Here is a 57,671-nt window from a genome sequence, read left to right as displayed (position 1 = left end):
GGCAAAGATAGAAATGTTTTGCCTTCGAGTTATTCAGAAAATCTTCATGCAGGCCTATGGGAACAAGATGCCATTCGCCGCAGTAAATGCCGTTTTCAGGCATTAACAGCGCAAGCTTTGGCGCACCAATGGTAAGAGTAATGTCGGCTTTGATAATTTTTTTCGAATGACTGAGTGAACTATCATCGGCCAGTAGTCCCGAAGGTAGATCAATGGCAATTACCGTGTTTTTAGCAGCGTCTATTTTTTCAATGACACTTTGAACAAGCCCTTCCGGCGCGCGACTGATCCCTGATCCCAGCAATGCATCGATAATTATACAGTCTTCAGAAAGCGAAGGAAACTCGTCGGCTTTCTCAATAATATTTACTTTCCGTTTCTTTTTGAATCTATCCAGATTCCGCTTGCAATCAGGGCTGAGCTTGTCTGAAAACGGAACAAGAAAAACATCAACCGAATAGCCACTGTCGTGGAGCATGCGCGCGATTACAAGCCCGTCACCGCCATTGTTTCCGGGACCGGCAAATACGGTAAAAGTCTGCTTTGTGTCAGGCAGAGCACCTCTGATCCACTCGAAACATAATCCGGCAGCGCGCTCCATCAGTGCATCTGAAGTTACCGGTTCATTTTTAATGGTGTACTGGTCTGCTTCGCGGATCTGTTCAATGTCAAGAATTTTAATCATGACTTAGTAACAGCGATGCGTTCCGTAGTTTGCAAAAACAGAAATGAGTACAACAACAAGAATGATGGCCGCGATAATAATGAGGCCACTCAGCACAACTCCAATAATGCCGCATGTTTTCCCGGTTTTCGCTTTGTTTAACGAATAGGGGTTGAACATGCCGGGATTGGCATTGAAAGCTTCTTCCGCTTTACGGGCCTGAACAATGGCCACAATACCGAGAACCAGTCCGGCGATTGTAAAAAAGAAAGTAAACACAATTGAGAGAATTCCCATAAGCTGAGCTGATGATGCATTGGGGGCTTCGGGCTTCAGAAAGGGTGAGTCGTAAGGAGTTTGATTTTCCATAGTTATTGTTTGTTGATTTTATGACCTTTTGTAGCAAAGAAAAGCACGAAGAAATAGCAGGGAATCAGAAGCACGTATGCCTGGTGCATATTCCAGAGATCGGCAAGCCAGCCAAACACCGGACTCATTATGGCTCCGCCAATGATTCCCATAATAAGAAGGGCTGAAATGATGGGCATTTTGTTGCCGGTTTTTTCAATCGCCAGAGGCCAGATTGCGGGCCACATTACAGAATTTGAAACTCCCAGGAGTGCAATGAAAAATAACGATGCAATGCCATTACTCAGCAAAGCGCAGGTGGTGAAAATTAACGCACTTATTGAAAAAAGTTGCAATGCTTTTTGTTGACTAATCACTTTAGGAATCAATGCAATCCCTATGAAATACCCGATAATCATTCCGGCCATCACATATGAGGTAAAGTAGCTCGGATTCAAAATATTGATATCGAAACCGAAAATATTGATAAACGATGGATCAGGATTGAGGTAGCGGCCATATAGGATTACGCTGTCACCAACAACAACCTCCGCACCGACATAGAAAAAGAGGGCCACAACCCCTAACCACGCATACGTTGGAATTCCTTTAGCCGAAAACCGTGCAGCCGGCTCGTCGCTGGAAATTTCGGGAAGGCGTGCAAAACGAACCATCATAGCCAGCAAGAGCAATACGCCAGCCATCAAAAGATAAGGTCCAACTACTTTTTGAGAAAGATCATCCAGATAGAGGGCTTTCTGAGCCGCATCAAGAAATGAAAGGTCGGTTTTTATTTCACTGTCCGATTTGGCGAGGAGAATTGAACCCAGAATTATACCGCTGAAAGCACCTGCAAGTTTGTTTGCCACTCCCATTATACTGATGCGCTTCGCAGCACTCTCAACCGGCCCAAGTAATGCTACATACGGATTGACAGCGGTCTGCAGCAATGTGAGCCCTGTCCCCTGAATGAAAAGGGCAACCAGAAACACCCAGTATTCTCTGGAATATGCTGCAGGAATAAAAAGCAGACTGCCGAGCATCATTACAATGAGGCCCATCGACATTGAGTTGACAAAGCCGGTATATTTCAGAACAAATGAAACGGGAATGGCCATTACGAAATAGGCGAAATAAAATGCAGTTGCTACGAAAAATGCCTGTTGAGTTGTAAGCTCGCATGCAATTTTTAAAAATGGGATTAATGTGCCGTTGAGCCAGGTTACGAACCCAAAAATAAAGAAAAGCACTCCGACTATTACAAGTGCGAATACCTGACTTTTTGATGAATGTTGCTGAGTCATGAAAGGGGGGATTTTTTTACAAAGATGCAAATTATTCCTAATCCGGGAAATGTTTTCGACTTTAATTCTGGGTAAAACTCCGGAAAAAATGATTTTGCATTTCATTTTTAATTCCGTGGTTGCATGTTTAAAAATTTGTATTTTAGCCACCGAAAAAAACCACCAAATATGAAAAATAGAATTACACTTTTTTCAATTCTGTTGATTATTATATGGGCTTTCCCCGTATATGCACAAATCAGCCATGGCGGCTCGCCCAGATCTTTCGATCTGAAACAGGAAATCAAAGCGAATGCCACTGTTCCGGTCTTTCAGATGATCGAAGTTAATGTGGACTCCCTGAGAGCCGATGATGCCGTTAATGACCCGCTAAAGGAACGCCCATGGCGTTTTGGCGAAAACATGTACGTTGACATTGATGTGAAATCCGATGGCAACATGATACAAATGCCAAACGGCGATAAAATTTACCGTGTTTCAATCTATTCGCCGGAAGCGGTGTCAATCAACCTGACTTTCGACCATTATAATCTTCCTGCCGGAGCTGAACTTTTTGTTTATAGCAGCGATCAGCAAGAGGTTTTAGGTTCATTTACCGCTCAAAACAATCAGGCAGACGGCATATTTGCCACAGCTCTTGTTAAAGGTGATTTAATCACAGTCGAGTATTTCGAGCCTGCGACAGTTGCATTTCCCGGCGAAGTGCACCTCTATCGGGTTACTCACGGATACAGGGGTATAAAGGATTTTACCAAATCATTTGGTTCATCTGGAACATGCAATGTGAATGTAGCTTGTCCAGGTGGTGTTGGCTGGGAGAATGAAATAAACTCTGTATGTATGCTGGTTTCCGGTGGTTCCGGTTTTTGTACCGGTTCGCTGGTAAACAATACAGCCAACGACGGAACTCCTTATATTCTTACTGCAGACCATTGCTACTCCGACCCGACCAGCTGGGTGTTTTATTTCAACTGGCAAAGTGCAACTTGTTCTAACCCCGGAACTTCTCCTGCTTATGATCAGGTATCCGGTTCGGTTTTGAAAGCCAGAAATGCAGCCAGCGATTTCTGTCTGGTGCAGATGAATTCAGTACCTCCGGCTTCATACGACGTGTTTTATGCCGGCTGGAACCGCGCTACCGATGCAAGTATTTCTGGAACTTCTTTTGGCATTCATCATCCGAGTGCCGACATTAAAAAAATATCATGGACAACAATTGCATTGACCACGACTACTTACCTTCAAACCCCCATCCCGGGAGATGGTTCCCATTTCAGGGTAACCTCATGGGCTGATGGAACTACCACAGAAGGCGGATCATCGGGATCTCCGTTATTTGATTCCAATCATCGAATCGTCGGACAGCTGCATGGCGGTTATGCGGCCTGCGGAAATACAACCAGCGACTGGTATGGACGTTTAAGCGTTTCTTGGACTGGTGGCGGAACAAGCGCTACACGTCTTAGCAACTGGCTCGATCCTATGGGTACCGCACCTATTACGTTGGATGGATACAATCCCAATACACCTGCTTTCGCGCTCGACGCGCAGGTTTCAGCAATTGTTTCGCCTACGGGGTCCTCATGCGGGACAACATCAATAACCCCATCAGTTACATTGCGCAATGCCGGTTCCACAACCTTGATAGGGGCCACCATTTATTACCAAATCGATGGAGGAACTCCTGTATCTCAACCATGGACTGGTACTTTGGCAACAAATATTTCCACAAACATTACATTCCCAACGGTCACTTCAACCTACGGCGCACATACAATCAAGGCATGGACTTCTGCACCAAACGGTGGCACCGATGCTAATGTTGCAAACGATACTGCGACAAGCACTTTTACTTTATCGAATGGGGTTATCAACACTTTCCCCTGGACTGAAGGTTTTGAGGGTGGTACTATCCCCACGTGCTGGACCGAGGCTTTTGTTACAGGCGCTTTAAGTTGGCAATACATGGCCGGAAACGGCAGTGGGAATACCGCAACAGCTCATGGCGGCTCCTTTGACGCAACTTTCTATGAAGGAGCTTACGGAACTGATAACATAACAAAACTCATTACGCCTCAGATTGATTTATCTGGTTTTTCCTCATCAACATTGACCTTTTGGTATGTGAATAAATTATGGAGCCCAGATCAGGATGAGCTGAAAGTGTATTATAAGACTTCATTAGGTGGTACCTGGACTTTATTGAATACATACAATACCAACATTTCAGTCTGGACTCAAGCCACTATCCCTTTGCCCAACTTATCTTCGGATTATTATATAGCATTTGAAGCAACCGAAAATTATGGCTACGGCATTGCCATAGATGACATTAATGTAACGGGTGTTGCTGCAGGAACTATTGCAACAGGAACCATTGCAGGCAGTCCTTTGTGTGCAGGTGCTGCTGTGAGTGTCCCGTTTACCATTACAGGATCATTTACAGCCGGAAATGTTTTCACTGCACAGCTTTCAGATGCTGGGGGTAGCTTCGCAAGCCCCGTTAGTATAGGTACATTAACCAGTACCACTTCAGGAACTATTAGTGCTACCATTCCATTGGGGACAACAGCGGGTTCAGCATACCGAATCCGTGTAGTGGCTTCAACTCCTTCAATTATTGGAACAGCCAATACAGTCGATATTGTAATCACTTCTGTCCCGGCTCAGCCTTCAGTTATTACCGGACAGATTGGACCATGCCAGACTACAACTGAGTATTATTCAGTGACTCCAGTTGCTGGAGTAGTATATACATGGACAACGCCCGCAGACTGGGCTATCACAGCCGGCCAGGGCACCAATTCATTAACGGTCACTGTTGGCGCTTTAAGTGGCACAGTACAAGTAACACCGTCCAATTCTTGTGGAAACGGTACGCCACAAACAATAACTGTCACTTCTTCAGTTCTTCCTTCGCAACCTTCGGCCATTACCGGTGATAATACACCTTGCCAGAATTCGCAAACGTATTTAGTTACCACTGTGCCTGGTGTTACCTACACCTGGGCTTTCCCTGCTGGTTGGTTAATAACAGCTGGACAAGGAACAAGCTCTGTAACTGTTACTCCATCAGCAACGGCCGGCACTGCTACGGTTACCCCATCGACCGGATGCGGAAATGGAACAGCTCAGACATTGGGCGTTACCCCCGAGCCAATTGTAGCTCAGCCTTCGGTAATCACAGGGGTAGCTAGTCCTTGTGACGGCACTTCTCAGATATACTCTGTAATAAATGAAGCCAGTGTTACCTACACCTGGGCATTCCCGGCAGGTTGGGTAATTACAGCAGGTCAGAACACAAATAGTGTAACTGTGACTGCTTCATCAACAGCTGGAAATGTTACCGTAACACCTTCCAATACTTGTGGAAATGGAACTCCGCAAACGCTGGCTCTCACACCATCAGTTGTTCCCGCACAGCCGGTTGTTACCGGTCCTGCTGCCCCATGTCAGGGAACTTCTGTATCATATTCTGTCACCGCTGTTGCTGGTGAAACCTATAACTGGAGTGTTCCAGGTGACTGGACTATTACTGCAGGACAGGGAACTTCTTCAATTACCGTCACTACGGGAACACAAACCGGTAATGCTTCGGTTATTCCATCCAACTCATGTGGAGTGGGTACTGCAGGTGGTCTTTCTGTCATTGTTTCAACCATACCTGCTCAGCCTACAGCTATTTCAGGAGCCGTTAATCCATGTATTGGCGCTTCACAGGTTTATTCTGTTACAAATGTTGCTGGAGTTACCTACACATGGGGCTTCCCCACGGGATGGAGCCAGACTGCAGGTGGTAATACAAGCAGTGTAACAACAACGGTTGGATCGCAGACCGGAAACATCACTGTTACCCCTTCGAATGCATGCGGTACAGGAACCGTTCAGACATTGGCCGTTACGACTGCGGCTTTGCCTGTTGTTGACCTTGGACCAGACCAAACTATTTGCAACGATGAATCAACGATACTCGATGCCGGCGCTGGCTTCTCAAGCTATTCCTGGACCGGTGGAGCTGCAACGCAGACATTCACCGCTGATGGTTCTGTACTTGGAGTAGGTAACCATACGATAACGGCAACAGTGACGAATTCTTTCACCTGCACTGGCAGCAATGATATCGTAATTACTGTTGAAGATTGCTCAGGAATTGAAACTTCTGAACTTCTGATTGGTAATGTATACCCCAATCCTGCCAGCGAAAGCATTAACATTGCATTTGCTTCGGAATACAACAATCTGGTGATCAATCTTTACGATGCTACCGGTCGCCTGGTAAGCTCGCAGTCAGTAAAAAATACAACTGCCGGCAATATTCTGACGATTCCTGTAACGCAGATGTCAGCAGGTGTTTATTCATTGCAGATCGTGTCCGAACTCGGCCTGCAGATTAGCTCTGTTGTTATTCAGTAAAGTCCTTTTAAAATTCATAAAAAATTCCGGTCCTAATGGGCCGGAATTTTTTTTAGTAGAATGAAGGGGATACAATTGAAATTCATTTCAACCAAATTCATTAGGTTTGCAAATTATACTGAACTATGGACAATCTTTTTCTTCAGGAAATGAACCCGCAGATCGACACCTGGGATGTTATTCTCCGGTTGTTTCTTAGTTTTGCAGCAGGTCTCATAATCGGCATTGAGCGCGGCCGGCATAAGCAGGTTCTCAGTTTGCGCCCTCACATTTTGATCGCTGTCGGATCGACGCTGGTCATGCTTATTTCCATTTATATGCCCCAGGTTTTTGGAGCTGACAAGAATTACGATCCGGGCCGCATTGCAGCGCAGGTTGTTTCAGGCATCGGTTTTCTGGGTGCCGGAGCCATTATTCGCATGGGTGTTAATGTAAAGGGCCTGACAACAGCAACAACAATTTGGGTAGCATCAGCAATCGGACTGGCCATTGGCGCCGGCTTTTATTTTGCAGCACTCATTGCCGTCATCATAATTTTATTGGTTCTTATTCTCATTGATTTTCTGGAGAAAAATGTTTTTCGCGAAAGTCTGTATAAAGTTGTGACAGTAAAATATACAGGAGTTGACAATCGGAAAGAAGATGTTGTAGCTATTCTAAAAAGGCACCAGGTGCGGATTTTGACCATAAATATTGAAAAAGATTTTGAGAAGCAGTTTACGAAAATGCACTTTCAGGTTCAAATTGTCATGCATGCCGATTCTGAAATAATGTGTAATCAGATTTCCGAAGTTTTCGCTCCCGGCAATCTCAGATCTGTCGAATTTGAAACAATGGAGTAAGATAAAACATGGAGTCCATCAGAGAAATATTTAGAATCGGCTTTGGACCGTCGAGTAGCCACACAATGGGGCCCTCACGTGCTGCCGAATTATTTTTAAAGTCTGCCCCAGGTGCAGAAAAATATCGGGTGCATTTATACGGAAGTCTTGCTCTGACCGGGAAAGGCCACCTTACAGACATTGCTATCGCCGGGATCATGTATCCTTCCGAGGTGCAGTTTGTCTGGCATTCAGACGAATCATTGCCTGAACATCCAAACGGGATGATTTTCGAAGCACTGGATTCGAGTGGAAATATAACACAGAAACTAAAAATTTTCAGCATTGGCGGAGGCCAGATAACTGAACATCCGGGAAAGGATAAGGAAACCCATTTGTATCCGCTTCACACCATGCACGACATAATGAAATGGTGCGATGACAATGGCACTCAACTCTGGGAATACGTCGTGCAATGCGAAGGTGAGTCTGTTCTTGACTATCTTGCAGAAGTTTGGACTGTGATGAAAAGCGCCGTCCAGAGCGGAATTGAGCATGAAGGGGTTTTGCCTGGTCCATTGAAATTGGCCCGTAAAGCGGCAAGCTACTATGCAAAATCACAAGGATTCAATCCAGCTGTGATGCGTCGCGGATTGGTCTATACGTACGCGTTGGCCGTTGCTGAAGAAAATGCCGGAGGTGGACGAGTGGTCACCGCGCCGACATGTGGCTCATGCGGCATTGTTCCGGCTGTGCTTTATTTGCTGCATAAATACAACGATGCTTCTGAACAGCGCATCATTCGCGCACTTGCCACTGCAGGGCTGGTCGGAAATCTTGTGAAACACAATGCCAGTATAAGCGGAGCCATGGTCGGATGTCAGGGCGAAGTAGGTACTGCCTGTGCCATGGCTGCAGCTGCAGCAACACAGATATTCGGAGGTACCATTACAGAAGTGGAATATGCTGCAGAAATGGGCATGGAACATCATCTTGGACTTACCTGTGATCCGGTGATGGGACTGGTACAGATCCCATGTATCGAGCGAAATGCCTTTGGCGCTGCACGCGCGCTCGACGCCTCTACTTTTGCCATCCTGTCTGATGGCAGACATCGTATTTCGTTTGACGAAATTGTTCAAACCATGAAACAAACAGGGCTCGACATGGGGCAAAAGTACAGAGAGACTTCAACAGGCGGACTCGCCGATGTTATCAGTAAAAGAAAGAAAAAATGAAATTGTTTGTTTTTGTTGCAATACTGATTGCGGCTATTGCATTCTGCGATGCACAACCGGTCATGCAAATTCCAATCGGAAAATCATCGGAACCCGCAAATGCCCCTGTAAAACTCAGTCTGATAGCACGAATACAAAACTATAACGACACACCTGTTTCCGACAGCGATTTCGTAAACAAACACATCGATAGTCCTAAATCAGTCAATATCCTTGATTCAAAAAACAAATTCTACATCCATAGTCTTGAAGGTTGTGAAACGCTTGTATTCAGCCTTGATTCGCTAAAAATGCTGAAAGTCATCCCACACAGCTTTACTAAAAAAGATTCTGCGCTGTTCCACGAAAACACGGTACTTGGGTATTCATTTTCTTACAAGGGCGAGGTGAATTCTTTCAGCGGCAAACCAGTTGAATCATGCTTTACACACGATAAAAAATATTTATGGGTAACATATTATCGCAGATCGTTCGATCAGAATGCAATACAACCATCTGCTGTCGCTATTATCGATACGGATTGCGATTCCATTATCAGGGTGATGCCAACCGGTCCATTGCCTAAAATGGTTGCAGCATCGCCCGACGGTAAATATTTGGCTGTTACGCATTGGGGCGATAACACCATTGGACTAATTGATATTTCATCATCCAATCCAAATGATTTTCACTACGTAAAACATTTTGTAGTTGATTATAAATTATCGCTGGAAGGAACAGGGAACACCCCGGTTAACCGTGATTCGGAATGTGGCTTTTGTTTGCGGGGTACAGTGTTTTCACCGGATAGTAAATATTTGCTTGTAGGCCGCATGGGCGGTGGCGGAATTGCCTTTTTCGACATGGAGAAAATGAGCTATATGGGTACTTTGTGGGGAATGAAATCCAACGTAAGGCATTTGACTATTTTCAAGAACGACCTGTTGGTTTCCTGCACCAAACCAGGCTTTGTACAAAAGGCACCCGTGGATTCACTGATTGCTTTTATGGTGAAAAAAAAGTCGACTTATTCTGCATGGAAAGATGCATTTGTCGGTGTCGGGGTCAGAACCATTGATGTTTCGCCGGATGGGAATTTCATTTACGCGGCCATCAATAATGAAAGTAAAATTTCTGTGACCGATTACAGAACCATGAAGGTTGTAGCTACCATAAAAGCAGATTCATTCCCGGTGGGACTTGCTGTTTCAGAAGATGGCAAAAAACTTATAGTTACCTCGCAAGGCAGGACCGGAGTGGGAGGGGGAAATTCAGTAATGATTTTTTCCGTAAAATACTAGCGCCAGCTTGGAGTAGTTCGCTTGTTCCGGATGATGTAATTCCGGTTGATGGGCATAGTGTTACGCCTCAGTTTTTTCTGATAATGACTTTTATATCCAAGCGCTGAATTTTTACGCTTCACGTAACGTTTGTAATTCTTGAACTGAGTTGAATTACAAGAACTGATTGCCATCGTTCCTACGAAAACGATGAGCAGAAGCATATATTTACTAAAGAATCTTTTCATTATCCATGAAAATTTGCGTAAAACTATACTTTTTTTTTAACATGTGCAAATCAAACATGTTTTTTTACGTAAAAACCTTTGATTTGATACAGTGAAATGTGAAATTTTGTAAAAAACATCGGGTTGTATATTGTATATATCAGTAAAACAAAGTATTACAAAAATAAATTAGTTTTCAACAGGTCTGTTGATTTCTTTGCCATTTTCCAATCCCGGGTCTCGTCTTTTTTATTTTACTTTGCATTGAGTTTGGTTCATCGGCGGCGAATTGCCAACGATGCTAAGAGGGAACCGGGTGAAAATCCCGGACAGTACCCGCTGCTGTAAGTCCTGAAAAAGGGCGCGGTAATTCCCCTGCCACTGTTCCGATACGCAAGGAACGGGAAGGCACCGCGCCGGGACAAGTCAGAAGACCTGCCAGGCGTTTTTTCATGAATCTTTCGGGCGTAAGGGTCATGGAGTTTGTTTAATTGTCTAATGTTTTCACATTATGAAACATTTTTTTATCAGTTCGCTGCTGTGGCTGGCTATAGCTGTGCCTTTTTCTGCATTTGCTCAATTTTCAATGGACGACATCACTTTCTGGGTCGGATCAGGCTCTAAATCAGCGGTGCTTGTTGTAGATTTCAACGATGGCACAAATCCTCAAAGCTTTGCCTGGGGCTATCGTTTCGATGGAACATCGGTTACCGCTGAAGACATGATTGCTGATATCGATTCGGTCGATAATGCGCTTAGCATGGTTGTTATGTCAGGCTTTGTAAGCGACATCCATTATCTCACCCATGCCGGAATAGGGGGCAACCCCGATTATTTCGCCACATTTACCGGTGACGGCGATTCAGCAAATTGGGTGATGAACTTTGGTGGAAGTGAGATCCTGTCAGACTCCATGTGGTTCGGCATGTCATACACGCCATGGGATTCGACTTTCACTAATCCGCTCTATAAACCCGGGGCGCCTGTTGCAGCCAGCCCTGTAAATGGTTTTGCCGATATCAGGGTTTTCAATACTATTATTTACCCCAATCCCGTGCAGAATAATTTCACCATTAATAACTATGGAAATTTCGATCAAATGCGGGTTTTCGATATCAATGGAAAACTAATCCGCGAATTTCAAATTTCCGAAAACACAACAGAATACAATTTGAGAGACGCCGCCAAAGGTTTTTATTATGCTCTGTTTTACAGAGAAAATAAAGTTCTGCATGGAGAGCTTATTATAAAGGAATGAAATCATCAATTTTTTCTTTTTTAATTTTATTGAGTGCCTCTGCATTCGCGCAGTATCCGCCTGCAGCAGGCCAGGTGGGTTCCACGGCTATTCCTTCCGATAGCGCATGTTTTATCGACTGGGCGTCGGGGTGCAGCATTGTGCGCGGGTTTGTGAATATTTCTGATACAACTGCAACTGCTCTGTCTTTAAATCACGCCTCTTATGGCTCTGAATCAGCTGTTGCTGGAATTGCCGATAATGTGGTTGTCAGCCTTGGTGACGCCGGCACAGCTAAAGTGTTTTTCAATATACCTTTGTCTGATGGTTCAGGATTTGATTTTGCAGTCTTCGAAAACCCGCTTACCGACACATTTCTTGAGCTGGCGTTTGTCGAAGTGAGCTCGGATGGCAACCATTTTTTTCGTATTCCCGCATATTCGTTTTCGGATACTGCATCTCAGACAGGTGGCTTTGGTATTACTGATCCAACAAAGATTCACAATCTGGCGGGAAAGTACAGAGCTCTGTTCGGAACTCCTTTCGATATTGCGGATGCTCCCGATACTGCTTTACTTCGTAAAGATTCCATTACCGTGGTCCGTTTGATTGATGTTGTTGGTAGTATTGACCCTGTATATGCTTCGCGCGACTGCGAGGGCAGAATTATCAATGATCCGTTTCCGACTCCTTTTGAGTCTTGCGGCTTTGATCTGGACGCAGTAGGCGTTATCAATAACCGCAGTAATACTGTCGTTAACGAATTTCAGAAAACTATTTCCGTGTATCCGAATCCCGCCAATGACATTATCTATATTGAGCTGGAGGAAACGGAAAAAGTTTTTATATATTCATGCAGCGGCCTATTGGTGAGGGAATGCAGAGGGTCTGAAAACTACATAGATGTGTCGGGACTTGACTCAGGCATTTATTTTCTGAAAACGACATCGGGCCACTTGGCCAAAATTGTGATCATGCATCGATGAAATATTATTGGGTCATAGGATTTTTGTTACTGATGGCACCTGTCTTTGCGGGCGCTCAGGAAAGCCATGATACCATTTGGCTGAAACCAGTTGACATTGCGGCCCCTTCCGATGATTCGATTTTCATGCTTACGGTTTCGGATAAACTGATTCCAGCCGACGAAAATCTTTCGGTTGAAAATGTGCTGGCACGATACACCCCGATGTTTTTTAAAACGTACTCTCCGGGCGGCGTAGCAACCATTTCGCATCGTGGTTTCGGGGCTTCGCAAACGTTGTTGGTATGGGACGGATTTGCTTTGAATCAACTTACGCTGGGGCAGCCGGCATTGGGCGGCATGCAGGCCAACGACAACATGCATTTTGGTATTGTGTCGGGAACGCAGGCTGCCTCCGATTTTTCGGGTGGACTGTCTTCGTATATTTATGTCGATGATGTTTTTTTTCGCGACAGTATGTTGCACCGAAGAATTATTTTTTCTGGCGGAAGTTTTGGAACGGGCGCTGCATCTTTCTTTTCAGATTATAGAATTAAAAAGGCCCGCGTTTCATTTGAGTTATCCGGACTGAACTCAGTCAATAATTATTCCTTCCATAACAATACGGAAGGTGCAACAGCGCTTGATTGGCCGTTACAGAATCGTGTTGCAGCTTCCTATTACAATATGTCGGTCAAAAGCAGTTTGTCGATTCCAATGAAAAAGGGGGATTTCAGATTGTCATTGTGGACGGGCTCACAATTTAATGAAACACCTGCTCAATTGCTGAGTCCGCAGCTTCCAGACAATGAAAGTCAGGAAAACAGATTTGTCAGAGTAAGTGGATTTGTTCCGCTGATTTCAGCTGATGATGCGGGATTACAGATGCGTTTCTTTTTCAGCGCCGATACATTTTTATACAGAAACAAACAATTGTCCATCAGCGACGGAACTGCAACACAATCTTTTGCCACCCGATGGAACGCATATTTGCGTGCAGGAGCCGGACATGAATTCAATTTCGAGTATTATCCCGAATTGTATCGGGTGACATCAGAAAATTTCTCTAAACCAGTAATTCATACTGATCAGCGGCTGAAACTGAAATATAATCTGAATCGATTTGAAAGTTTTAAAGTGAATTTGTGGACGCATATCATCACCCGAAATTTCAATAATGTATTTGCGCTGCCGGGAGCATCATTCAGTTTTATGCCGGGCAAAAAGTCCATGTGGTGGAAATGGCTGAACATTTATGCTGGATTTGCGCGCAATATGCGCATGCCGACCATGAACGATTTGTACTGGGTGCCAGGCGGAAACCCTGACTTGAAGCCCGAAGATGCGTGGATGGCGGATATGACAATCGACATGAAATCAGCAAACAAGAATGGTTTTGAATGGAGCCTGAAGCTTATGCCTTTTTATTCGATGACAACAGATCTTATTCGCTGGACACCTGATTCAGTCTCATCGCAATGGCATGCAGCCAACGTAGCTGAATCAAGGCAATATGGCTGCGAGGCGACGGCTGCAGTTGAATATTCATGGAACAAAAATTCGCTGAATGGCTCTCTGAATCTGGCCCGCGTGTTTGCGGAGGATCTGAGCAGCGATGAAATAAAAACGCTTCTTTATGTTCCGGACAAAACAATGAATTCAATGCTGTTGTTCAAACATGGCTTATGGAGCGGGGGATATGAGTTTCATTATACCGGAAAACGATTTTCGAGCAGCGACAATGATCGTTACATGCCGGAGATTTTTCTTCATGATGTGTTTTTCTCTGTTTCAAAAAAAATCGGGACCAATCAGCTGGTGCTTTCTGCGCGTCTCAACAATATTATGAATGCCGATTATCAGTACATTGCCTGGTATCCCATGCCGCGAAGAAATTTTTACATCACAATTAAATGGAAGTGGAATGAATAGGTGGCTGCCAATATTATTTCTCGCTTTGGCGCTGTATTCATGCACCAATGATGAATTCGGTGAAGTGAACACATCGGGCGACACGCCTTCAGCGTTTCACAACGGCGCATTCGTTATTAACGAAGGGCTCTTCAATTCAGGCGGAGGCGATGTTTCATGGATTGATTTCAGCAACGGCACCATCAGTAATGAAATTTTCCGTTCAGTGAATGGCTTTCCTCCCGGAGATATCCCTTTTCATGCGGCTTTGAGCGGTGACAATATTTTTCTTACTGTCAACAACTCCGCAAAAGTGTATATAATCAACGATGATTTCGAAGTGGTTAAAACAATTGACGGAATTGCATCGCCTCGCGAAATCTGCGCTGGTAGCGGAAACAGATTGTTTGTCTCTTCCTTGTACAAACCATATATTTATGTAATTGATGCGGAGCAGGGAATTCTCTCGGACAGTATTTACACTGAACGTCCTGTCGAAAACCTTTTGCTACATGCGGGAAAGCTGTGGGCCACGCATTGGTCGAAACTGGTTTCAACACAAACCAATAACGCTTTGCTTGTCATCGACTCAATATCCATGCAGCTTGAAGATTCTGTCATCATTGGTGTAGAGCCGAACAGCATGGGTGTTGATGTGAATGGATTCATCTGGGTATTGTGCAGCGGCGGCTATGATCATGCAGAAATGGCAAAACTTGTTGTCATTGATCCGCTTTCGCATTCAATTATTCGAAACATTCCATTTGCATCTTCGTCCGGTTATCCCTCGTCGCTGGTGATGAATGCTGCGCGCGACAGTGTTTATTTCATCAATCAGCATATTTATAAAATGGCTGTCAGCGCTACTTCGGTGCCTACAACTGCATGGATACAATCTTCTGGAAATACATTCTATCGTCTCGCTGTTAACCCAACCGACAATTCGCTCTGGGCGAGCGATGCCGGCGATTATGTGCATTCGGGTCGTGTGCTGCATTATTCTGCATCGGGCAATTTATTGCAGACATTTAATGCTGGCGTTGTGCCGGGGTATATTGTGTTTCGGGAGTGAAGGTGCTTGATAAAATGTTCAACAAACAGCAATAATCAATAATAATATTGGAGAGATTTCAAGTCTATTGCACAGCATGGAAAAGCAATGTTCCACAAGCTTAGCAATCTCATTTCCTTCTCTATTTTCATGTTAATTTCCTTTTTTTCTTCAAAGAACTTTTGCATGAATTCGAGATCTTTGACAATGCTGTTTTCTCTTGAATTGCCGTCGAAAGGGCTCAGGACTTTCTTTAATTCATCAGGCGTGGTTGGTTGCAAAACAACATAGAACATGGTGTCCTTTCCTGTCTCGAAAGTTCTGATAAAAAGAGAAGGATTTTCGCCTTTGTAGCCAATTGAAATGAAGGTGGATTGCTTATTGCTGGGCATAAGCATAGTGTTTTCGCCGAAATTGCCTGCATGGAAAATTTCCTGATCTTGTGTATTCAAACGCGAAAGGCTCCCCATGGTGGAAAACCAAACATAGGCATATGTTCTGTCAAATTCTTTTCCATTTTTCACAATCACTTTCAGGTATTCAGTATTCCATTCTTTAGGCTCTGTCCCATTGTCGATGTTTATCCATCCTGTTTTTGTCAGATTAAAACCATATGTTTCCATCCTTTGTTTCTCCCTTTTGCTAAGAAGTTTCTGGTAATCAGCTACGATCTTTTGTGAATTTTCGTTTTCCTTTTTCATTGCTTCAATAACCTTCTGTTTCTTTATTTTCAGTTCAGCCTTGATTTTTTTCAACTGATCAGAGTAATATCCATTAAGCATCTTCGCGTACTTATCGGCTGATTTCACTTTTGTGAGCCTTTGTCCGAAATACGATCGGAAAACGGCAATTTGTTCTGTATAACCTTTTCTGATACACTTCTCCATAGCCAGACTATCAAGTTCATACATGTTTTTATTTAAATTTTCAACATAAATATCAAGAATCTCGTTGTCACATGTTTTGAAAATTGTTTTGAGTCTTGTCTCAAATTCTTTGGTCGCAATAAGTGTGTTCTGGTAGTGTTTGTTCCGGATGGCCTTGATTCTTGAAGGATCGATTCCACATTCCCGAGTTGCTGGAGTATCTTTTGCGCAGGTATCAACCTGTTCTAGTGTGGTATCTTTTTGTCCAATGTTATTGTTAGTGATATTGCTTCCTTGTTGATCAAAAACTTTTTCATTACTTTCTACATCAATAGTGGAAATAGCGAACCTCTTCTTTATTATATCCCAAAAAATAGTACTTCCATCTTCATCAGATAAATTAAAATACACATGGTAGAAGTATCCTGTTGTAACCTTAGAAAAATCCCTGAAATCCATCATTGATTCTGCTTGTCGCTGAAAGCCTTCCGGAAGGAAATCGAGCGAAAAAATGTCGACAGTTTTCATGAAATTATCCGGCGCTTTGGGTTTAACCCAGTTCACCTTTCCGCTATCATCGCGCACTCCTTCATAAACCATCATACCTGGTTTTTTGTCGGGTGTAGGCATTTCAATATGCACTGGATTTTCATTCCTGATGCCCAATTGTTTGCCGCTTACAGTGGCGTTGAAGAATATCATTCCGTCGGTAATCAGCGGATTGCCATCGGATGTAGTTGTGAGATTTGATCCAAGCATGTCGTCAGGAGAATATGCTTCTGCAAGTTCAATCCGAATATTTCCTGAAACCGGCTCTCCTTCTGAATTGACAAAACAACCTTTGGGAAGAATCATAATTGTTCCCTGCTCGCCTTCAAGCACTGTATCGCGGCGATTGTCGATTTCAAAGAACTGACTTGGAGCGATTGTGTTTTGAAAAGGATCATCAGCACTCATTTTTCTTGTTTCGGTATAAGTGAAATCACCATTGGAACACGAAAACAATGCAAGGGTTGTGGTCAAATACAGAATTCGGTTAAAGAATTTCATAACTGAAGGATTTAATTCAAAGATATAAATTAATTATAACCAAAGTTACCGGTCACTGAATGAAATTTATTCGACAACGCAGTGTTTAATTCGCAAAACAGATTACATGGGCAAATTGTTTTAAACATTCAATGCTGGCGTTGTGCCGGGGTATGTTGTTTTTCGGGAGTAGGGTCGCTCCACAAAGTTTAAACTTCGCGCAGTTTGTAGCAGCAAAATGTTGTTCAAAACGTATAGAAATGTCAGCATATATGTTGACAAAACATTTCAAAATGTCAACCTATAAGTTTACAAAAGCAAATTTATGTCAGGATATATCCTGACAAAACAAAATAAAATGTAAGGATATATCCTGACAAAAGTTTCGGGAGTATCTTAGAATTACAAAGTTACGCGAAGCTTATAGCCGCAATACTCAAAAATAGCACAGCTTCCGCACAGTGGCTTGCGGGCTTTGCAAACATAGCGACCGTGCAAAATGAGCCAGTGGTGCAGATCGTGGAGCACTTCTTCTGGAGCAATGGCTACGAGCGCTTTTTCGACTGCCAGTGGGGTAGTGGCTCCCGGAGCCAGTCCCAGACGTACACTCACCCGTTGCACATGCGTATCGACAGCAATGACATTCTGATTGAACAACACGGAAGCCAGTACGTGCGCCGTTTTGCGGCCTACACCCGGCAATTGCTGCATTTCTTCAGGATCGGTTGGTAATTTGCCTTTAAATGTTGAAGTCAGCATCATTGCCATTCCCTTCAGATTGCGGGCTTTGTTGTTGGGATAAGAGCAGGATTTTATTTTTTCGAAAATCGCTGTCTCCGTAGCCGCAGCCAATGTTTTGGCAGTGGGAAATGTTTTGTAAAAATCAGGAGTGATTTTATTCACCCGCACATCGGTGCATTGAGCGCTCAGAATCACGGCAACAATCAGCTCATACGGGTTTTTATAATTCAGCTCGGTTTTCGGAATCGGGTTGGTTTGCTGAAATATATCAATGATTTTCGAGAGTCGCTGCTTGCGTGTCATGATATTAAATCACGGATTATTTTTCCTTAGATGTTCCATATCTTTCAGCGTGTTTGCTTTAAGATATTTTACCAATTCGTCTGTCACCTGATGAAATATACCGCCCATCAAACATTTGTCGAAAGGGCATACAGGCTTGTCAAAGGGGCAGGCTTTGATGGAAATTTTTCCTTCAATGGCTTCATAAATATCAAGCAGAGTGATTTCTGTAGGGTCAACGGCCAGTGTAAAACCTCCGGCAGGGCCGCGTACCGAGCTTACGAAACCCGCCCGCACCAACGTCTGCATCACTTTTGCAATATGATTTTTGCTGGCACCTGTTTTTTCCGCAATCACATTTACATTCATAAAATGTCCTTCGCTATTTGAAATCAGCACCAGTGCATGAATCCCAATAGAAGCAGCTTCGGACAATTGAATTGGTTTTGACATTTTCAAGCATTTAGGTAAAATCGGTACAAAAATACTTAAATATTTTGAATCACAATCTCACATCTGTGATTTTCAGGTAGAACCTTATTGAAATGCGGTAAACATTAATCAAAGTTGCGGTATAATGGTAGCATGTTAAGTTGTACAATACGATTATTTCTTTAAAAACCAGTATATTTGTGAAAAATTAGACAAGATGAAGAACGTTAAAGATTTAGGATTGAACACACAGTTGGTTCATGCAGGTGATTTTGAAGATGCTTTTGGGAGTGCGGTAACACCGATATATCAGACATCGACATTTGCTTTCCGCAATGCACAGCAGGGTGCTGACCGCTTTGCCGGAAAAGAAAAAGGATTTATTTATAGCCGTATTGGCAATCCGACAATTGGCGCTTTGGAAGAGAAACTCGCTGTGATGGAAAACGGCTTTGCCGGTATTGCAACAAGCTCAGGAATGGGTGCGGTGTCAACCGTTTACATCGCCCTGCTTTCAAAAGGCGATCACATGGTAAGTTCTGCAGCTGTTTACGGCCCCAGCCGCAACATTATGGAAAACCATTTCACGCGCTTCGGTATTGAAAGCACCTATGTGGATTCGAGCGACCTGAGCCAGATTGAAAAGGCGATTAAGCCGAACACCAAACTTCTTTATCTTGAAACGCCCGCCAATCCTACGATGACGATTACTGACATCAAAGCTGCATCGGAACTGGCACACAAGCATGGAATTCTGGTTTGCGTCGATAATACTTTCTGCAGCCCGGTGTTGCAAAAGCCGCTGGATCTGGGTGCTGATATTGTTTTGCATTCACTCACCAAATACATCAACGGACACGCTGACATTGTAGGCGGAGCCATCGTTGCAAAGACTGAAGAAACATACAAAAAACTGCGCGCTATCATGGTCGGCTTTGGTTACAATATGGATCCGCACCAGGCGTATTTAGTTATTCGCGGAGCAAAAACACTTGCTTTGCGCGTAGAGCGCGCTCAGGAAAGTGCAATGATAATTGCTGAGTTTCTCGAAAGCCATCCAAAAATTGAGCGCGTTATGTATCCGGGATTGAAGTCGCACCCTCAATACGAACTTGCTCAAAAACAGGCCAAAGGTCCCGGCAGCATGATCAGCTTTGAGATGAAAGGGGGCTATGAAGCTGGCGTAAAACTTATGGACAATGTCCACCTCATTATGCTTGCAGTCTCGCTGGGCGGTGTTGAATCGCTCATACAGCATCCTGCATCGATGACACACGCTGCAGTTTCGGCAGAAGGGAAAAAATCAGCTTTCATTACCGAAGGACTGGTGCGCTTTTCAATCGGTATCGAAGAAGTTGAAGATATTTTGAACGACCTGAAACAAGCACTCGAAATGGTGTAAATGAAAAAGCTGATCATCATAGGGCTGCTGTTGTTTTGCACACATTACGTACATGCGCAGAAGGTAGCCGTGGTGCTCAGTGGAGGTGGATCGAAAGGCGCTGCACATATAGGCGTGCTGAGAGCGCTTGAAGAAAATCAAATTCCCATTGACTATATTGCGGGTACATCCATAGGTGCTATCATTGGTGGATTATATGCCAGTGGCTGGACAACTGACCAGATGGAGCAACTGATTACCTCTGAACAGTTTTTGATGTGGGCCACTGGAGCCATTGATGAAAAATATGTGTATTATTTCAAACAACCAGAGCTGGATGCTTCGTGGGCTTCGTTTCGCGTAAATGCCGACAGCATCTGGAGTTTCGATGTACCGACACATTTAGTTTCTTCGGGACAGATGGATTTTGTTTTCATGGAAATTTTTGCCCAGGCCAATGCATTGTGCAAGGGAAATTTCGATTCTTTGTTTGTGCCTTTCCGATGCATTGGAGCCAATATTACGGATTCAAGAGCTGAAGTTTTCAAAAGCGGGAATCTGGTGAAATCTATCCGCGCTTCGATGACCTATCCTTTATATTTTAAGCCAATTACTATTGATGGAAAAATGTATATGGATGGTGGAATGTTTAATAATTTTCCGGCAGACGTGGCTTTGAATGATTTTAATCCGGATATCATCATCGGCTCGAAAGTGGCTGCCATAAATGCTGTTCCTGATCCAGACAACATCATGTCGCAGCTCGAAAATATCTTCATGTCAGAAACATTCTATAACGTCCCTTGCAACAGCAGTGTGCTGATTGAACCGAAAATTCCGACCACAAATATCATTGACTTTTCTCATTCAGAAGAATACATCCGATTGGGCTATGAAGCTGCAGTTGCGAAGATTCCGCAAATTCGCCAATTTGTCATCGACAGCATTTCGAAAGCGCAAATTCAGTCCAAACGCGATTCATTTAATAATCGTAAACCGCCATTGGTGTTCGATAACGTCGATGTTTCGGGGATGAATAAAATGCAACGTCAGTATGTTCTGAATTATTTTTCGCGTAGGGAAATTGTAGGTATTGAAAGGACAAGAGAAGATTATTACCGTTTGATGACCGATCAGGCAATTCGTACCATTTACCCGATGGCCACCTATAAAGATTCAAGCGGATGTTTCTCACTGGATCTTAATGTGAAAAAAGAGTCCAATATTTTGCTGCGTTTTGGCGGGCTTGTTTCATCCAATCCGGTGAATCAGGCTTTTGCTGAAGTGAGTTATAAATATCTTCAGCGAAATGCAGCTACTTTTCGTGCAAACATGTATGCCGGACGTTTTTACAGCTCAGGCTTACTTGGAATGAGGCTCGATTTTCCGGGTCACCCGCAATACGCACTTTTTGGTCGCATTGTTTATAACCAGTGGGATTACTTCAGAACCACCTCGCATTTTTTTGAGGATAAAAATCCAAGTTATCTGATTGTGAATGATTATCACTGGGATTGCGGAGTGGTGGTGCCTGCAAAAAACAAAGGGAAAGTAACACTGGCGGGTTCGGCCATGATTATTGACGATGAATATTTTCAGGACAATTATTTCACCAGAACTGATATCCCGGACAAGACCAATTTTAAGGCCTGGAGCGTTTTTGCGGAGTGGGAGAGAAACACTCTTAATAAAAAACAATATGCCAACAAGGGCACTTTACTCAAGTTAAAGGGCGGTTTTGTTGAAGGGAAGGAAAATACCATTCCCGGAACCACGTCGCCATTATTACAGAGCTACACGGCTCATCACCAATGGTTTTACGGGCAATTTGTGTATGAAAATTATTTTCGTTCACTGGGCCGGTTTCGTTTGGGATGGTACAACGAGTTATATTATTCGAACCGTGATTTTTTTGGCAGTTACACTGCAACGATGTTGTTTGCCAATCCTTTTCAACCCATGCCTGAGATGAGCACATTGTTCATGCCGCAGTACCGGTCACACCAGTATGCAGGAGCCGGGCTGAAAGGACTTTTTATGATCCGCGACAATTTTGATTTTCGTACAGAGGCCTATTTATGTCAGCCACTCCGCGATATAACAATGGGTTCAAGCGGTATTTATGCGACTTATGGTCCCTGGCTGAAAAGCAGGTATTTTGTGGCTTCTACAGGATTTGTATTTCACAGTCCTGTTGGTCCGGTTGCCATAACAGCAAGCTATTACGACAAGTATGATGAGCCTTTTATGCTGTCGTTTTATTTCGGATATATTCTGTTTAATCCGAAAGCAGTTAACTGAAACGGTCTCTAATTCATTAAGTTTTTTAAATTTGCAGTCCTATACTGAATATTGAATTTCAAAGTGATGGAAGAAAAGAAAGAAACCCCGGCTGAAAATGCTGATTCTAAGCTGAATGAAAGCGTAGTATCCAACCAGGAAGTTGCTGAAACAACTATTACCCCTGTAGATGCATTGGTAAATGAAAACGAATTCGCAAATGGCGAAAGCTCGTATGTTATGGACGTTGTGGCTGAAACTCCGCACGAAGAAGAGCATATAGCTGAGATCCACGAAGTGGATGACAGTAAGTGGAAAAACTACAATCTGGATGAAATTAAGGCGGAAGCGCTTAATGTTATACAACAAGGTTCAGATTTGATGTTGGTTGGGCAGGCGCTGAAAAAACTTCGCGAACTGCACAATGCTCAAATGGTAATAGAGCGGCAGAAGCTTACTGAGTTAAGCGAAGAAGATCAGGAAAATCATGAGCACAAGGATTTGCTTGATAAAAAAACCGGCGAGTTCAATGCCATATGGGGAATTTATCAGGAAAAGAGAAAAGAACATTTCGACAATATTGTTAAGCAGCAGGAAGAAAATTTCGGAAAGAAACTCGTGCTGCTCGACGACCTGAAAAAGCTCATTGAAGAAGGTGAACCATTGAAGAATACGTTTGACGAATTCAAACGCATTCAGGATAAATGGCGTGAGATAGGTATGGTTCCTAAGGATAAAAGCAACGATCTTTGGCTGAATTACAATCATCATGTTCAGATGTTTCTTGACAAAGTCAAGCTAAATCGCGAACTACGCGATCTTGACATGAAAAAGAACATGGAGATCAAAGTTGAACTGTGCGAAAAAGCGGAAGAATTATTTTTTGAAAAATCGTTGCACGAATCTTTCAAAAAGCTGCAGGAGCTTCACCATAAATGGAAAGAAACTGGCCCTGTCCCTTCCGATGTGAAAGACCAGATATGGGACAGATTTCGCAATGCTTCAGAGAAAATCAGAGAGATCCGGATTTCGCATTACGATGAACTGAACAAGAAGTTTGAAGCCAACCTTGAAGCAAAAACCGCCCTCGTTGATAAAGCCAGAAATATTGCTTCGGCTGAAATAAATACAATGAAGGAGTGGAACGCTTCAACAAAGGAAATGAATGAACTCTTTGGTTTGTGGCGCTCAATTGGACCAGCCCCCAAAGAAAACAACGATAAGATATGGGCCGACTTTAAAGGTATTCTCGATGCATTCTATGCTGCGCGAAAAGAATATTTCAATGCCATTCGCAGTGAACTGAACGAGAACTATAATAAGAAGCTGAATATTTGTCTCGAGGCTGAAGCAATCAGAGAAAGCACTGACTGGAAGAAAACGAGTAATGATCTTATTCGCCTTCAGAATGAATGGAGAAAAGTTGGGCCGGTTCCGAAAGTGAAATCCGATGTTATTTGGAAGAGATTTCGTTCTGCCTGTGACGATTTTTTCAATCGCAAGAAAAACTATTTCGAAAACCTGTCAACCGTCGAAGCTGAAAATCTGCAGAAAAAACTTGATCTGATCAAAGAGCTCGAAGAAAGCAATTTCACTGAAGACAACAAGGAAAACCTCAACCTGATCAACGAATTCCAGCGCCGTTGGTTCGAAATCGGCAGAGTCCCGATTGAGAAAAAGGATGAAATTCAGAATGAATGGCATAAGAAAATCGATCAGACACTCGACAAATTAAAAATCAGCCGCTTTGAATCTGAAAACACACGCTATAAAGAGCGCATGGAATCAGTGTCGAAGATGAACGACGGCCGCGATAAAATGTGGACGGAAGTGAAGAAACTTCGCTTTAATCTTTCCAAACTCGAGCAGGATGTTCAGCTTTGGGAAAACAATCTTGGCTTTTTCGCCAACTCGAAAAATGCCGAAGTGCTGCTGAAAGAATTTCGGGATAAGATTGAGAGAGCCAAGACCGACATCAAAGTAATGAAAGAAAAGGAAAAATATCTGCAGGGCCTGATGAATGAAGGGAAAAAATAATTTTCCAACATTTGTTGTGTGAAAAAAAACTTTTGTATTTTTGCACGTCCAAACTGTCCTGTGGTGTAACTGGCAACACGTCTGATTCTGGATCAGAAGAGTTTAGGTTCGACCCCTAACAGGACAACGATAACGAAAAGCCGCTGATGAAGCGGCTTTTCGCGTTTTAATACTTGGGGCTTTGATGAAAGTAGCGTTGAAAGCGATTTTCAATTACACGAATTCGAAATCGTTTTTACAAAATTGAATGCACGCATACTTACTTTTATTATCCTGTTGACTGATTCGTTGGCACTTTTGTTGGCACTTGTTGGAAAAGTTGCTATTTATTTTGGCAAATACAAAATATCGCGGATTTTATTTGCGTTATACACATACCAATAACCCAAAAACCAAAAAAAATGAAAAGTCTGATGTTAATCGCAGCTTTTGCTGCAACGTTCCTTCTTGTTTCATGTGGCGATGGCAAGAAAGAAGAAGAAAAAACCGACAGCACTGCAGTGAAAACGGAAACCGTTGACACAACAATCATCGAAACCCAGCCAGCTGCCGGAGTTTCAAATGCTACCACCGATGCAAAACCCGAAAAAGAGCCCGAAACCAATACGCAGGCACCGGTGCGTGGCAATAATTAAAACAATCGCCAAATCGTTTAATAAAGAAAAGCCGCTGATGAAGCGGCTTTTTGCGTTTAATCAGTTGCAAGATCCGTTGCAGGAATTATTTCAATATCCCATTTGTTTTGCACATCAAATTCATTCTCATTACTAAAAACCATAAAAACGCCCTGCAGCGTTGCGAGCGTTCCTATGCCGGCTGTGATAAGCCCTAGCGGAATCAGAATGATATAATCCTCTGGCGTATTGGATGAAACGGCATCCATAATCACAGCGAATCCTGCCCCAGTCAGCAGCAATCCTGCGCTGCCCAAAAATCCACCGAAAACTTTTTTCATTGTTCTGCCAACGCCACTGGTTTGAATATATCGAATGTCAGCTAAAAAGAAATGTTTGTCCGAAACGACCAGTTCGCTGTCATTCGGCAAGATTAGATTTCCAGCAAATCTTTTTCCTGATTGATCAATCAGACAGATTCTTTTCCCTTCCTGCAGGTAACAAACTTCTCTGAAATCTGTTGTTTTCACAAGCTTTACCACGTAATCGGCTTCCTGAGATTGCGCGCATACAGAGAGTATTATCGTGGAAAAAATTATTAAAACAAGTCTGCTCATGATTTACATTTTATGCAAAATAAACGCTTCCGGAGATAATATGCAAAACATCACCAGAAATATTCTTTTCAAACAACTGATAAATAGCATTTTTTAAAGGATTTTGAAGGGTAAAAAGGACTGATTCTGCGCGTAATTTTGTAGTATGATAAAAATAATTCTTGCAGCTGGCTGTTTCTGGTCAGTTCAATATAAGCTGAATTCGCTCGAAGGAGTGATTGAAACCAAGGCGGTTTATGCTGGCGGCGAAGTGCCTGAAGCAACGTACCAGCAGGTGTGTTCTGGCACCACGGGTCATGCAGAAGGCGTTCTGGTGACTTATAACGATTCTGTTTTATCAACTGAAGATCTTTTGCGCTTTTTCTTTCTAACCCACGATGCAACGCAGCTAAACCGTCAGGGTCCTGATATCGGCGAACAATATCGATCAGGCGTTTTTTATTTCAACGAAGAGCAGCGCATGGTAGCATTAAAAGTAATAGAAGAATTGCAGCAGCTGCCCAAATATGCCGGCAAGAAAATCACAACGGTTGTAGAGCCCGTTTCGCTGTATAATAACGCTGAAGAATATCATCAGGAGTACTATAAGAAGAAGGGCTTTTGAACACTGAACAACGAACACAGAACACTGAAATTGGAAGTGTCTTAACACCAAACTTTGAAATATAACTTATTTTGTTTCTCGAATATAGAAGTATGAAAATTTAGAATGACGTTATACATGGATTTTGATTAGTTCAATGCGATATGAGTCAAAGATCGCTAATATTAGGACAGAAATGGTTCAAAAGAATGCAAATTTCAGGAATCTATTTATTACCATTTTCGAGATTTCTTTTTGCAGTTTCTATAGATTTTACAAGAATAGAGATTAATTCATTGGTTTCTTTTAACAGGTTTAAGAGCATCTCATCAGATTTTTGCAAACTAGATTTTGAAATTATTCTTAAACACATATAGGACTCTCTGGATTCTTTTAAACTGATTTTCATTTTATGAACAAAGTCTTTTCTTGATTCAGCACTTTGAGCTTCTGCATAATTCAGTGCAACTGATATTCCGGAGCGAGTAAGCTGATTTGCGATTGTTGATCCTGCATATGTTTTCTGGATTGAATCGCAAAAACTCAGCACCAATGCACTGTAATTCGCCATTCTTTCTTCAAGATCAAACACTTGTTTCATTGTTTTTAAGATTTATATTATTCAGATTGCTTTTTATATCATTTCGGCTCACTTAGTCAAACCATGTCCCATGATCGGTGTTCATGATTCACCATTCCGGATTTTGTTTTCACTTCATCATTCCATGTTCGGTGTTCGATGTTCATGATTCACTTTCTTATTTCAATTTATGCCCCATCTTATTTCGTTTTGTGTCCAGGTAAAACTGATTGTATTGATTGGGCTCTACAATGATTGGAATGGTTTCGGTAATTTCGAGTCCGTAGCTTTCGAGTCCGATTCGTTTCACAGGATTGTTGGTGATAAGTTTCATTTTGGTGATGCCCAGCATTCGCAGAATCTGTGCGCCAATACCGTAATCACGCTCGTCGCCTTTGAAGCCTAATTCAAGATTGGCTTCAACCGTATCGCGTCCGAGTTCCTGTAAATGATAAGCTTTCAGTTTATTGATAAGTCCAATGCCGCGTCCTTCCTGATTCATATACAGAATCACTCCGCGACCTTCTTTTTCAATCATCTGCATGGATCGGTGCAGCTGTGGTCCGCAATCACATTTATGACTTCCGAAAATATCGCCGGTCACACACGATGAATGCACGCGAATCAGCACTGGATCCGGGGTTGTGATGTCGCCTTTAACAAGTGCCAGATGTGGAAGGTTGTTTGTGAGCTGTGTGAATGCTACTAATTGAAAATGGCCAAACTCTGTCGGGAAATTTACGGCCTCTTCCATACGAACGAGACATTCGGTTTTCAGCCGGTATTCAATCAGTGCTTTTACTGAAGTTATTTTAAGATCGAACTTTTCTGCAATTTCGTATAGTTGGGGCAGGCGAGCCATGGTGCCGTCTTCGTTCATGATTTCGACCAGTGCCGCAACCGGTTTCATGCCTGCAATTTTACACATATCGACACAGGCCTCTGTGTGCCCGGCACGTTCGAGAACGCCGCCTGGTCTGGCGCGCAGCGGGAATATATGTCCCGGGCGACCAAAATCTTCGGGCAGATAATTCTCGTTGGCCATGGCTGCAATGGTCTTTGCGCGGTCAAGCGCAGAAATTCCGGTTGTGCATCCGTCACGTAAAAGGTCGATTGATACAGTGAATGGCGTTTCGTGTAATGAAGTATTATCCTTCACCATCAGGTCGAGTTTGAGTTCTGTAGCGCGCTCCATGGTGAGTGGAGCACAAATGAGTCCGCGACCGTAACGTGCCATGAAGTTTACCGTATCGGCTGTAATGGTCTCACCGGCGGTAACAAAATCGCCTTCGTTCTCACGATCTTCATCGTCCACCACAATGATTACTTTGCCTGCTTTCAGGTCTGGGAGTACTTCTTCTATGCTGTTTAATTTCTTTTCCATGGTCAAATTTCAATAGTGCAAAAGTACAATAAATTTCAAGCATCGGAACGGATTGCAAATAAGCGTCAGTGCTGAATACTAATAAACAAACATGGCGCGGATTGAAATCCGCGCCATGTTTGTTTGTTAAGTCAAAAACACTATGTGTCTTTATAAACTTTTTACTTTATTACTTTCCACTTACTTAGCAGGCGCATTTTCCAGCACCTTTACTAAAAAGTCGAAGAATTTTTGTACAGAAGCGATATTCACTTTTTCATCCGGACTGTGTGGATAGCGGATGGTCGGACCAAACGAAATCATGTCCCAGTTGGGATAAACAGCGCCGAGCAGACCGCATTCGAGACCGGCATGAATGGCTTTGATTTCAGGAATTTTTCCATACATACCCTGATACATTTCGCGGCAGCTTTTCAAAATGGCACTGTCCATATTGGGCTTCCAGCCTGGATAAGCACCTGAGAGTTCAACTTCGGCGCCGGCCAGTTCAAAAACTCCTGAAACTGCGTGTCCGAGCGCGTCTTTGGCTGAATCAACAGAGCTGCGCAACAGATTCTTGATTATGATTGTACCGTTTTCAGTATCCACACTGGCCAGGTTGTTCGATGTTTCGACCAGACCGGGCATGGCATCGCTCATGCGCATAACGCCATTGGGACAAGCATAGATGGCACGGGTTAGTTTCCAGATGATTTGCGGATCAATAACTGCAGCCGGCACAGCTTCTTCGCTGACGAAAAATTTCATATCCGGTTCGGTTGCAGAAAGCTCGTGGCGGAATGTTTCCTCCATTTTTTTCACGCAGCTTGTAAAATCATTTGCTTTTTCTGAAGGAACAGTAACAACGGCAAATGATTCGCGCGGAATGGCGTTGCGGAGTGAACCTCCATGAATAGAAGCGACCATCATTCCATGTTCTTCAACGGCATGTTTCATGAAACGATTCATAAGTTTATTCGCATTGCCGCGACCAAGAATAATTTCCATTCCACTGTGTCCGCCTTTCAGGCCGGTGAGGCTGAGTTTGAAAGCCTTGTGTCCTGCAGGTACCGGTATGGTCGTATATTTCATGATGATGTTGGCATCGAGTCCGCCGGCGCAGCCAACGTACATTTCGCCTTCATCTTCGCTGTCGAGGTTAATCAGAATATCGGCTTTAAGCACACCGCCTTCGAGACCAAAAGCGCCGGTCATTCCGGTTTCTTCGTCAATGGTCATCAGCGCTTCGATAGGGCCGTGTTTAATGGTTTTCGAGGCAAGCACAGCCATGGCTGCTGCTACGCCCATTCCGTTGTCGGCGCCAAGTGTAGTGCCGTCTGCGGTTACCCATTCGCCGTCAACAAAGGCCTGAATGGCATCTTTTTCAAAATCAAAATCCTTGTCGCTGTTTTTCTGTGGAACCATGTCGATATGCCCCTGCAGAACAATGCCCTGGCGGTTTTCCATTCCCGGTGTTGCCGGTTTGCGGATAATAACGTTTCCGACTTTGTCAACGATGGTTTCCAGCCCGAGCGATTTGCCGAAGTTCACCATGTATTCGCGCACTTTTTCTTCGTGCTTCGAAGGACGTGGAATTTGTGTCAATTCATAAAAGTATGTCCATACTTCTTTTGGTTCGAGATTTTTGATTTCCTGACTCATTGCTATTTTTGTTTAAATGATTTTTGCTGACCCAAAGATAATGATTTTAGAATATCGATCGGTGATTTTAGATTTTTGAATAAAGTGGTGCAAATACAATTTTTATTGAATCAATGGATTGACCCCTCTGAAATTTCAAAATAGTCTCGTTTCTTCTTACATTTGCATCATTATGGGTATTGCAGAAAATATTCAGAGAATTGTTTCGCAATTGCCTGCCAGTGTGCGATTGGTTGCCGTAAGCAAGACCAAACCGGTTGAAGCTTTGCACGAAGCGTATGATTCCGGGCAGCGCATTTTCGGCGAGAATTATGTACAGGAGCTGTGTTCAAAGCATCCGCTCTTGCCTGCTGATATCGAGTGGCATCTGATTGGCCATTTGCAAACCAACAAAGTGAAATACGTTGCCCCTTTTGTATCGTGCATTCAGAGTGTTGATAGCGAAAAATTGCTGAAGGAAATTGACAAGGAAGCTCGTAAAAACAATCGGGTCATTGATGTTCTGCTTGAAATATCCATTGCGTCAGATGGCTCCAAATTTGGCTTTCAGCCCGATGACACATTTTTATTTCTTAAAGAGGGGCGTTATAAGCTTTTCCCAAATGTACGTTTCTGCGGTGTGATGGGAATGGGTAGTTTCAGCGATACAGAGTCTATAACCCGAATTGAGTACCGCTCACTGAAAATTGTATTCAATAAACTCAAAGTTGCCATTTTTAAAAACGAAGATGTTTTCAGCGAAATCAGCATGGGCATGAGCTATGATTATCACATAGCCATTGAAGAAGGCAGCACGCTGGTGCGGGTTGGTACTTCCATTTTCGGAGAGCGAAACTATAACCAATAAAATGAAAAAAATCTTTATCATCATACTTCTTGTGCTGACAGCAGACGGTTTTGCGCAGACTGTTTATTCTTCAAATAATTCCTGTGGAATAGTCAGGTATTTTTCAATGACCAATGTGGCTGAAGCAGTCTGGAATCAACCGAATGACTCAACCGGAGAACTTCATTTTTATGATCAGAAAAGTCAGGTGAGTTGTCTGGTTTCAGTTGGTATAAATCCGCTTGCAGAGCCGGTTTACATTGGCTCCTCTGACTTGTTTTCCGAAGTAAAAATAGATTTGAAAAGCCAATCAGCACTTCGATTAACAATAAAGGAAAAGCAGAATTCAGAACCGTTTTTTTTAACTCTTCCGGCAACACCAACTTCTATTGCAGTTCCGGTCGATTATAAGTGTTTCAGCGCAGTCCGGCACATTGCATTCGAAACTGAAGAAGGTCGCGATTCCGTATCTATGACCATAGAACACATGTATCCTGTACCTGCAGCAAACACCCCGAAGGCTGATTCATTGTGGTTTATCAAGGCCATTTGTTCCATGTATGAAGGATTGCCGGTCGATGCTGTTTATCCTGACGATATGATTAAAAATTTCGACATTTCATATATTCAGGATTATACTTCGATGTACGAAAGTGGTGAAGCCGAAATTGACGAATTTATTTCGAACTGGGAAATCTATGATGAGGTTTCGGTCCTTTTTCAGAAAAACGGATTACTCGGTTTTGTTTCAGCGGGATATGAATATACCGGAGGAGCGCATGGGCTCTATGGTTCGGTGAATTACACCTACGATTCACAAAGTGGCAAACTGCTTACACTGGAGGATATTTTTGTTATAAATTACGAATCAATACTTGAAACAGCCATCAACGATCAGTTACGTTCCGACCTGAATTTGGCTCCGGATGCGTTGTTGAGCGATGAAGGATTTTTCGTGGAGGTAGTGACTGCAACGCAGAATTTCATATTGTCTGAAACCAGCATCACTTTTCACTATAATGTGTATGAAATAGCACCATATGCGGCTGGCAGCATCGACATTACCATTCCGTATTCTGATCTGAAATCAATAATCCCTGCGGGCGGAGTGATTGAGCGGATGATGGAGTAAACCCATTTTCCATCCAATCAATAAAACGGCACAGTCCCCGGATATTTGCCGGTGTGCAGTTCTTTCACTTTTTCAAAAACCAATTCTTTCAATTTGCTGATATTGTCACCTTTTTTCGCTGAAATAAAAACAGCAGGAGTGTCAATACGGCCTACAATGCTCTCCTCGAGCAGTTGCTGCGGTGTTTTGTCGGTTTCTTCGTCCAGGAAATTTTCCTCGTGTTTATACAAATCAATTTTATTGAAAACAATGATGACCGGTTTGTCACCGGCACCGATTTCAAGCAATGTCTTACTCACGGTTTCCATTTGCTCTTCGTAGTTGGGATGCGAAACATCGACTACATGCAGCAGCAGATCGGCTTCGCGGATTTCATCGAGCGTCGATTTGAACGATTCAACCAGATGATGTGGCAATTTACGAATGAATCCAACCGTGTCGCTGAGCAGAAATGCAAGCGCGTTATAAGTGACTTTCCGAACCGTGGTATCGAGTGTTGCAAACAATTTGTTTTCAGCAAAAACTTCGGACTTCGAAATTACATTCATCAATGTGCTTTTACCAACATTGGTGTACCCAACCAGTGAAACGCGGATCAGTTTTTCGCGCTGTTTACGCTGAGTAAGTTTTTGTTTGTCAATGTCCTTTAGTTCTTCTTTAAGTAATGAAATTCGTTTGCGGATAACACGACGGTCGGTTTCGATTTCTTTTTCACCGGGGCCCTTCATCCCAATGCCACCGCGCTGTTTCGAAAGGTGAGTCCACATGCGGGTGAGGCGGGGCAGGATATATTCGTATTGTGCGAGTTCAACCTGAGTGCGCGCATAAGCAGTTCTGGCGCGAAATGCAAAGATATCCAGAATCAGGTTGGTGCGATCCAGAATTTTGCATTGGACTACTTCTTCAATGTTGCGGAGTTGTGTAGGTGTTAGTTCATCATCGAATACGATGATGTTGATTTCGTGCTCTTCGACATAATGTGCAATTTCTTCGAGCTTGCCTTTGCCTACAAACGTGCGTCCGTCGGGTTTTTCGAGTCGCTGTGTAAAATGTTTTACAACAACGGCATCGGAGGTGCGCGCCAGAAAATCGAGCTCCTCTAAGTATTCAAGCGCTTTTGTTTCGGGCTGCTGATATGTTATGAGTCCTACAAGGATTGCTCTTTCCTTAGGTTTAGCAGTAATGTTGCCTTGTGATTTCAATGCGTGCTTTGATTGGTGTTATTAGTTGCAAAAGTACGGAAATTACGTCAGCCGTGTTGTGGTTTCGGTGCTGGTGTGATTTTACCCGGATGTTAAACCACTTCGAGGTTTCAGATGCTGTATTTATTATTTCTTGTTGCCGACGGAGAAAAGCACCAGCATGGCTGAGATGCTTAGCATATAAGCTACTGTTATTGTGTCTGGTTTTTCGCTGAAGTGAATGATCAGCTGATAGACAGATAATCCAAAAAGGAAAAAGGCGCTGACCACGGTCATTGCGGGTTTCGAGAGGAAGCCGCCGACAAGGACAAGTACGGAAAATATTGCAAATGCGCTTGCAATGTAGAATTCAACACTGTTGTAATCAAAGGCACGTATTGTTTCGAAAAAGAAAACATATGTGAAAAGCAGCATGGTAAGCCGGATGAGCCATGCAGCAAACGGATAGAATGCTTTTGCTGGTTTCATATCTAGAGTGTTTTAAATCCGATGATTTCGCGAACTTCTTTTATGGTTTTCGAGGCACTTGCCTGCGCTTTTTCACGACCGGTTGCAGCCACTTTCGACAGATAAGCGGTGTCGGAAGCGACGCTCAGAATGCGTTCGCGAATGGGAGAAATAAACAGGTTCATGTCAACAGCCAGTTGTTTTTTCAGATCGCCATAGCGAATGGAACAATTGGCATACGACTCGCGGAAAAACTTCAAAGTGTCTTCAGCCGAAACAATTTCAAGCAATGAAAATAAATTCTGAATTGACTGTGGCGGTGTCTGATTTTGTTCTGTGGGGCCGCTGTCGGTAACAGCACGCATGATTTTTTTTGAAATCGTTTTTTCGTCATCAATCAAAAAAATGGCATTGCCTTCGCCTTCCGATTTTCCCATTTTGCCTCCGCCATCCAGTCCCGGTACTTTTACGAGCTCGGCGCCGAAATTAAATGCTTCGGGTTCTTTAAAATATTCTGTTTTGTACAATCGATTGAAGCGATTGGCAAATGTGCGGGTCATTTCAAGATGCTGTTCCTGATCTTTTCCAACCGGAACTTTGTCTGCGTGGTGAATCAGAATATCAGCAGCCATCAGGGATGGGTAGGTGAGCAGCCCGGCATTCACGTTATTTGGTTGCTTGCGAATTTTGTCTTTAAATGATGTAACCCGCTCCAGCTCGCCCAGGTAGGCATTCATATTGAGGAACAAATACAATTCGATGGTTTCTGGGACATCGCTCTGAATATAGAGGGTTGCTTTTTCAGGGTCAAGGCCGCAGCCGACAAATTCTGCTAAAACCTGACGTACATTGTAGTTCAGATTTTCCGGCGTTGGATGTGTTGTCAGACTGTGATAATCAGCTATAAAAAAATAGCATTCATTTTCTTCCTGCAGACGCACAAAATTCTTGACTGCGCCAAAATAATTACCCAGATGAAGATTGCCCGTGGGGCGGATTCCGCTTAATATTCTGCTCATTGTTCCTGTGATTCTTCTTTTTCCTTTTCGATTCTGATGTCTTTTATATTCAGCTGCAGCGTGGTATTGCCGTTCCATTCGTTTTCTTCGAGTGCATACACGATGTCAAACGGTTTCTGGCTTTCAATCTGCGTGAAATATTCTCCAAGCTGAAATGCGATACCTGGCAATCCAACGCCTTTGTAGTGGCTTTGGGTCACCATCAGTTTAATATGGTTGTTTCCTACAAGTTTCGAGAAGCCATTGTCGTACACCCTGTTTGTTTGAAATACAGGATTCATATTGCCTGGGCCGAATGGCGCAAATTGTTTGAGTACAGAATAGAATTTTTTCGTGACTTCATTAAAATCAAGATATGAATCCACTTCAATTACGGGGATCATCATATCATCCGAAATTTTGGCCTGTGCAAATTCATCAAACCGCCTTCTGAATGTTTCAAAGTCGGACTCTTTGAGGGAGAGCCCTGCGGCATAGGTGTGTCCGCCCCAGTGAATGAGCAGATCGCTGCAGGTTTCAACAGCTTCGTAAATATCAAAATCCTTGATCGAGCGCGCACTGCCAGTAATTACGCCTTCATCGTTGGCTCTTGTAAAAACAATGGTGGGTTTGTAATAGTGTTCAGTGAGGCGTGATGCAACGATACCAAGAATTCCTTTTGGCCATGCAGGATTAAAGAGGACCGTCGATCGTCGTCCTGCATCGTCGAGTGATTCTGCGATAGCTAAAAGTGCTTCCGTTGTGGCGTTTGAATCAAGACTCTTGCGCTCAATATTGAGGTTGTCAATTTGAGTGGCAATGATGTCGGCCTGATCTGCATTTTCGCTGATCAAAAGATCTACTGAGTTTTTACCGCTCTGAATGCGGCCCGCAGCATTTACGCGTGGCCCAACAATAAAAACAAGGTCGGAGATGGTTATTTTTTTCGTGAACGAATAGTCGGTTTTGTAATAACTATCGGGTCTGCGTTTAACACCAGCGGTTCGAAGAATGGCTTCAATTCCAGCACTTGGGTTGGAATTAATCATTTTCAATCCGTAGAATGACAAAATCCTGTTTTCGCCAATTACCGGAACGATATCCGCAGCGATGCTTAATGTTACAAGATCGAGAAGTAGTTTTAGTTCGTCAAAGGGAATACTAAGTCTTTGAGCAAGTCCCTGCATTAGTTTAAACCCAACGCCGGCACCCGAAAGCTCCTCAAACGGATAATTACAGTCTTTTTGTTTAGGATCGAGGACAGCCACAGCATCCGGAATATCATCGCCCGGCCGGTGGTGATCGCAAATGATACAGTCAATGCCTTTTTCAGTGGCATACAGTACTTTTTCCTGATCCTTGATGCCGCAGTCAACCGCAATTATAAGCGAGCAGCCCGTTTCCGAAGCGTAATCGATTCCTTTTATCGAAATCCCATATCCTTCTGTAAAACGGTCCGGAATGTAATAATCAAGTGGCAGTTTGAAACGCTTCAGAAACTTATAAACGATGGCTACTGCGGTAGTGCCATCAACGTCATAATCGCCATAAAGCAAAATGGATTCTTTGCGGTCTATTGCCAAAACAAGTCTGTCAACGGCTTTATCCATGTCCTTCATCAGGAAAGGGTCGTGGAGATTTTCGATACTGGGCCGGAAGAATGCTTTTGCCGAATCATATGAATCAATGCCGCGCTGTACAAGTAGATTAGCCAAGGTTCGATTCACGTTTACCTGTTCCATCAACAGGCGTATGAGTTCCTCATTTCCCTGATCCTTTAATATCCACCGTTTTGCAAGCATAATTCTGAATGATGTGCAAATGTAAGATAATTTAAATGACTTTGAAAAGATTATTTTTGCATTTTATTACCTGTTATGAAACTTGTTTTTGCAACCAACAATGCCCATAAACTCGAGGAAGCACGCCAAATATTATTGCCCTTTGTTGAGGTAATCAGTTTGAATGATGCGGGCTTTTTCGAAGATATTGAAGAGACCGGTCTGACACTGGAGGCGAATGCTTCAATCAAGGCTACAACTATTTTTGCTGCAACTGGTTTGGATTGTTTTGCCGATGATACCGGGCTCGAAATTGAAGCACTTGATGGTCGTCCAGGTGTCTATTCGGCACGCTATGCTGGTCCCGGCCATGATTTCAGCGCAAACGTTGATAAGGTTCTTGAAGAATTACAAAACGAATCAAATCGCTGTGCCCGGTTCAGAACTGCGGTGTCATTGATCCTTGACGGCAAGGAATTCTTTTTCGAAGGTATTGTCGAGGGATCAATAATGTTTGAAAGGGCTGGTACTGGAGGCTTTGGTTATGATCCGGTTTTCAGGCCTGATGGTTTTTTGAAAAGCTTTGCCGAGTTGAATTCTGACGAGAAAAACGCCATCAGTCACCGGGGCAGGGCATTGGCGAAAATGGTTGATTTTCTGAAAACACTCAATTCTTGAGCCGACATTGGGAATGAAAGCTTTTCTACAGCAGTAGCCAACTTGAATTTCCTGCTTTTTACAGATTAATTTGCGGCATCGTTTGACAAAACGGATGATAATGCAGTCATATTGCTGTGAATATTTTCGTGGGGGGGATATTTTCAATTTTAAAAGCTACTGTTATGAGATCAATGAAATTGATGTTTCAGTTTGTTATTGTCTTGTCGCTGATTTACGGATTCAATCCACAGAAGGTTGTGGCACAAAACAATGTGGGAATAAATCCAACAGGGGCTTTGCCCGATCCATCAGCAGCGCTTGACATTGTTGCTGCCGACAAAGGATTGTTGATTCCACGTATGAATGCTGCGCAGAGATTGGCTATTGCATCTCCAGCCAACGGCTTACTGGTTTACGACACAGATTCTATGTGCGTGCTCGTTTACCGGTCGGGAACCATGTCGTGGTTTTCGCTTTGCAGCGGAGGTTCCGGTGGAAACGGCCACAATACCTTAACAGGAACAGCCATTGAGCCAGCGGGAGTGAATTGCACTTATGGCGGTGCGAGACTTGATTTCGGTGTTGATTTAAATGATAATGGAGTTTTGGATGCAGCAGAAATTTTGCCTTCGCTAACGCAGTATGTGTGCGACGGATCTCCTGGTGCAACCGGAGCTCAGGGTCCAGCCGGAAGTGGCCTTAATACGGTCGCTTTAACCACGAATGAACCAGCTGGAGCCAATTGTCAGTATGGTGGAGTAATGCTGCAGTTTGGGCTGGATGCCAATAGCAATGGGATCCTTGATGCCGGAGAAATCAATCCGGCGCTATCGCGCTATATCTGCAACGGTTCACCGGGCACCTCCGGCGCACTGGGCTGCACCAATGCCAATTATGTACTAAAAAACGACGGCACACAGATAGTTTGCAGTCAGATCTTTGATAACGGAACCAATGTCGGAATCGGCACTGCAACTCCGACCCAAAAGCTGGATGTTCCGGGCAATGTAAAGTTTTCAGGGGCTCTGATGCCGAACAATAATCCGGGAGTTACGGGCCAGGTATTGGTATCGCAGGGTTCCAACACAGCCCCGGTCTGGCAATCAATTGGCAATGTAATTCAGGTCTTAAAAGCGACATCCACCCGAACACTGATTAGTTCAACAACGTTCGCCAGCATCGGAGGATTGACTCTTTCGTTTACGCTTTCCACCAGTGCGACTGTTCTGGTTTCAACTTATGGATCTCTTGAAACTACATCAGCATCCTATTACGGGTCAGGGGTTATAGTCCAGGTATTTCTTAACGGAGTGGCGGTGAATGACATGTTTCAGACCATTGATGTTACCGATCCATCCGGGTTTACCAACACCATCGCTCCCTGGTCAATGACTAACACCATTGTGCTGACACCTGGGAACCATACCATCAATGTGAGAGCAAAAAAATATGCATTCGATAATTTCTATGCAGGGGGAAACACCACCGCTCCCAATCCAAATGAAGGTGCGTTGATTCTAACGATTATTCCTCAATAGACATTGCTGGCTGTTTTGCTTGTGGTAAATGAATTGTTAATTGTTAATTTTTTGATTTCAAATGCAATTTTCACTATTAAACCAATTAAATAGTACAGAATCTAAACTTTTGATAAAAATCGGTTTAGCTATTATTTCTGCAAGAATATTTGTTTCGGATTTTTCAATGTAACGGTTAGATTATGAATGTAATACGATTTGTTTCTTTCCTGATTTTGAGCATTGGTTTGTTTGCACAAACTGTGTTTGCACAGACAGTTGTAAACAATGGAAACGGGATAGTAATTTCACCGGGAGCATATCTTGTTATTGGCGGCCAATATGCTAATCATTTTGCATCGCAGGATGGGTTTGTTGATAACGACGGCAATATGATTGTGTACGATGACTTTATCAACAATGCCGGGAATCAGGTGTTTGTCAACATAGAAGCTGTTCCTGACGGCAATATTATTTTGCCTTCCGGAGGTCAGCAGCGGATTGACGGCTCATCTCCGACACGGTTTGAAAATCTTACTGTATCCGGAGGGACGAAGATTCTGGATGCTGCACACGCATTTGTTGCAGGACAATTCACTATTGCAGCTGTTTTCGATCTCAACTCGCATCTCCTCGAACTGGAACAGGCATCTCCAGGAGTTCTGAATTATCAGAGCGGATATCTGTATGCCGAAACAGAGCCAGCAGCAGGACTGGGAATTCTTCGCTGGAATATTGACTCACAGACAGGGACATTCGGAGTTCCTTTTGGAAGTGGACTGAGCGGGCAAAACGATCTGAATGTAAATTTGACCATTACTCAGCCAGCTGCCGGAATTGGCTCCATTGATTTCTCAACTTATCCGACTACCTCTGCGAACAGCCCACTTCCAGACCTTGTGCCTTCGCTTGACCCGTTCGATCCAGAAGTTACGGTTAACAGGTTCTGGCTTGTTGAAGCCAGGCAGACTTTGAAACCATCCGGACAATTAGTTTTCAGCTATACTGAGGCTGATATCCACCCAATGGATGAAAATACACTTGGGGCAATTCGTTTCAACCATGACATGATTGTCTGGGACGATCTGGCCCCATCAGGTACTTCAAACCCTGATGCCAATAAATATACTACAGATCTGATATTGCCTGAAGACTTTTATAAAGACTGGACGCTGACTGGCTCTGTATCAGAGGATTTCATTTATATTCCCAACTCATTCTCTCCAAATGGCGACGGCGCCAATGATTTCTTTTGCCCTATTATTGGAAATAATGAAATGCTGAGCGAATATTCATTCAGCATTTTTGACCGATGGGGTACACAGATATTTTCGTCCGAAAAACAGGGCGAGGGTTGGGATGGATTGTTTCAGGGCAATGAATGCATGCTGGATGTTTATGTTTATAGTTTCAAATACAGAAATGTAAAGGGAAATTTGAAGAGCGTTTTTGGCAAAGTAACGGTTGTAAAGTAAAATGCAATGATATTTCAAAAATACACACATAAAGCAACTAAATATACCGACTAAATGATCATTAGCATTAACTCCCGAGTAAATGACGGAAAACCTGTTAAAGTGTTTTATAACAATTATTTTCAAAGTGTCTTAATGTATATTATTATACAAGTTGAAGAATATGTAAAAAGTATAAATACATGTTTTCAGGTGATAAAGAATGATATTATATCAGATTTATTTCTAATTTTGTGCTCAATTTTCAAGTTTAAAACTGTTTTTCAACAGCGGATTTTTAAGTTAAAAACCATATTACATGATTAAAAAACTTTACCCTTCGATTTTAGCAGTAATTCTGACAATGTTTTTCGCTGTGGCATCGGTCATTAGCGCAAGCGGGCAGTCTGTGCTTACGAATAAAGGAGGACTTAGCATTGCCGGAAACACTACCATTACGGTTGTAGGCAGTGTTGAAAACAACGCGGGTGCAATAGTTGATGAAATTGCAATCACTTCTGCCGCAGTTGTATCCGATGACATTACCAACAATGGCACTATTGCCGGTCGTGGTACAATTACGCTGAACGGAGACTGGATTAACAACAACACATTCACATGCTATACTGGTATTGTGAATTTTCTAGGAATCAATCAATTGCTGACTGGTTCTGTTTCCAGCACGTTTTACAACCTGAATCTGAGCAACAGCGGTATCAAGACACAGACAATCGATCAGACGACTACAAATATTCTGAGTCTGAACAGCGTTGAATTGGCAACTGCATCTTTTACAATGTATGTTACCAATCCCAGCACAGTGGCGATCACTCGGGTGAATGGCTTTGTCAGCAGTACCATTGGTGGCGCACTGAGTCGTGTTACCAATTCAGTTGCATCTTATTTGTTTCCTACCGGATCATCAGTTGGCACAGTACGCTACAGGCCAGTTGAATTATTGCCGGCAACGACAGCAGCAAACACCTACGAAGTGCGCATGGCCAATTATACGCCAACTACCGAGACTTTTAATATAAATACTAAAGAAGCTATCATTTGCCAGGTGAATCCTTTGTTTTTTCACATGCTGAATCACACCACTGGAGCTGACCAGACAACTGTTAAAGTCTATTACGACAACACCGCCGACGGAAGCTGGGATGCAATGGGAAACTGGCTTACAGCACCCTCTGCTCAATGGTACGAAATTGCCGGTTCTTCAACCGCTGTTGGAGCTCCTTTATACGTTGCAACTGCAATTAATCAGACACTGCCTGCTTCAGAACGTCCGGTGGCGCTTACAAAGCATGCGCTCACTGTAAATCTTGGCAATGACACAACTTTCTGCTCGGGCAACTTGCTTTCTTTAAATGCAGGTAATGCAGGCGCTTCATACAATTGGTCAACTACTGCATCAACCCAGACTATTAACGTAAATACTACGGGTAGTTATGTTGTTACAGTCACAAACCCGGTAAACAGTTGTCAGACTATTGATGCAATAAACGTAACGGTTAATGCACTTCCTGGAATCACCGCAACAGCGGCCGATCCTGATTTTTGCATAGGCGGCAATACAAATATTACCGCTGGTGGCGGATCATCGTACAACTGGAGTGGTTTGGGAACCAATGTTTCTTACGCAGTCAATCCATTAACAACCACGGTTTATACAGTAACGGGTGTCGGAGCAAACGGTTGTTCAAACACCGCAAATGTTACGGTGACAGTTAATCCTCAGCCCGCAATCACGGCAACAGCTGACTATCCCAGCCTTTGTACTGGCGAAAGCACACCGATTACCGGTGGTGGGGGCAGTAATTATATTTGGGATAGCGGACTTGGTGCAGGGACAACGCATACCGTTTCCCCAGCGGCAACAACAACCTACAATGTTACAGGAACCGATATAAATGGCTGTACAAATACGGCTTCAGTTACAATAACCCTGACCACTGCCCCTGCAGTTGCAGCTTCAGCTGTATCGCCATCTATATGTATTGGTTCGTCAACTACCATCAGCGGTGGCGGAGCCTTGAATTACACATGGGATAACGGTTTGGGGGCCGGGAGCTCTTTTGTTGTAAACCCAGCTGCCACTACTACTTACAATGTTACAGGATCAAGCGCTACCGGTTGTTCAGCGACTGCTGATGTAACGGTAACAGTAAACACGATTCCTGCCATTTCAGCTTCAGCTTCAATACCCACTGTTTGTTCGGGAAGCGGTACTACCGTAAGTGCAATCGGTGGCGCTACTTATAATTGGGATGGTCTCGGAACAAATTCAAGTTATACAGTAAACCCAATTACCACCACTACTTATACGGTTACAGGAACTTCTGCCGCAGGATGCTCTAATCTCGCAACTGTAACTGTCAATGTAAATAATTTGCCGACAATAACAGCAGCCGCAACTGATCCATCGCTGTGTATTGGCGCCAATACGCCTGTCAGCGCTGGTGGCGGCAGTTCATATACCTGGGACAACGGACTTGGCGTAGGTATCAGTCACACAGTATCACCTCTAACCTCTACGACATACAATGTAACAGGAACAGATGGGAACGGCTGTACAAATGTTGCCAGTGTTCTGGTAACGGTTAATAACTTGCCAACCATTTCTGCCGTAGCTGCATTTCCTGATTTGTGTACTGGAGAAAGCACATCAATTACCGGTGGCGGAGGCAGCTCTTACATATGGGATAACGGATTAGGCGCGGGTGCTACCCAAACGGTTACTCCTGGAGCTACCACTACCTATCAGGTCACCGGTACGGATGTAAACAGCTGCGAAAATACTGCATCGGTTACCGTTACCGTTTCAGCGGTTCCAGTGGTTACGGCCGCTGCAGATTTTACTGCCATTTGTAACGGAGCATCGGCTACGCTGACAGGTGGTGGAGCAGCGAATTTGTCATGGGATCAGGGCCTGGGAGCCGGAACTACATTCACCGTCAGTCCAATTGCAACCACAACCTATGCGGTAACCGGAACCACTGCATCGGGCTGTTCTAATACTGCAACGATTACTATTGCCGTTAATTCATTGCCAACCATTGCAGCTTCGGCTGTCGATGCTGACATATGTTTTGGAAATAATACAACAATCAGTGCCGGAGGCGGCAGTACATACTCATGGGACAATAGTCTGGGAGCAGGATTGTCGCATACAGTAGCTCCGGCGGCAACAACCACATATCAGGTGACAGGTACCGATGTAAATGGTTGTACCGGTACATCAACCGTAACCGTAACTGTGAACAACCTGCCGGCAATAACTGCCAGCGCCACTGATCCTACGCTTTGTGTTGGTGAAAGTACTGATATTACAGCAACTGGCGGAACTTCATTTGCCTGGGACAACGGGCTAGGCGCGGGATCATTACACACAGTGACACCAGCAGCAACAACCACTTACAATGTTACAGGCACTGATGCAAACGGATGTTCTGACGTATCAAGTATTATCATTTCTGTCGGAACCATTACTGATGCTGCAATGAATCCAGCGGGACCATTTTGCACAAGCGGGACCAATGAGATTTTTACAGCAATAAATCCGGGTGGTACATGGAGCGGTCCAGGGATGGTAAACACTTCGACCGGCGAATTTGACCCTGGTACGGCTGGCCCTGGAACACATCGCATCATTTACACATCAGCGGGCTCGTGTACCGATTCAGATACAATGTATGTTGTTGTTAATGGTGTTATTGCAGCAAACATCAATCCCGCAGGACCTTTCTGCGAATTTGATGCAAATGTCCCAATGTCTTCTGCAAACCCAGGAGGTACCTGGAGCGGTACGGGAATTACAGATGTAAATGCTGGCTCTTTTTCTCCGGTTATTGCGGGAGTGGGAACTCATGAAATTGTTTATACCACATCGGGACCTTGCCCCGACAGCGATACTATTCAGGTGCTTATTACTACACAGGCCAATGCATCCATTGTTGCTGCAGGACCTTTCTGCGACAACGTTTCTTCAGTTGCTCTTGCCGCTGCTCAAAATGGTGGTAGCTGGAGTGGTCCTGGTATAACCAGTTCTGCTGCAGGTACTTTTGATCCTGCTGTTGCCGGAGACGGTTCTCATTCTGTAGTTTACACCATTAGTGGAGCATGCGGTGATTCGGATACAACAACCATTGATGTAAATGAAACCCCGGACATTGTTGTGAACTGTGTTTCAGAAACGTGTTATGGTGCAAACGACGGATTTGCCTTTGTTGATATTACAGGTGGTTCCGCACCTTACAACACCACCTGGGAGACCACTGAGACGACAGATTCTATATTCCTTCTGGCACCAGGCACATACGATGTTTCTGTAACCGACGCCAATGGCTGTCTGCGAATCGCCAGTGGAACTGTTGATATTGCAACGGACTCGTGTTATACTCCGCATGTTTATATTCCAAACATTTTCTCTCCCAATGGAGATGGAAACAATGATATTTACCTTGTTCAGGGAAAGGGCATCACCAGCTTTACTTTGCATATCTATGACCGATGGGGTGAAAAAGTTTTCGAATCAGATGATCAGAATGAAGGGTGGAATGGTGAATACAAGGGCAAACCAGTTGAACAGGGTGCTTATCCCTATGCGGTTTCGCTGATATTTGAAGGAGAAACAACGGTGAAAGAATACAACGGATATATAACCATAGCAAGATAAGGAGAATCAAAGTATGAAAAAGCAAATATATATTCTGGCAACTCTGATGGCATTCACTTTTGGAATGCGCGCTCAGGACATGCACTACTCACAGTACAATGAAGCTCCTTTGTTGCTTAATCCAGCGTTGACCGGATATTTTGACGGCAATCACCGCTTTGTCCTCAATTATAAAAATCAGTGGAAAAGTCTGGGCGCAGCCTATAACAACTATGATTTTTCCTACGATATTTCTTTCAACAAAGGAAATACAACCAACGGTTTTCTTGCTATTGGTATTACTGCATTCAATGATGTAACCGGTGATGTACAATTCACCACAACAGGTGCAATCCTGAACGTAGCTTACCAACTCTACCTGAATGAAAGCAATATGTTGGGCGCTGGTATTTACGGCGGCTATGTGCAAAAAAAGCTGAGCGATGAGAATCAGATGTGGGTGAATCAATATGACGGTACAACCGGATTTGACGGAACCATTACCAGCAACGAGATGTTTACAAATATGGATTTTGCTTACACTGATTTTGGAGCCGGGTTGAATTACAGCTTTTCCAATAATACCAAAGGCTTGAAATCGAATGAGGGATTCAAATTCAATGTTGGCGGCGCAGTACAGCATGTTACCCAACCAGCCTATCAATTTACCGGCACTGCTGACGAGACAATTGATATGCGCATAAACGCGCATTTTCGTTCAGTAATTCAGATTGGCAATTCAAATCTTGCTTTGATTCCGGGTTTTTATTACTCAATGCAGGGTACACAAAAGGAAATGATTCCGGGACTTGGATTCCGGTACCAGCTTCGTGAAGAATCGAAATATACCGGATTTATCAAAGATGCCTATCTGACAATTGGAGAACAGTACAGAGCAGGAGACGCTGCAATTACCTATGCCATGATTGAACTCAACGATTTTGCCATGGGCGTTTCCTACGATGTCAACGTGTCGAAACTTAGTAAGTTCACAAATATGAATGGTGGCTTTGAGTTTATGGTGCGATACATCCTGAAAAACGATAACAGCAGCAGGACTTTGTTGTAGCAGTGTCGAAAATGAATATTCCTGATAAAGCAAAACTAAAAAACCTTAAGCAATTAAAACCAAAAAAATGAATACAAAGACCCAACATCGAATCGGCGCGGCAGGAATGTTCCTGGCCCTAATTCTTTTTTGCATGTCTGGCAATGTTCTGGCGCAGGTTGGAATTTCCTCAGCTACAATAACGCCCGACGCCTCTGCTATGCTTGAAGTCAGATCGACCACATCAGGTATGCTTATTCCCAGAGTTGCACTCACAGGGACAGCATCAGCTTTGCCAGTCACTGCTCCTGCAATCAGTTTGCTTGTGTATAATACAGCTGCTGTATCTGATGTAACTCCTGGCTTTTACTATTGGAGCGGCTCTGCCTGGGTTCGTATTTTATCAGGTACATCCACTGTTGGCTGGGCGCTGTTGGGAAATACGGGTACTGTTTCAGGAACAAATTTCTTAGGCACTACCGATGCTCAGGCTCTGGATTTTCGTACAAACAACACCATCCGCCTTCGTGTTGCCAATGGCGACCAGGTGATGGCCAATGCGCTTGGAACTGCAGCTTTGCCTTTCTGGACGTATGTTGCTGATCCCAATACCGGTGCATTTAGCCCTGGTGCAGATATTCTTGGTTATTCAACTGCTGGCGTTGAGCGTTTCAGAATGAGCACTACCGAAGCGGTTGTAAACGACCAAAGCAACGATTATGATTTCCGGGTTGAATCCAACACTGCTGCAAATATGTTTTTTGTTGATGGTGGAAATGATCATGTATTAATAAATAGCACCACATACACTGCTGGTGATATTTTCTCAGTGTACAATTCTACTGCATGGAATGCTACCAATCCCTGGCTGATTAATTCTTATAATAGTCACACCTCAGGTGGATCAGGATTCTTTGAAAACTCTGATAGCGGGAATGGCTATAATGCGTTGGAAGGATCTACTGCAGGTACCTATTCAGGTTTGTTTGGGCTTCACATTGCCAACAACGGTGCAGGTTATGGTGTTTATGGATCGTCAAATTCAAACTCAGGATGGGGTGGATATTTCATTGGTGACATTTATGTGGATGCCAGTGTTTTTACAGCATCCGATGAACGATGGAAAAAAGAAATCAAACCCATCGAAAATGCTTTGGATGCTGTTATGCAGTTGGAACCGAAGTCATATAAATGGAGAGCTGATGAATTCCCCGGAAAACATTTTGATCCTGAAAAAACCTCATTTGGATTTGTTGCACAGGACCTTGAAAAGGTATTTCCACAGGTTGTAACCAACAAGAAATTCATTACAGATCCTACCATTGATCATAGCAAAACGCGCGGCGAATCAAGCAATGTAACCGGATATTACATGGTTGATTACATCTCGCTTGTCCCGGTGCTTACAAAAGCCATTCAGGAACAACAGACAGTTATTGAAACACTGGAACAGAAAATCCAGCAGCTTGAACAGCGTCTGAATGCTCTCGAAAAATAGTTGTTGTGTTTTTATTGAAAGCATGAATTCATTGTGTTCATGCTTTTTTTCATTTATCCCAAAGTGAATTAACAGATGGTCCAATAACTACAAAATTATTGTATTTAATATTGATGGATGATGCCAGAGGCATCACATATCTGTAGAAAACCAATAACGCATACACGATCCGCCGGCTGGCGGGTCGCATATAAACAAGCATTATCAGAAGATGCAGCTCTTAATATGCGACTCCTCTGGAGTCGTAATTTTGTTTGATCAAGGTCTACAGACATGTGACTCCTCCGGAGTCGTGCAAAATTTATTTACCTGATTTATAAATCACTTTGGTATTATATCTGTTCTTGATCTTCCCCATCAGGTCGTGGTAATTGACCATGAAGACTCCAACCAGTATAAGCAGAATGAATGCAACATGAGCGAGCCCCAGTACTTCACCGTCGCCCATGCCCCAGAGCGTTGAAACTACTGGCATGAGGTAGGTGACCGATGCCACAAAAAGAATGTCTGCAATTTTTATTAAGTGGTAATACAATAGCAACGCAAGGGCTGACCCAACAATGCCAAGAATGCTCATGTACAAAATTCCATACCCGCTGCCGCTCGTGGTGCGAACGATTGAAACAAATTCCGAATACCCAAACAAGTAAATCGAGGAGCAGATTCCGGTAACAAAAAACACCATGGAAACCATTGGGAATGTCGGCACATTGCCAAGCCATCGTTTTATAAAATTGATATTCAAGGCATAGGCTGTTGTTGCAATCAGAATATAAACCCCATAGCTAAAATTAAAACTTAGCGTCTTTCCGCCTGCAAAAGCGAGCAATCCAATAATGCCGGCAAAGCCGACAATGACACCGGCAACGCTCAGCCATTTTGCTTTGTAGGCAAAAAACAAAACACCAATAATCAATGTAGAAAGAGTTGTAGTGCTGTTCAGTATTCCAGCAACATAGCTCTCGATGCCGGTTTGAGCATAGGCGAAAAGAAAAGCCGGAAGACCATTGGCCAATATTCCGGACAGCGTGAGCAGTAAAAAAGTCTTGAACGGGATTTTGAAAAGATAATACAGCGCAGGAACCAGCATGATTGCAAATGCAGCTGTCATGCGGTATGCAGCAACAATATCGCTCGGGAAATACACCAGCGCTTTTTTCATCAAAATGAATGATGAGCCCCAGGTGAGGACAAGGATCAACATAAAGATCAGAGAGACACCTTTTTTCCCGCGCATTGAATCCTCCGCTTACATCCAGCGTTTTCGTTTGAAATATAAAATCAGAAAAATAACAATCAGCAGCATGATGCCGATAATCATCGAAAAAGCGTAAGGATGTTCGCCAAATGGCAGCGCCACATTCATCCCATACAATCCAGTGATAAAAGTCAGTGGAAGTAAAGTCGTACTGATGAAAGTGAGCATTTTCATGATTTCGTTGGTACGATTGGCCTGCATAGAATCGAACGTTTTCGACAATCCTTCCAGCAATTCGCCATCATCCTCAATCATATCCCAGTTTTTCTGATAATAGTCGAGAATGTTGCCCCAGTATTCTTCCATATCTTCAACGAATCCTTTCACCTCGCCGCTTTCGAATTTGTGAAACAGACGAAGCTGAGGTTTAAATGTCGTGTTCAGCAGAATTACATTCTTTCGGGTGATTGATATTTTCTCAATAATTTTATCCGCATTGCGGCTAAACATTTCTTTATTGATCAGGTCAATTTCCGTGTCGGTTCGTTGCAGAATCACCTGCGTTTCTTTCATAAGTAATTCAAGAATTCTGTACAACAACATATCCGACGACTGCAGATACTCATCAATGTGACCATCTCCGATTTGGCGCCGGAAATCCTCGAACAGGTCGCGGATCACCCAATGAGCACTGCCAATAGTGATGATGAAATCTTTGCCCCAGAAAATTTTAATTTCCTTGACTTTAATGAAACGGTTGACCTTGTCGAAGTAAGGGAAATGCAGAATCAGGAAATAATAATCATCGTAGATGTCTATTTTCGATCGCTGAGCCCGCGTCTTGCAGTCCTCAATATCCAGTGGGTGAAAATGATACTCGTCAATCAGGAGATTATAATCTTCATCGGATGGATAAAGAATATGTAACCATTTTACTTTGTCAAGCCTGATCTGTTCAATCATAGGCTGCCCTCCTTTCCTGGTTTTGTTAATGGATCGCTACATCCCGTTTACGTTTCTGCAAAAGTAAAATAATTATGCGAACATTGGTGCTTGCCAATCCGAATTTTTAAAAACAGTTGATTCTTTCGCTCATAAAAGCCTCAATTCGCAATTAGCCTTTGTTGAAAATTTTATGTAGGTTTGTATATTCTTCAATCCTTGAATATGAAAATTCAAATTATCGTTCTGCTTTCTTTTCTATCGCTTATGCTGACATTCTGCAAGCATAAGGATGAACAGGCTCAGCTCAAAAGCGACAGTGTTGTTGCAGAGCAGACCAAAGACACAACTTTGGTTACAGACCCTGCCACTGTAGCCACGGTGGTTCCTGAAGAAAAAGACAACAAAAATGTAAGCTGGAAACAAGAAGAAATAGCCAGTGGTTCTGCCTATTACAAGCGGCGATATTGTGGAGGAGTCAAACCTACTCCTGAGTTCGAGAAGGAATTCAGCATGGAACATCCGCTTGCTTCGCAGAAAATTAAATTTGTGAATTCTGCAGATCCCTCCGATTTTGTAATTACCATGACCGATGCAAATGGGCATTTCTCTGCTGGCCTGCATGCCGGCAGCTATGATTACTATATTGTTTATACAGCTGGAAGCAATCTGCCTCCAAATCCGAATTGTCAGAAATATTTCGAAAAGACCTACGGGAAAATCACAGTTGGATCTGGCGCCTGGTCAGGCTTTAAGTTATTGTATGCGTTTCCGTGCGATCCGTGCAGCCCGCCAAAACCGTAAGCTGTCATTTGCTTTCCAATATTTCATCTTATTTGATACGTTATTAAGCGTATAAATTTTGCTTCGTACATATTATTCTCTGCTTTCGGTTTGTGAAAAGCAGCTATAAGTATATTTTATTAATTATCAGGTGTTTTGATTTGCATTAAGATTGTAGCTTTGCAAAAAAATAAGACATGAAAAAAATCTTCTCACTGAAAGCTATGCCTTATGTTGTCATGATTCTCATCGCAGGCTGCGGTGGCGCTGATAAAAAGAATAAAGACAATCCATTCTTTTCTGAGTTTAATACTCAGTTTGGCGTTCCTCCATTCGATAAAATTAAATTCGAACATTATCAGCCGGCTCTGGAAGAAGGAATGAAACAGCAGATGCTTGAGATTGATTCAATCGCAAACAATAAAGAAGCTGCGACCTTTGAAAACACGGTTGCAAAATTCGATGCAAGCGGTCAAATGCTGTCACGTGTAAGTTCAGTTTTTTACAACGAACTCGAAGCCAATACCAATGATTCGATGCAGAATCTGGCTCAGGAAATGGCTCCAAAAATGTCGAAACACAGCGATGACATTGTGCTGAATGAAAATTTATTCAAACGAATTCAGACTGTATATAGCAATCGCAGTGGCCTGAACCCCGAACAGAAAAAACTCACTGAAATAATATATCTCGATTTTGTAAGAAGTGGAGCTAACCTTGACAAGAAAGGCAAAGAGCGCCTTCGTGAAATCAATGAAAAAATGTCGGTTCTCGAGTTGCAGTTTGGCGATCATGTGATGGCCGACAACAATGCATTTCAGATGGTGATTGACAAGAAAGAAGATCTTGCCGGTCTTCCTCAGAGTGTTGTAGATGCCGCTGCTGAAGCTGCAAAAGAAAAGAAGATGGATGGGAAATGGCTGTTCACGGCTGACAAACCCAGTATGATTCCTTTCCTTCAGTATTCGGAGCGCCGCGAATTGCGCGAAAAAATTTACAAAGGATATTTCCTGCGCGGCGACAACAATAATGAAAACGACAATAAAAAAATAATTACCGAAATTGTTTCATTGCGTTTGGAACGTGCAAAGCTGCTGGGCTACCTCAATCATGCTTCGTTTATTCTCGATCGCAATATGGCCAAAACGTCTGAAAAAGTATATGAACTTCTGCAGACCGTATGGGATGCTGCACTGCCAGTTGGCAAATCAGAAGCCGCTGATATGCAGAAAATGATTGACAAGGAAGGTGGAAATTTCAAACTCGAAGTCTGGGATTGGTGGTATTATGCTGAAAAAATCCGCAAGGAAAAATATGACCTCGACGAAGAAATGCTTCGTCCTTATTTCAGTCTCGACAATGTTCGTGAAGGAATATTTTTACTCAGCAACAAGCTATATGGCATCACTTTCAAAAAGCTGGAAAACATGCCCATATATCATAAAGATGTCACTGTGTATGAAGTTTTAGATACAAATAGTCAGCACCTGGCAGTTTTATACATGGATTTCCATCCGCGCGCTTCGAAACGCGGAGGTGCATGGTGTACTTCGTACCGCGATCAGTATGTGAAAAACGGAAAGAATGTTACTCCGGTCGTCAGTATTGTAATGAACTTTACTGCTCCTACAGCAAACGGCCCCGCATTGCTCAATCTTGACGAAACACTGACCTTCTTCCACGAGTTTGGTCATGCCATTCATAGCTTTTTTGGAAATGTTACCTACGAAAGACTTTCGGGGTATGTCCCACGCGATTTTGTTGAACTGCCTTCACAGGTCATGGAGCATTGGGCGCTGCATCCTGAAATGCTGAAACTCTACGCCAAGCATTATAAAACAGGCGAAGTTATTCCTGACGAACTGATTGCCAAAATCAAAAACAGCGGCAATTTCAATCAGGGATTTGCAACACTCGAATTCATTGCGGCTGCTATTCTTGACATGGATTATCATACCCTCGAAAATTCAAACAATCTCGATGTGCTTGCTTTTGAGAAAGCATCGATGGAGCGCCTTGGCCTGATTAAAGAAATTCTGCCACGCTATCGTTCAACTTATTTCAATCATATTTTCAGCGGCGGATATTCTTCGGGCTATTACAGCTACGTCTGGAGCGAAGTTCTGGACAGCGACGCTTTTGAAGCATTTGAAGAATCAGGTGATATTTTCAATAAAAAACTGGCTGGTAAATTCCGCAGCGAAGTGTTGGCTCCCGGTGGCAAACGCGATCCGATGGAAATGTATGTTGCTTTCCGTGGCCGTGAGCCTATGGTTGATGCATTGTTGCGAAACCGCGGATTCAAAAAATAATACTGCACATCAAAATTATTTTCATAGGTTTTGGGTTTATTGGTGTATAAGCAGAAGAAAAAGCGTCTGAAAAGGCGCTTTTTCATTTCTTTTAATCTGATGCGGACTAAACATAATTTTCCTTTTCAGTTAAAGATCTTATCTGTCCGGCCTTTGATGCTATAATGCGTCTGATAATCCGTATTATTCGAAAAATCAAATTCGAATTTGGTGCAAAGAATTTATTATTTCATTTACCTTTGCAACAATTCTGAAAAATTCTATTAAAAAATGAAAACAACTGCATTTACAAAATTCCACGAGGAAATGGGCGCCAAAATGGTTGAATTCGCTGGTTTCTACATGCCTGTGCAATTCGAAGGCGTGAATTCTGAACACGAAACTGTACGAAAAGGCGTGGGCGTTTTTGATGTTTCACACATGGGCGAATTCTGGGTGAAAGGCCCGAAAGCGCTCGACTTTATTCAATATGTAACCACCAACGACGCATCTGTGCTTGTTGATGGCAAAGTACAGTATTCCTGTCTGCCGAATGGCAAAGGTGGTATTGTTGACGATTTGCTTGTTTACCGCATTGGCGCCGAGAATTATTTACTGGTTGTGAATGCGTCGAACATTGAGAAAGACTGGAAATGGCTTGTTCCCCATGCAGAAAAATTTGGGTTGACCATTGGGACTGACTTCAGAAATGAATCCGACGATTATGCTCAGCTTGCCGTACAAGGACCGCTTGCGCTAAAAGCCATGCAGAAGCTTACAGCAACTACCATTACCGATATGGAATATTACACCGTGAAAGTAATTGAATTTGCCGGTGTTAAAGATATCGTTTTTGCTACTACTGGTTACACCGGCAGCGGCGGGTGCGAGATTTATATGAAGAATGCTGATGCTGAAAAAATATTTAAAGCCGTTTTCGAAGCTGGCGCTGAATTCGGAATCAAACCCATTGGACTGGCTGCCCGCGACACACTGCGCCTCGAAATGGGATTTTGCCTCTATGGCAATGATATCGATGACACCACCGCTCCAATTGAAGCTGGTCTCGGCTGGATCACCAAATTCACCGATGCCAAGAATTTTATTGACAAGGAATTTAATCTGGGCCTGAAAAACGGTGGTGCAACACGCCGCCTTATCGGCTTTGAAATGGTTGACAAAGGTATTCCCCGCCATGAATATGAAATCTGCAGTGCAGATGGAGCGGTTGTAGGCGTAGTTACTTCCGGAACCATGGGACCAAGCGTGAAAATTGGTGTCGGCATGGGATATGTCCCTCTTGCAATGGCAAAAAGCGGCACTGAAATCTTCATCAAAGTCCGCGACAAACTGCTCAAAGCTGTGGTTGTTAAAACGCCTTTTTATAAAGGTTAATCAGTCAATCGGAAGCGATATTTTTAAAGTAAAATTTCATAGGGCTCCTCGAATTTCGGGGAGCTTTTTTGTTTATTGTCAATTAGTTAAGCTTTTTTATTTTATGCAAAAGTGTGATTTGGTTTTCACATTATCGCATAAAATAAATTGGGGATTGTCCTCCCAAAATCAACCAACGGCCACCTCAATTCCGCACTCTTGAAATTGTTCGTAAATTTGCGGAAATATTCATGTTTTGAAAAATGTTTTTGCCGATCGGTTTATCCCTCGCTGGACCATACTCTTGTTTGACATTTGTATAGTCTTGTTTTCGGTTTACATCAGTTTCCAGGTGCGCTTCAACTTTAAAGTACCGGCGTATGAAATCCATTTCATGGAAATCAGTTTTCTGGTGATACTTGCAACCCGATTGCTGTTGTTTATTTTATTCGGCACTTTTAAAAATATTATTCGCTATACCAGCACTACGGACGCAATTCGCATTTCGGCAAATATTATTCTTGGAAGCATTTTATTTGTTGCTGCCAACGTGGTTTCCTATTACGGGTTTGGCCAGCCGAATCTGGTTCCTTATTCCATTATAATTATTGAGCTGATGATGACCGCAGGTCTCATTCTCGGTTACAGAGTTATGCTTAAAGTTGCCTTTCTCGAAATGCGCGCTCCGTCAAAGGAAAAGACCTGGGTTGTTATTTTCGGAGCAGGTGAAAGTGGCATTATTACCAAAAGGGCAATCGATCGCGATGCTGGTTCCAAATACAAAGTGCTGGCTTTTTTTGACGATGATCAGAAAAAAATCGGAAAAAAAATAGAAGGCATTCAAATTCACAGTGCTGATAAACTCGAAGAACTGCTTTCGCTGAATCAGGTTGCCCATGTTGTTTTGTCCATTCAGAATCTCTCGCCGCAGCGAAAAACTGAAATCACTGACTTATGCCTGAAGTACAAAACCAAAGTGCTTGTTGTGCCGCCTGTGCGTCGCTGGATCAATGGAGAACTTTCTTTCAAACAAATCCGCAAGATCAATATCGAAGAGTTGCTGGAGCGCGATGTGATTCAGATATCCAATGAAAAAGTTGGGCAGGAGATTGCCGGACAGGTTGTTTTAATAACGGGTGCTGCTGGCTCAATCGGTAGCGAACTTGTGAGGCAAATATGTGAGTTTCATCCGGCTAAGCTTATATGTGTCGATCAGGCCGAAACACCGATGTTTCATTTGCAGAATGAGCTTGAACAGCGTCGCGTAAAAGATTATAAGATCATCATTGCCGATATTTGCGATGAGTTGAAAATGAAACAGATTTTCAGCGAATTCAGACCTGCGCTGGTGTTTCATGCCGCCGCTTATAAACATGTGCCCATGATGGAACTCAATCCTTCTGAAGCAGTGCGTAACAATGTTCTCGGGACCCGTCTGCTGGCCGATATGGCCATGGAATTCCATGCGAAAAAATTCGTTTTCATTTCCACCGATAAGGCCGTGAATCCAACCAATGTGATGGGTGCGTCGAAGCGAATCGCTGAGATGTATGTGCAGTCGCACGACAAAAAGGCGGAAACCAGATTTATCACCACCCGTTTTGGCAATGTACTTGGGTCGAATGGCTCTGTAATTCCTTTGTTTAGAAAACAGATTGAAAGCGGCGGACCAGTTACTGTTACCGATGCCAATGTTACCCGCTTTTTCATGACCATTCCCGAAGCAGTCAGTTTGGTTCTCGAAGCCGGCACTATGGGGCAGGGCGGCGAGATTTTTATTTTCGATATGGGTAAATCGGTCAAAATTCTGGATCTTGCTCAGAAAATGATTTTGCTCAGTGGCCTCACCCTTGGAAAGGACATCCAGATAGAATTCACTGGTTTGCGCCCTGGTGAAAAACTTTACGAAGAGCTGCTGGCCGATAAAGAAAACACGCTGCCAACCTATCACGAGCGCATTTTGATTGCCCGAGTGGAAAGCCGCGACGCAGCCGCCATTGATAGTGATATAAAATTGTTGTCAGGCTTGGTAAATGAAGATAACTACACTGAAATTGTGCGAAAAATGAAAACAGTTGTACCTGAATTTCAAAGTCGTAACTCAATTTTCGAGCAGCTCGACAAAAAATAATCGCTGATTAAAAAAACTTTTTTATACCTTTGCACTCCTTTCAGCATTAACCCGGAGAGGTGGGTGAGTGGCTGAAACCACCAGTTTGCTAAACTGACGTACTCGTAAGGGTACCGAGGGTTCGAATCCCTCCCTCTCCGCTGATTAGAAATGCAATCTAAAGAAAAGTCCTGAAAATCAATGCTTTCGGGACTTTTTTTATGCGCCGAAATGGCAAGAAAGTAACGCAAAATACGGCAGTTCACTGGTATTTCCGCTGGACTAAATGTTTGGGGGGCCAAGTCCAGCGGAAATGATTTTTATTCACTGAAATACAGCACTTTGCATTTTGTTTAAAGCCTAAAATTTCGTAGTTTTAACCTATTAAAAAAACGGAGGCTTAAATGGTAAACAGATCAAAAATTTCGCTCTCGTTCTACATTAAAAGAACGAAACTTCTTCAAAACGGGGAAGCACCAATCTACGCAAAAATTGTTGTGGATAAAGGGATAGAAGAAATTTCAATTGCAAAATCAGTGAATCCTGAATGGTGGAATACGGAAAAGAATGGTGTGATCGGTAACACAAAAGAGGCAAAGGAAATTAATGCTCACATTCATTATGTGCGGCTCCAGATCAACAATCACATCAATTTGCTGCGCGATGAGGTTCAGGAGCTCACGGCAAAGAATATCAAGAATTCTTTTCTCGGGATTAAAACTGATGAAAAGACTTTGGTTTCGGTCTATCAGGAACATAATGACAATGTGAAGAAACTCGTCGGCAAAGACTTTGCAAAAGCGACTTATGATCGGTATGTGACAAATCTTACGCTGCTGAAACAATACATGAATGAACGATACAAAGTAAAAGACGTGCCGCTTCAAAAAGTTACACCGGATTTTATTCGTGGTTTCGAAATATTCCTGAAAACCACGCGAAACTGCAGCCACAACACCTCAACCAAGTACTTGAAAAATTTCAAGAAAATCACCTCTATTTGCTTTGGCAACGGTTGGATAAAAATCAATCCGTTCGCTAATATCAAGTTCCATCTGGATAAGGTTGATAAAGGCTTTCTTACAGAAACAGAAATGGAAAAAATCCGGACAAAAAAGTTTAATTCAGACCGGTTGCAACAGGTTGCTGATGTTTTTCTTTTCGGCTGCTACACCGGTTATGCATACTCCGATTTAAAACGACTGTCTCCTGAAAATCTTGTTACGTCAGACGATGGCAAGCTCTGGATTCATGCACGGCGATATAAAACTGATATGATCTCACACGTCCCATTGTTGCCAGCCGCCAAAGAAATTCTTGCGAAATATCGCTTCGATAAGTATTGCATTGTCAAAAATGTACTATTGCCAGTCCTGTCGAACCAGAAACTGAATTCCTATCTGAAGGAAATTGCAGATGTTTGTGGAATTGAAAAAGAAATTACATCGCATATGGCGCGTCACACCTTTGCTACAACCGTTACACTTAACAACGATATCCCAATCGAAAGTGTTTCGAAAATGCTAGGACATAGTTCCATTTCGATGACTCAGAACTATGCGCGGCTTCTCGATAAAAAGGTTGGGCGCGATATGGATAAGCTAACGGATAAATATACGAATGGCAAGCCTCCCCTTTCATTTGAGATTTGCCCAAATTAAGATGTGCTTATAAGTCGCGCAGACAGACATTTTTAATACTGCCTTTCCCCATTTTCACTGAAGATATATTCAGGGCGAAAACTTATTCCATTTGTCCCATCGAAGTTTATTCAATTCAAACGATAAATAAACTTCATTATGGAACAGAAAAAAATCAATCGGATTCAGGCTGAAAAGCTTGGTAATCC

43 protein-coding genes, 2 tRNA genes and 1 other annotated feature (1 of these 46 running past the window's edge) are annotated in these 57,671 nt (G+C 43.2%); of the genes, 28 read left to right on the top strand and 17 right to left on the bottom strand.

Features of this window, described 5'->3' with window-relative positions:
* The 3 genes in view from A2W93_01350 to A2W93_01340 are tightly spaced (at most 3 nt apart) and all read right to left on the bottom strand, a layout consistent with a single transcriptional unit that may run on beyond the window.
* Positions 1 to 685, bottom strand: partial view of a hypothetical protein gene (locus A2W93_01350; GenBank protein OFY55722.1) — the 5' end (the start) only. The gene continues 824 nt to the left of window position 1, outside the view; the window shows 685 of its 1,509 coding nt (coding positions 1–685); the start codon lies at positions 683 to 685; the stop codon falls past the left edge of the window.
* A gap of 3 nt (positions 686 to 688) precedes the next feature.
* Positions 689 to 1,033 (bottom strand): hypothetical protein, encoded by a 345-nt coding sequence (locus A2W93_01345; GenBank protein ID OFY55721.1) that lies wholly within the window; start codon positions 1,031 to 1,033, stop codon positions 689 to 691.
* A 2-nt stretch (positions 1,034 to 1,035) separates the two neighbouring features.
* Positions 1,036 to 2,316, bottom strand: coding sequence for a hypothetical protein (locus tag A2W93_01340; GenBank protein ID OFY55720.1), 1,281 nt, complete (start codon positions 2,314 to 2,316; stop codon positions 1,036 to 1,038).
* Positions 2,317 to 2,484: 168 nt separating this feature from the next.
* Here A2W93_01340 and A2W93_01335 point away from each other — a divergent pair, with 168 nt between their 5' ends.
* From A2W93_01335 to A2W93_01320, 4 genes are all read left to right on the top strand, one after another.
* Positions 2,485 to 6,729 carry a hypothetical protein gene (locus A2W93_01335; GenBank protein ID OFY55719.1) on the top strand — a complete coding sequence of 1,415 codons (4,245 nt, stop codon included), beginning with the start codon at positions 2,485 to 2,487 and terminating at the stop codon, positions 6,727 to 6,729.
* 149 nt (positions 6,730 to 6,878) lie between these two features.
* Positions 6,879 to 7,571 carry a hypothetical protein gene (locus A2W93_01330; protein ID OFY55864.1) on the top strand — a complete coding sequence of 231 codons (693 nt, stop codon included), beginning with the start codon at positions 6,879 to 6,881 and terminating at the stop codon, positions 7,569 to 7,571.
* 17 nt (positions 7,572 to 7,588) lie between these two features.
* Entirely contained in the window at positions 7,589 to 8,788 is a 1,200-nt protein-coding gene (locus tag A2W93_01325; protein ID OFY55863.1) for an L-serine ammonia-lyase, read from the top strand.
* Entirely contained in the window at positions 8,785 to 10,068 is a 1,284-nt protein-coding gene (locus tag A2W93_01320) for a hypothetical protein (protein OFY55718.1), read from the top strand. The genes A2W93_01325 and A2W93_01320 overlap by 4 nt, the downstream gene beginning before the upstream one ends.
* Here the strand turns inward: A2W93_01320 and A2W93_01315 are convergent.
* Positions 10,065 to 10,271: a hypothetical protein gene (locus A2W93_01315; GenBank protein OFY55717.1), complete on the bottom strand. Its 207-nt coding sequence runs from the start codon at positions 10,269 to 10,271 to the stop codon at positions 10,065 to 10,067. The genes A2W93_01320 and A2W93_01315 overlap by 4 nt on opposite strands.
* A 257-nt stretch (positions 10,272 to 10,528) precedes the next feature.
* Positions 10,529 to 10,732 (top strand) — a binding site (cobalamin riboswitch).
* A gap of 53 nt (positions 10,733 to 10,785) precedes the next feature.
* Here A2W93_01315 and A2W93_01310 point away from each other — a divergent pair.
* From A2W93_01310 to A2W93_01295, 4 genes are read left to right on the top strand one after another with little or no spacing between them, the layout of a single operon-like run.
* The gene (locus tag A2W93_01310; GenBank protein ID OFY55716.1) at positions 10,786 to 11,532 is read left to right on the top strand and encodes a hypothetical protein; all 747 of its coding nucleotides are present in this window, start codon (positions 10,786 to 10,788) and stop codon (positions 11,530 to 11,532) included.
* Positions 11,529 to 12,497 (top strand): hypothetical protein, encoded by a 969-nt coding sequence (locus A2W93_01305; GenBank protein ID OFY55715.1) that lies wholly within the window; start codon positions 11,529 to 11,531, stop codon positions 12,495 to 12,497. Before A2W93_01310 ends, A2W93_01305 begins: the two co-directional genes overlap by 4 nt.
* A 32-nt stretch (positions 12,498 to 12,529) precedes the next feature.
* On the top strand, positions 12,530 to 14,407 hold the full coding sequence (locus A2W93_01300) for a hypothetical protein (protein ID OFY55714.1): 1,878 nt from the start codon (positions 12,530 to 12,532) through the stop codon (positions 14,405 to 14,407).
* Positions 14,400 to 15,458, top strand: coding sequence for a hypothetical protein (locus A2W93_01295; protein OFY55713.1), 1,059 nt, complete (start codon positions 14,400 to 14,402; stop codon positions 15,456 to 15,458). Before A2W93_01300 ends, A2W93_01295 begins: the two co-directional genes overlap by 8 nt.
* A gap of 35 nt (positions 15,459 to 15,493) precedes the next feature.
* On the opposite strand, the gene A2W93_01290 is transcribed toward A2W93_01295, so the two are convergent.
* The 3 genes from A2W93_01290 to A2W93_01280 all read right to left on the bottom strand — a co-directional run bounded on the left by A2W93_01290 (position 15,494) and on the right by A2W93_01280 (position 18,808).
* Complete coding sequence (locus A2W93_01290; protein ID OFY55712.1) at positions 15,494 to 17,353, bottom strand: hypothetical protein; 1,860 nt, start codon at positions 17,351 to 17,353, stop codon at positions 15,494 to 15,496.
* Between the two features lie 381 nt (positions 17,354 to 17,734).
* Positions 17,735 to 18,376: an endonuclease III gene (locus A2W93_01285; protein ID OFY55711.1), complete on the bottom strand. Its 642-nt coding sequence runs from the start codon at positions 18,374 to 18,376 to the stop codon at positions 17,735 to 17,737.
* Positions 18,377 to 18,385: 9 nt separating this feature from the next.
* Positions 18,386 to 18,808 carry an Rrf2 family transcriptional regulator gene (locus tag A2W93_01280; protein OFY55710.1) on the bottom strand — a complete coding sequence of 141 codons (423 nt, stop codon included), beginning with the start codon at positions 18,806 to 18,808 and terminating at the stop codon, positions 18,386 to 18,388.
* A gap of 196 nt (positions 18,809 to 19,004) precedes the next feature.
* Here A2W93_01280 and A2W93_01275 point away from each other — a divergent pair, with 196 nt between their 5' ends.
* The 5 genes from A2W93_01275 (at position 19,005) to A2W93_01255 (ending at position 25,120) form a co-directional block, all read left to right on the top strand.
* A complete protein-coding gene (locus tag A2W93_01275; GenBank protein ID OFY55709.1) occupies positions 19,005 to 20,189 on the top strand; it encodes a methionine gamma-lyase in 1,185 nt (394 codons plus the stop codon).
* Positions 20,190 to 22,469, top strand: coding sequence for a hypothetical protein (locus tag A2W93_01270; GenBank protein OFY55708.1), 2,280 nt, complete (start codon positions 20,190 to 20,192; stop codon positions 22,467 to 22,469).
* A gap of 66 nt (positions 22,470 to 22,535) precedes the next feature.
* On the top strand, positions 22,536 to 24,485 hold the full coding sequence (locus A2W93_01265; protein OFY55707.1) for a hypothetical protein: 1,950 nt from the start codon (positions 22,536 to 22,538) through the stop codon (positions 24,483 to 24,485).
* A 54-nt stretch (positions 24,486 to 24,539) separates the two neighbouring features.
* A tRNA-Gln gene (locus A2W93_01260) sits at positions 24,540 to 24,615 on the top strand.
* A gap of 271 nt (positions 24,616 to 24,886) precedes the next feature.
* Positions 24,887 to 25,120 (top strand): hypothetical protein, encoded by a 234-nt coding sequence (locus tag A2W93_01255; protein ID OFY55706.1) that lies wholly within the window; start codon positions 24,887 to 24,889, stop codon positions 25,118 to 25,120.
* A gap of 56 nt (positions 25,121 to 25,176) precedes the next feature.
* Here the strand turns inward: A2W93_01255 and A2W93_01250 are convergent, their stop codons facing one another.
* On the bottom strand, positions 25,177 to 25,716 hold the full coding sequence (locus tag A2W93_01250) for a hypothetical protein (protein ID OFY55705.1): 540 nt from the start codon (positions 25,714 to 25,716) through the stop codon (positions 25,177 to 25,179).
* A 145-nt stretch (positions 25,717 to 25,861) separates the two neighbouring features.
* Between A2W93_01250 and A2W93_01245 the strand changes: the two genes are divergently transcribed.
* Complete coding sequence (locus A2W93_01245; protein OFY55704.1) at positions 25,862 to 26,320, top strand: peptide-methionine (S)-S-oxide reductase; 459 nt, start codon at positions 25,862 to 25,864, stop codon at positions 26,318 to 26,320.
* A 205-nt stretch (positions 26,321 to 26,525) separates the two neighbouring features.
* Here A2W93_01245 and A2W93_01240 read toward each other — a convergent pair whose 3' ends face one another.
* From A2W93_01240 to A2W93_01230, 3 genes are all read right to left on the bottom strand, one after another.
* Positions 26,526 to 26,900: a hypothetical protein gene (locus tag A2W93_01240; protein ID OFY55703.1), complete on the bottom strand. Its 375-nt coding sequence runs from the start codon at positions 26,898 to 26,900 to the stop codon at positions 26,526 to 26,528.
* Between the two features lie 157 nt (positions 26,901 to 27,057).
* Positions 27,058 to 28,263, bottom strand: coding sequence for a bifunctional 3,4-dihydroxy-2-butanone 4-phosphate synthase/GTP cyclohydrolase II (locus A2W93_01235; GenBank protein ID OFY55702.1), 1,206 nt, complete (start codon positions 28,261 to 28,263; stop codon positions 27,058 to 27,060).
* 180 nt (positions 28,264 to 28,443) lie between these two features.
* Positions 28,444 to 29,904, bottom strand: coding sequence for a cytosol nonspecific dipeptidase (locus A2W93_01230; protein ID OFY55701.1), 1,461 nt, complete (start codon positions 29,902 to 29,904; stop codon positions 28,444 to 28,446).
* Positions 29,905 to 30,076: 172 nt separating this feature from the next.
* Here A2W93_01230 and A2W93_01225 point away from each other — a divergent pair, with 172 nt between their 5' ends.
* Together A2W93_01225 and A2W93_01220 are read left to right on the top strand one after the other, a co-directional pair.
* A complete protein-coding gene (locus A2W93_01225; protein OFY55700.1) occupies positions 30,077 to 30,751 on the top strand; it encodes a YggS family pyridoxal phosphate enzyme in 675 nt (224 codons plus the stop codon).
* 1 nt (position 30,752) lies between these two features.
* Entirely contained in the window at positions 30,753 to 31,862 is a 1,110-nt protein-coding gene (locus A2W93_01220) for a hypothetical protein (GenBank protein ID OFY55699.1), read from the top strand.
* Between the two features lie 17 nt (positions 31,863 to 31,879).
* Here the strand turns inward: A2W93_01220 and A2W93_01215 are convergent, their stop codons facing one another.
* The 4 genes from A2W93_01215 to A2W93_01200 form a co-directional block, all read right to left on the bottom strand.
* The gene (locus A2W93_01215) at positions 31,880 to 33,064 is read right to left on the bottom strand and encodes a GTPase HflX (protein OFY55698.1); all 1,185 of its coding nucleotides are present in this window, start codon (positions 33,062 to 33,064) and stop codon (positions 31,880 to 31,882) included.
* Positions 33,065 to 33,190: 126 nt separating this feature from the next.
* Positions 33,191 to 33,532 (bottom strand): hypothetical protein, encoded by a 342-nt coding sequence (locus A2W93_01210; protein ID OFY55697.1) that lies wholly within the window; start codon positions 33,530 to 33,532, stop codon positions 33,191 to 33,193.
* 2 nt (positions 33,533 to 33,534) lie between these two features.
* Entirely contained in the window at positions 33,535 to 34,530 is a 996-nt protein-coding gene (locus tag A2W93_01205) for a tryptophan--tRNA ligase (protein ID OFY55696.1), read from the bottom strand.
* The gene (locus tag A2W93_01200; GenBank protein OFY55695.1) at positions 34,527 to 36,311 is read right to left on the bottom strand and encodes a single-stranded-DNA-specific exonuclease RecJ; all 1,785 of its coding nucleotides are present in this window, start codon (positions 36,309 to 36,311) and stop codon (positions 34,527 to 34,529) included. Before A2W93_01200 ends, A2W93_01205 begins: the two co-directional genes overlap by 4 nt.
* A 75-nt stretch (positions 36,312 to 36,386) precedes the next feature.
* Here A2W93_01200 and A2W93_01195 point away from each other — a divergent pair, with 75 nt between their 5' ends.
* The 6 genes from A2W93_01195 to A2W93_01170 all read left to right on the top strand — a co-directional run bounded on the left by A2W93_01195 (position 36,387) and on the right by A2W93_01170 (position 47,124).
* Positions 36,387 to 36,968: a non-canonical purine NTP pyrophosphatase, RdgB/HAM1 family gene (locus A2W93_01195; GenBank protein ID OFY55694.1), complete on the top strand. Its 582-nt coding sequence runs from the start codon at positions 36,387 to 36,389 to the stop codon at positions 36,966 to 36,968.
* 173 nt (positions 36,969 to 37,141) lie between these two features.
* A complete protein-coding gene (locus tag A2W93_01190; protein ID OFY55693.1) occupies positions 37,142 to 38,488 on the top strand; it encodes a hypothetical protein in 1,347 nt (448 codons plus the stop codon).
* A 182-nt stretch (positions 38,489 to 38,670) separates the two neighbouring features.
* Entirely contained in the window at positions 38,671 to 39,942 is a 1,272-nt protein-coding gene (locus A2W93_01185; GenBank protein ID OFY55692.1) for a hypothetical protein, read from the top strand.
* A 298-nt stretch (positions 39,943 to 40,240) separates the two neighbouring features.
* Complete coding sequence (locus tag A2W93_01180) at positions 40,241 to 44,599, top strand: hypothetical protein (protein ID OFY55691.1); 4,359 nt, start codon at positions 40,241 to 40,243, stop codon at positions 44,597 to 44,599.
* Between the two features lie 13 nt (positions 44,600 to 44,612).
* Entirely contained in the window at positions 44,613 to 45,647 is a 1,035-nt protein-coding gene (locus tag A2W93_01175; protein ID OFY55690.1) for a hypothetical protein, read from the top strand.
* Between the two features lie 133 nt (positions 45,648 to 45,780).
* Positions 45,781 to 47,124, top strand: a complete 1,344-nt coding sequence (locus A2W93_01170; protein ID OFY55689.1) for a hypothetical protein — start codon at positions 45,781 to 45,783, stop codon at positions 47,122 to 47,124.
* 301 nt (positions 47,125 to 47,425) lie between these two features.
* On the opposite strand, the gene A2W93_01165 is transcribed toward A2W93_01170, so the two are convergent.
* Together A2W93_01165 and A2W93_01160 are read right to left on the bottom strand one after the other, a co-directional pair.
* Positions 47,426 to 48,361, bottom strand: a complete 936-nt coding sequence (locus A2W93_01165) for a hypothetical protein (protein OFY55688.1) — start codon at positions 48,359 to 48,361, stop codon at positions 47,426 to 47,428.
* A 12-nt stretch (positions 48,362 to 48,373) separates the two neighbouring features.
* Positions 48,374 to 49,285 (bottom strand): hypothetical protein, encoded by a 912-nt coding sequence (locus A2W93_01160; GenBank protein ID OFY55687.1) that lies wholly within the window; start codon positions 49,283 to 49,285, stop codon positions 48,374 to 48,376.
* Between the two features lie 204 nt (positions 49,286 to 49,489).
* On the opposite strand from A2W93_01160, the gene A2W93_01155 reads away from it, so the two are divergent.
* The 6 genes from A2W93_01155 (at position 49,490) to A2W93_01130 (ending at position 57,483) form a co-directional block, all read left to right on the top strand.
* Positions 49,490 to 50,068 carry a hypothetical protein gene (locus tag A2W93_01155; protein ID OFY55686.1) on the top strand — a complete coding sequence of 193 codons (579 nt, stop codon included), beginning with the start codon at positions 49,490 to 49,492 and terminating at the stop codon, positions 50,066 to 50,068.
* A gap of 176 nt (positions 50,069 to 50,244) precedes the next feature.
* Positions 50,245 to 52,359 carry a peptidase M3 gene (locus tag A2W93_01150; GenBank protein ID OFY55685.1) on the top strand — a complete coding sequence of 705 codons (2,115 nt, stop codon included), beginning with the start codon at positions 50,245 to 50,247 and terminating at the stop codon, positions 52,357 to 52,359.
* A gap of 270 nt (positions 52,360 to 52,629) precedes the next feature.
* The gene (locus tag A2W93_01145) at positions 52,630 to 53,733 is read left to right on the top strand and encodes a glycine cleavage system protein T (protein OFY55684.1); all 1,104 of its coding nucleotides are present in this window, start codon (positions 52,630 to 52,632) and stop codon (positions 53,731 to 53,733) included.
* A 226-nt stretch (positions 53,734 to 53,959) separates the two neighbouring features.
* Positions 53,960 to 55,843, top strand: a complete 1,884-nt coding sequence (locus A2W93_01140) for a hypothetical protein (protein OFY55683.1) — start codon at positions 53,960 to 53,962, stop codon at positions 55,841 to 55,843.
* Positions 55,844 to 55,896: 53 nt separating this feature from the next.
* A tRNA-Ser gene (locus A2W93_01135) sits at positions 55,897 to 55,983 on the top strand.
* 243 nt (positions 55,984 to 56,226) lie between these two features.
* Complete coding sequence (locus A2W93_01130; protein ID OFY55682.1) at positions 56,227 to 57,483, top strand: hypothetical protein; 1,257 nt, start codon at positions 56,227 to 56,229, stop codon at positions 57,481 to 57,483.
* Positions 57,484 to 57,671 lie beyond the last annotated feature (188 nt).

The sequence above is a fragment of the Bacteroidetes bacterium GWF2_43_63 genome (assembly GCA_001769275.1).
In the GTDB taxonomy this organism is placed as follows: Bacteria; Bacteroidota; Bacteroidia; order Bacteroidales; family DTU049; genus GWF2-43-63.
Note: the sequence above shows the minus strand (reverse complement) of the source record. Positions and strands in the feature narration are given on the sequence as shown.

Excerpts from the sequence above, each read along its gene's own strand:
- A2W93_01345 (OFY55721.1), bottom strand. The coding sequence starts at position 1,033 with ATGGAAAATCAAACTCCTTACGACTCACCCTTTCTGAAGCCCGAAGCC.
- A2W93_01340 (OFY55720.1), bottom strand. The coding sequence starts at position 2,316 with ATGACTCAGCAACATTCATCAAAAAGTCAGGTATTCGCACTTGTAATA.
- A2W93_01335 (OFY55719.1), top strand. The coding sequence starts at position 2,485 with ATGAAAAATAGAATTACACTTTTTTCAATTCTGTTGATTATTATATGG.
- A2W93_01330 (OFY55864.1), top strand. The coding sequence starts at position 6,879 with ATGAACCCGCAGATCGACACCTGGGATGTTATTCTCCGGTTGTTTCTT.
- A2W93_01320 (OFY55718.1), top strand. The coding sequence starts at position 8,785 with ATGAAATTGTTTGTTTTTGTTGCAATACTGATTGCGGCTATTGCATTC.
- A2W93_01315 (OFY55717.1), bottom strand. The coding sequence starts at position 10,271 with ATGCTTCTGCTCATCGTTTTCGTAGGAACGATGGCAATCAGTTCTTGT.
- A2W93_01310 (OFY55716.1), top strand. The coding sequence starts at position 10,786 with ATGAAACATTTTTTTATCAGTTCGCTGCTGTGGCTGGCTATAGCTGTG.
- A2W93_01305 (OFY55715.1), top strand. The coding sequence starts at position 11,529 with ATGAAATCATCAATTTTTTCTTTTTTAATTTTATTGAGTGCCTCTGCA.
- A2W93_01300 (OFY55714.1), top strand. The coding sequence starts at position 12,530 with ATGGCACCTGTCTTTGCGGGCGCTCAGGAAAGCCATGATACCATTTGG.
- A2W93_01295 (OFY55713.1), top strand. The coding sequence starts at position 14,400 with ATGAATAGGTGGCTGCCAATATTATTTCTCGCTTTGGCGCTGTATTCA.
- A2W93_01290 (OFY55712.1), bottom strand. The coding sequence starts at position 17,353 with ATGAAATTCTTTAACCGAATTCTGTATTTGACCACAACCCTTGCATTG.
- A2W93_01285 (OFY55711.1), bottom strand. The coding sequence starts at position 18,376 with ATGACACGCAAGCAGCGACTCTCGAAAATCATTGATATATTTCAGCAA.
- A2W93_01280 (OFY55710.1), bottom strand. The coding sequence starts at position 18,808 with ATGTCAAAACCAATTCAATTGTCCGAAGCTGCTTCTATTGGGATTCAT.
- A2W93_01275 (OFY55709.1), top strand. The coding sequence starts at position 19,005 with ATGAAGAACGTTAAAGATTTAGGATTGAACACACAGTTGGTTCATGCA.
- A2W93_01270 (OFY55708.1), top strand. The coding sequence starts at position 20,190 with ATGAAAAAGCTGATCATCATAGGGCTGCTGTTGTTTTGCACACATTAC.
- A2W93_01265 (OFY55707.1), top strand. The coding sequence starts at position 22,536 with ATGGAAGAAAAGAAAGAAACCCCGGCTGAAAATGCTGATTCTAAGCTG.
- A2W93_01255 (OFY55706.1), top strand. The coding sequence starts at position 24,887 with ATGAAAAGTCTGATGTTAATCGCAGCTTTTGCTGCAACGTTCCTTCTT.
- A2W93_01250 (OFY55705.1), bottom strand. The coding sequence starts at position 25,716 with ATGAGCAGACTTGTTTTAATAATTTTTTCCACGATAATACTCTCTGTA.
- A2W93_01245 (OFY55704.1), top strand. The coding sequence starts at position 25,862 with ATGATAAAAATAATTCTTGCAGCTGGCTGTTTCTGGTCAGTTCAATAT.
- A2W93_01240 (OFY55703.1), bottom strand. The coding sequence starts at position 26,900 with ATGAAACAAGTGTTTGATCTTGAAGAAAGAATGGCGAATTACAGTGCA.
- A2W93_01235 (OFY55702.1), bottom strand. The coding sequence starts at position 28,263 with ATGGAAAAGAAATTAAACAGCATAGAAGAAGTACTCCCAGACCTGAAA.
- A2W93_01230 (OFY55701.1), bottom strand. The coding sequence starts at position 29,904 with ATGAGTCAGGAAATCAAAAATCTCGAACCAAAAGAAGTATGGACATAC.
- A2W93_01225 (OFY55700.1), top strand. The coding sequence starts at position 30,077 with ATGGGTATTGCAGAAAATATTCAGAGAATTGTTTCGCAATTGCCTGCC.
- A2W93_01220 (OFY55699.1), top strand. The coding sequence starts at position 30,753 with ATGAAAAAAATCTTTATCATCATACTTCTTGTGCTGACAGCAGACGGT.
- A2W93_01210 (OFY55697.1), bottom strand. The coding sequence starts at position 33,532 with ATGAAACCAGCAAAAGCATTCTATCCGTTTGCTGCATGGCTCATCCGG.
- A2W93_01205 (OFY55696.1), bottom strand. The coding sequence starts at position 34,530 with ATGAGCAGAATATTAAGCGGAATCCGCCCCACGGGCAATCTTCATCTG.
- A2W93_01200 (OFY55695.1), bottom strand. The coding sequence starts at position 36,311 with ATGCTTGCAAAACGGTGGATATTAAAGGATCAGGGAAATGAGGAACTC.
- A2W93_01195 (OFY55694.1), top strand. The coding sequence starts at position 36,387 with ATGAAACTTGTTTTTGCAACCAACAATGCCCATAAACTCGAGGAAGCA.
- A2W93_01190 (OFY55693.1), top strand. The coding sequence starts at position 37,142 with ATGAAATTGATGTTTCAGTTTGTTATTGTCTTGTCGCTGATTTACGGA.
- A2W93_01185 (OFY55692.1), top strand. The coding sequence starts at position 38,671 with ATGAATGTAATACGATTTGTTTCTTTCCTGATTTTGAGCATTGGTTTG.
- A2W93_01180 (OFY55691.1), top strand. The coding sequence starts at position 40,241 with ATGATTAAAAAACTTTACCCTTCGATTTTAGCAGTAATTCTGACAATG.
- A2W93_01175 (OFY55690.1), top strand. The coding sequence starts at position 44,613 with ATGAAAAAGCAAATATATATTCTGGCAACTCTGATGGCATTCACTTTT.
- A2W93_01170 (OFY55689.1), top strand. The coding sequence starts at position 45,781 with ATGTCTGGCAATGTTCTGGCGCAGGTTGGAATTTCCTCAGCTACAATA.
- A2W93_01165 (OFY55688.1), bottom strand. The coding sequence starts at position 48,361 with ATGCGCGGGAAAAAAGGTGTCTCTCTGATCTTTATGTTGATCCTTGTC.
- A2W93_01160 (OFY55687.1), bottom strand. The coding sequence starts at position 49,285 with ATGATTGAACAGATCAGGCTTGACAAAGTAAAATGGTTACATATTCTT.
- A2W93_01155 (OFY55686.1), top strand. The coding sequence starts at position 49,490 with ATGAAAATTCAAATTATCGTTCTGCTTTCTTTTCTATCGCTTATGCTG.
- A2W93_01150 (OFY55685.1), top strand. The coding sequence starts at position 50,245 with ATGAAAAAAATCTTCTCACTGAAAGCTATGCCTTATGTTGTCATGATT.
- A2W93_01145 (OFY55684.1), top strand. The coding sequence starts at position 52,630 with ATGAAAACAACTGCATTTACAAAATTCCACGAGGAAATGGGCGCCAAA.
- A2W93_01130 (OFY55682.1), top strand. The coding sequence starts at position 56,227 with ATGGTAAACAGATCAAAAATTTCGCTCTCGTTCTACATTAAAAGAACG.